Raw genomic sequence first — 46,404 nt, forward strand, 5'->3', positions numbered from 1 at the left:
GAGCACCCCGATGAGCAGCGAGATCACCACGGTTCCCGCGCCGATCAGCACACTCGCCCGGACGCTGGACCAGAAGGTCTCGGACGCGATCGCCCGGCGGAAGTGCTCCAGGGTCAGGGCCGAGGCCCAGAAGGACGGCGGATCGCTGCGGATCTCCGAAGCGGGCCGGAAGGCGGTCAGCAGCATCCAGTAGACAGGGAAGGCCATGACGGCGCAGAACAGCAGCCCCAGCGCGTCGGCCCGCCGCGACCGCCGGCCGGCTCCGCGCCGGCGGCGGGGTGCGATCCTCACTCGGCCTCTCCCATTCTGACGAGCTGACGGACGTAGACGACGGCGCCGACGAGCAGCAGCAGCACGGTGATCACCGCGATGGCCGCCCCGGTGCTGTAGCGGTTGACGGCGAACGACTCGATGAAGGAGTAGACGCCGAGGAGGTAGTACTCCTTCTCGGGCTGGCCGGTGCGCATCAGCCAGATCTGGTTGAAGACCCCGAAGTTCCAGATCGCGGTCAGCGTCGCCACCATCACGAACGCCGGTTTGATGACGGGGAAGGTGATGTGGCGGAAGACCTGGCGGGGCTCGGCGCCGTCCACCCGGGCGGCCTCCTCCAGCTCCTGCGGCACCTGGGTGAGCGCCGCCTGGAGCGTGATGGCGGCGAACGGCAGCGCGCCCCACACCACGACGGCCACGATGACGGCGAATCCCTGCCAGGGATCCTCGAACCAGTTGTGCTTGGCGAAGTCCAACCCGGGCAGCCGGCCCAGCAGCCAGTTCACGACCCCGTAGTCCGCGTCCACCAGCCAGCGGAAGACGGAGGCCGCGACCATCACCGGCATCGCCCAGACGGTGACCAGGACCCCGGCCATCGTCAGCCGCACCCAGGGCGAGACCCGCCGCATCAGCAGCGCGACGAGCATCGCGGCCGTCATCGTCACCACGGCGCAGGCCGCCGTGAAGAGCGCGGTGCGCCCGACGACCTCCCAGAAGAAGGAGTCGGAGGCGATGGTGCGGTACTGCTCCAGACCCGCCCACGGCGGCGGGGTCCCGGCGAACAGCTCCCTGCGCGTCATGTCCTGGAACGACAGCGTCACCAGATCGACCAGCGGATAGCCGAGCACCGCGAGCAGCGCGAGCACGGTCGGGGCGATGAGGAGGTACGGAACCGTCCGCCGCACCGCCGAGGGGCCCCGGCGGCCGGGTCCGGAGCGGGCGGACTGCGGGCGTGAGGGCACGCCGGTAGGGCGTGGCGGACCTGCGGTCACCATGCGGGCGAAGCTCCTCGCGTCGTCGTTCGCGGCGCGCCCGGCGTGCACGCGGGGTGGGCGCAGGCGTCGGCCCCTCGGCCGGTGTCAGTTGTCGTTGACGAGTTCGTCGATCTCGCGGTCGGCGTCCTGGGCGGCCCTGAGCACGGACTTCTTGCCGGTGGCGATGGACTGGAGCATGGAGGGGACGATGTTGGACTTCTCCACGGCCGCCCAGCCGGGGGCGAGCGGGGTGACCCAGCCGCGTTCGGCGGCGCGCGCGGCGGGCCCGTTGATGCCGTCGGCGGGCACGTCGCGCAGCTGGACGGTGTTGTTGGGCAGGGTCTCGGCGTCGATGAGCCGGCGCTGCGAGGTGTGGTCGGTGAAGAGCTTGATCCACTCGTTCGCGAGCCGCTGGTTCCCCGATTTGACCGGTACGGCGAGGAGTGAGCCGCCGAGGAAGGGCGGCATCAGCTCGCCGGAGGGGCCGGGGAAGGCGAAGGTCGCGAACTTGCCCCGGAGGGCGGGGTTGCCGCCGGCCCGGCCGTCGGTGGCGGCCTCGGCCTCCCAGGTGTTGCCGTAGAACATGCCGACCTTGCCCTGGCCGACCACGGCCGGCTCGTCGGCGTTGTCCTTGGAGCGGTCGCCGACGTAGTAGGCGTCGAGCAGCTTCTTCCAGGAGGTGAGCCCGGCGACGGACTTCGGGGAGGAGAGCGCCCCGCGCCAGCGGCCGTCGCGCTCCACCGCCATCTCGCCGCCCGCGTCCTTCACCCAGGCCATGGCGGCGTACCAGTACCGTCCGGGCATGTAGAAGGCCGAGAAGTTCTTGTCGGCCGACCCGAACTCCTCCTTCAGTTTGTCCAGAACCGAGAGCATCTCCTCGTAGCTGCGGGGAGCCTCGGTGACGCCGACCTTCTTGAGCAGATCGGTGCGGTAGATGCCCACCCGCGCGCCGGCGTAGTAGGGCACACAGTAGGTCTTGCCCTCCCACTCGCAGGCGTCGGCCAGCGCCGGGAGCCATTCGCCGGAATGGTCGTAGTCTTCCTTGTCCACCGCCGTGAACGCGCCATTGATGATGTAGTTGGTGGTTTCACTGTTTCCCATTTCAACTACATCGGGAACGTCCTGGCCCGCGAAGGCCGCGTCAATCTTCTGGTTCTTGCTGGTCCACTGCTGGTACTGAACCTTGACTTCCGTCTCGGGATATCGCTCGGCGAAACGTTTGTTCGTGGAGGCGACCAGATCGGGCCAGCTCTGCCGGGCGTCCTCGGTGAGCCAGACCGTCAGTTCGTCCTGCTGTCCGCCGGAGTCCGGGGAGCCTCCCGAACCGCACGAGGCGAGCGTCGCCACCAGAGCGACGGTCCCGACAATCGAGGTGAAGCGAGGTAAGCGCCAGGGCATGGGTCTCCACCTTTCGAGGACGGGCTGAACCGGGCTCCTATCTACCCAGGGAAGAGCGGCAAACTACCCAGGGGGCGCTTTTTGGCCAGGATGGATCACTGAATTATGGAACGTTCTTGCTACACATAACCCCCCGGTCAAGGGGGTGCAGGTCAGGAGGAACACCGCACAGCGGCTGATCAGCCGTTCTGAATTGACGCAAAATACTATGATGCACCTCTTGGGTGCCCTTGACGGTGACGCCCCTCCTGCCTCATTTTTCTCCAGGTGTCTCCCGCGTCACCTATCGAAGGGTGTGGCACGTGATTAAGCACGGCACGACTACTGGCGAATCGGCCACCAGGCCGATCCGGGTCAACTCATGGAACGGCTGGGACCCACTGCGCCATGTCATCGTCGGCAGGGCCGACGAGGCCGTGGTGCAGGCGCCCGAGCCCGCGGTCCGGCGCGACTTCCCGGACGACGGGTTCCCCCTCGGCACCTACGGCCCGATGCCGGCCGAGATGACCGCCGAGGCCAATGAACAGCTCGACGACTTCGCCGACATGCTGCGCCGCCGCGGCATACGGGTGGACAGACCCACCCCGGTCGACTTCAACCAGAAGGTCTCCACCCCGGACTGGGAGCAGGAGACCATGTCCGGGTGCATGCCCCCGCGGGACATCCTGCTCACCGTGGGCAACGAGGTCCTCGAAGCGACCATGTCCTACCGCAGCCGCTGGCACGAGTACCTCGCCTACCGGCCCATCCTGCAGGAGCTCTTCAAGGCCGACGAGCGCATGCGCTGGGAGACCGCGCCCAAGCCGCGCCTCACCGACGCCAGCTACAACACCGCCTTCTGGGACACCTACAACGAGCTGCCCACCGATGTGCAGCTGGCCAAGGTCCGTGACTACGACCTGGTCCTCACCGAGGAGGAGCCCCTCTTCGACGCGGCCGACGTCGCCCGCTTCGGCAAGGACCTCTTCGTCCAGCTCTCCTTCGTCACCAACCGCAGCGGCTACGACTGGCTCAAGCGCCACTACCCCGACCACCGCGTCCACGCGGTGACCTCCACCAACACCCACCCGCTGCACATCGACGCCACCTGGGTGCCGCTGCGCCCCGGTCTGGTGCTGCACTGCGGCGAGCGCCTCGCCGACCAGGAGCTGATGGACTTCTTCAAGCTCAACGACTGGGAGATCGTGGAGGCGGTGCAGCCCGCCAGCTGGGACCACCCGCCCAAGCTCTCCTACTGCAGCCCCTGGCTCGCGGGGAACATGCTGAACCTCGACCAGAACACCCTCTGCATCGAGGAGAAGGAGGTGCGGCTCTCCGAGCAGCTCGCCTCCTACGGCTTCGAGATCGTGCCGGTGCCGTTCCGGTCCGTGGGCCCCTTCGGCGGCGGACTGCACTGCGCGACCGTCGACATCGAGCGCGACGGCGACTGCGAGGACTACTTCCCCCGCCGGCACGGACGGTACTGATCCACCATGGGCGCCCTACGGCCCGGCGGGCCGTCCGATGTCAAGGCCGTGATCTTCGACTTCTACGGCACGCTGGTCCGTATGGTGCCGCCCCTCCCGCCCCGCCACGACACGTTCTTCCTGCGCCGGGGGCTGCCCGAGGCCGCCGCGCGCTGGGGGGACCAGTGGTCGGCCGGACCGCGCGACGGCGAGGAGCATCTCGCCCACTCCGCGGACGAGGAGACCTATACGGCCTGGGAGCGCGAACGGCTGCGGCTGCGCGCGCTGGACTGCGGGGTGCCCGGGGACCAGGCCGAGGAGCTGGCCGCCGAGCTGGACCGGGCGATCAAGCGGCTGCGGGTCGAGCTGTTCCCCGACGTCCGGGCCGTGCTCGCGCGACTGCGCGAGCACGGCCTGACGGTCGCGATCTGCTCCAACTGGTTCTGGGACCTGGGCCGGGCGCTGGACGAGGCGGGCATCGGCGATCTCGTCGACGTCGCCGTGACCTCCGCCCGGGCCGGGGCGCGCAAACCGCACCCCCGGATCTACCGCGCCGTGCTCGACGAGTGCGGCGTCGCTCCCGGACAGGCGCTCTTCGTGGGGGACATGTGGGAGCCGGACGTGCTGGGCCCGCTGGCCCAGGGGATGCGCGCGGTCCATCTGTGGCGGCCCGACCGGGCCGTGCAGGGAGCCGCGCCGCCGCTGCCCGGCCGGGCCGAGCGGATCGACGGGCTGCACGCGCTCACCGGGCTGCTGTAGCCCGGTGCGAGAGCCGGTCCAGCACATTGCGGGTGACCCGGACGACCCCGGCGTCCTGCTCCCGGCCGCACACCACCGGCCAGTCGGTGGTGCCGGCGGCGAACACCGTGCCGCCCGCCGTGTGCACGCCCATCGTCGCCGCGCGGGGGCCGGACTGTCCCGGCTCCCGCTCGGGGCAGTTCCAGTGACCCCACTCGAGATCGTGGAAGCTCTCGTTCACCGGGTCCAGGACATAGATCCCGAGAATCCGGAAGGAGTCGGGAGTGCCGTCCGCCCCGGTCGCCCGCGCCACACCGTGCTCGTCGTACGCGAAGGCCGCGCCGTCGCACTCGTACCCGATCAGCGGGGTGCCCGCGCCGAGCGCGTCCGGCTCGCCGCCGTCCGAGCCGTCCCGCAGCCCCGTTCCCTCGAAGACCCAGTGGTCGGCGTGTTGCACGGTGTACCCCGCGCGCGGCCGGTCGCCCGGCCAGTCGCCGGGCCACATGCCGCCGTTGCGGAAGCTCATCCCGGTCAGCGCGTTCTCGGGGTCCCCGGCGCCCTCCGGCGGCCGGGGCCACCACAGATCGGTCGCCGGCAGATGCGGATAGTCGTCGCCCACCCGGTGGTCGGTGTCCGAGACGAACGCGGTGTTCCCGTCGACCGGGTGCACCCGCCACCAGCAGGTGTTGGCGCTGAAGTACGCCACATTCCCGCCCGAGCGCACATGGGCGTCCACATGGTCGCGCATCGCCCGGCTCCAGTACTCGTCGTGCCCGACGCTCAGCAGCAGATCGTAGGGCGCGAGCAGCTCCGGGTCCTCGTGGAGATCGAGGTCGGTGCAGTACTCGACCCCGTAGCCGCACCGCTCCAGCCAGGCGATGAAGGGAGCGTCCCAGTACGCCAGATCGATGACCCCGCCCGGCCGGTGCAGACTCAGCCGGTGCCCCCGCGGCTCGCCGTCGGAGCCGTCCTGGTAGACCGGGTTCTCGTAGAGATTGCAGCCCCGGGTCAGCTCCTCGTTGTTCGACTGGTTGTAGGCGTGCCGGGTGTACGTCGACTTCTTGTAGAGGATCCGCCCCCGCAGCCCCGGAACACGCGGTCTGACGACGAAGAACTCCCGGGCGAACCCCTCGATTCCGGAGTCGTCCAGCAGCGGGACCGACCGGGCCCGTCTCTCGTCGCCCTCGATCAGATGGGCGAGATAGATGCCCGGCGTCCACTCCTCGGGCGTGGTGAAGGCGTACGCCGGGAAGTCCCAGGCCACCGCGGGCGAGGCGTGCCCGGCGACCCCGTCCGGATGCGGCGGCGGGGCCTTGAACTCCCCCCGGAACGGCTCGGACTCCGCCAGGAGGGTCAGCTTCTCGCCCAGCCGGTAGAAACGCACCCGGAACTCGTCGGCGTCCGTCGACACATGGAGTGTGAGAACCTCACCGGCCGTCACGCTTTCGCGGTTCACATAGCCTTCGATCATATGCCCTCCCAGTGCCCTTCCGCTCATTTCGAGCGATCCGTGTCGGGCCCGATGCTAAAAGATGATTTCCCCTACAACAACCAATCGGGGAAGATCGGACGTTCCTCGGTTGATTCAGGCCAAGTAATACGGCGGAGGAATGCTGTTGCATGGGCCTGGGTAGCGCGGCTGAACAGCTTGAATCGCTCTCTGAGAGGATCTCGATGAGTAATGAATTTCGCGTGCGGGAACTGGTGCTCGGTATCGAGGGGCTGGCCCTGCTCCGTACGGCCATGGACGCGGACGAGACGTTCTTGAAGGAACGGCTCGCGGAGATAAGGAAATTCGCGGGCGACGGCGCCGAAGAGCTGCCGGACGGCGGATCCGCGGTGAGCGAGCTGGACGCCTCCGCCGGGTACGCCGCCTGGTCGACCGTGTACGACTCCCTGCCCAGCTCCTACATCGAGGTCGAGGAGCCGGTGGTCCACGGGCTTCTCGACCAGGGCCCGGTCGGCACCGCGCTCGACGCCGCCTGCGGCACCGGGCGGCAGACCGCCGCCCTGACCGCGCGCGGCTACCGCACCATCGGCGTGGACCAGTCGCCCGAAATGCTGGAGCACGCCGCGCGCAAGGCGCCGGAGGCCGAGTTCCGCCAGGGCCGGCTGGAGAGCCTGCCGGTGGCGGACGAGTCCGTCGACCTCGCCCTGTGCACCCTGGCCCTCACCCATCTCTCCGACCTCCCCGCCGGGATCGCCGAACTGGCGCGCGTGGTCCGCCCCGGCGGCCGGGTCATCGTCTCCGACATGCACCCCTTCGTCATCACGCTCCAGGGCCAGTGCCTCTTCGTGGAGGGCGACGACCGGCTGGCCTTTGTGCGCAATTACGTCCATCTGCCCAGCCACTATCTGGAGGCATTCGCGTCCGCCGGTCTGACCGTACGCGCCTGTGTCGAGCCGGTGTTCAATGGCCGGCTCGCCCCGGGAGGGTATGAGGAGTTCATCGCGGACGCGGCACGAGCGGCCTGGAACGGAATTCCCATTGTGATCGTTTGGGAAGCCGTCAAGGCGTGAGGGAAAAGAAAGAAGGAACCATGAGAATCGTTCTGCATTCCGAACGTCCGGAGCTTTGGGACAGGATCCCCGAGGTGTTCGCCGGAGTCGTCCCCGAATACAATCTGCACGGGGACATCAACGAGACCCACTGGAACCGTCTCTTCGACGAGTTCAGCGACCACCAGTTCGTGCTCTACGACGAGGAGAGCGACGACATCCTGGGCGCGGGCCGTTCGCTGCCGAGGGTCTGGGACGGCACCCCGGAGGATCTCGGCGCCGGGCTCGACGAATCGATCACCGCCGCCTTTCTCGCCCACGACGCCGGGACCAAGCCCACCGCGCTGGTCGCGCTCGGCGTCGAGGTCGCCCCCGCCCACCAGGGCCGGAGCCTGTCCAAGGCGCTGCTCACCCAGATGAAGGACATGGCCCGCGCGGACGGACTGCCCCATCTGATCGTGCCGGTCCGGCCCATATGGAAGCACCGCTACCCGCTCGTCCCCATCGAGCGCTACGCCTCCTGGCTCCGCGCCGACGGTGAGCCCTTCGACCCGTGGATCCGCGCCCAGGTGCGGCTCGGCGGAAGGGTCACCGCCAGCGTCGCCGAGTCCTCACGGATCACCGGCACGGTCGCCGAGTGGGAGACCTGGACGGGGATGGCCTTCCCGGAGGACGGCGACTACGTCTTCCCCGAGGGGCTGAGCACCCTGCGCGTCGACCGGGAGAACGACCGGGCCTCCTACTGGGAGCCCGGTGTGTGGATCACCTTCGATCTGCGGGATCCCGCTCCGGAAGCGACTCCCCGCACCTGATGGCGGTCCAGGCGTACGCGGAGAGCAGCTCCGTGTGCGCCTGGCCCACGTCCGGCCGGCGCTCCGGCGGCAGCCCGGCTATGCCGACGGTGGAGACCGCCGCCGCCCGCAGCCGCTCACCGGCCGGCGTCCCGGCCTGTGTCGCGCCCGGGGGAGCGCACCGCAGGGCCGCCTCCCTCGCCTGCCGGCCCAGCATCAGACAGTGGATCCAGAACTCGTCCGCGAAGGACTCCCCGTAGAGGTCGCCCACCTCGCGGGCGGCCGGCCCGGGCCGCCCGGCGCGCATCGCGTCCTCGATCAGCTCCTCCGTCAGCCCCGTGTGCGGCAGCGCCTCGCGCCAGCCGAAGTGGTCGCGGGCGCGGGGCGTCGCGTCCTGGCCCGGCAGCCGGACGAAGCCCTCCCCGTACCGCATGTACGGCAGCCAGTCCAGCTCCTCCAGCACCCAGCCCTCGTACAGCGCCGGACGGGCGTCCTCGGCGCCGGCCGGGCAGACGGCGCGGCGCACCCCCTGCGCCGCATGGCCGTTGATGCTGCTGGTGCCCATGTGCTCGGTGACGGTCGGCACCGCCAGCAGGGCGCTGCGCCGGCCGTCCCGCCGCAGGAAGGCCGCCATCACCTCGTCGTCGTGGCGCTCGCCGCTCTCCAGCGCGTAGCGGCGGAAGTCGGCGGCCATGGCGACCGGGAGGGTGATGGCCAGGGTCGGGGCGAACTCCTCGGGCACGGCGCGCACCCAGCCGGCCCCCGCCAGCGCGGCGAGCCGGGCGGCCGCGCCGTTGCGCGCGTGCCAGTTGGTGTAGAAGGCGAGTGCCTCCCCGGGGAACCGGTCGGCGCAGTGCGCCACCAGGTCCAGCAGATCCGCGGGAGCGTCCACATCGTCCTGGATCATCAGCTGGTGGGTCGCGCCCTCGGCGACCCGGGACCAGGCGACCAGGGCCGTGCGCAGCGCGGAGGGGGAGTCGTCGGGGGCGGGGTCCAGCGCGAGGCCGCCCAGACCCAGTCGTGCGCACAGCTCCTCTGCCTGGGCCCGGCGCACCGGGTGGGTCATCACGGCCGAACTGACGCGTGCGGTGGGCATCGAGGGCACTCCTTCAGCCAATGACCAGTGGAGACTTTCGTGTCGATCATGGCCGCTGCCCGGGCGGGAGCCGCCGGGCGGGAAGGGACTACGACCGGAAAGGGCCGATCGCTGACTCGATTCAGCTGCCCGCGGGCAGCGGTTCGCCCGACCGGGCGCGGCACCGGCGCCGGCCGGTCGGGGGCGACGGCTCACAGGCTGCTCGGGGATCCGTCGGGGACCGTACGGGGGCGACGGCTCGGGGGCCGCCGAGCACCGGTCGGGGATCGGTCAGGGGCGGCCGTACGGCCGCCCGCAGGCACGCGCCCTGGCCTCGCGGTCCGTGCGGAGGCGCAGGGCCCGGCGCTGTCGCACCGCCTCGGCCGGACGGCCGCGTCCGGCGGCGGGGTCGCCGCGGTGGAGCAGGGCGAGCGCCGCGCAGCCGCCGACGGCGAGGGCGATCGCCGCGTCGGCCCAGAGCCGGACGGCGGTCCCGGTGTCGAGGAAGAGATGGACGGCCGTCACTTCCAGCCCCAGAATCGCCGCTGCCGCGCCGACGACCGCGTACCGACCGTTCCGCTTCACCCTGGCACCTCTCCGGCGGGGCGGGCCGACACAGGAAGTCGCCCGCGCCTTCGACGTATACCCAGCCGGAGGCGGGCCGATCCCGGGGCGGGTCCGCTCCTGGAACTTGGCATATGCCCGCACCGGCCGCGGGTTCCGCTTCCGGGCTCCCGGTACCGTGCGGAGATGAGCGATGAACGGGTGGGGGACGGGGAGACGGCGATGACGGACTCAGCGGAGGCGCCAGGGGTCTCGGCGGTCCCGCACGTGCCGCAGATCCCGGTGGTGGCACGGGTGGAGGCGGCCCTCGCGGCCCTGGGCGCCGACGGGCCGCCGGTCTTCGACCGGCGGCCCCAGGGGGAGCGGGCCTGGTTCGCCGACTGGGCCGGGGACGTCCTCGGCTCCGACGTCTACATCGGCCTGGGCTCCTGGGCCCCGGACGGGGAGACGGTCCAGCTGCTGCTGGACGACTGGACCCTGGAGCCGGTGGCCTCGACCGACGCCGCCGCCCTGCTCACCGCGGCGCTCTCGGGCCGGGGCCGGATCACCGACCGGCGCACCCTGCTGGTCCTGCGGGACCAGCTCCTGGAGATCCCGGTGGGCGACTCGGTCCACTCGGCCGCGCGCCCTGCGACGGAGTACGCGGAGCTGTCGCCCTGGGAACGCCGGCTGTACACGCCCGGGGCCCGGTGAGCGCACGCCGTCCGTGCCCGCGCCGACCGTCGCGGTCTGTGGTTGTCTGAAAACCGGGCGTGACAGGGCCGCAGCGGCCCCGCCCCGGACGACCATCCAGAAAGGGACAGAGCCATGGGCAAGGCGAAGGCGAAGGCCAAGCAGGTCAAGGGCAAGCTCAAGGAGGCGACCGGCAAGGCCGCCGGCGACCGGGGCCTCCAGGCGGAAGGGCGCGGCGAACAGGTCACCGGCAAGGCGCAGGAAGCCGTGCACGACGCCGCCGACCGGGTGAGGAAGCCCGGCGACCGCTAGAGCCCGCCTCCCGACCGCGCGCCTCCGGACCGCCCCCGGGCGACCCGGAGGACGCGGTCGGCCCCCGCGGACGCCGTGCCCCCGGAGCGCACCTTCCGGGGGCACGGCCCGCCGCCGCGCCCCACGGCACGGCGGGCGGACCGGGGCGAACCGGCGTAACCTGGACGGGGCAGTTGGCTGTTCAACTGCCTGTTCGGGAGGTCACCATGGACGTCCTGGTCCTCATAGGGCGCATCCTGTTCGTCCTGCTCTTCTTGTACTCGGCCGTCGGCCATCTCACCCAGACGCAGGCGCTCGCCGGCTACGCCCGCTCCCGCGGCGTCCCCGCGGCCTCCGCCGCCACCGCGGGCAGCGGAGTGCTGATGCTGGTCGGCGCCGTGAGCGTGCTCCTCGGCGTCTGGGCGGACCTCGGCGCGCTGCTCCTCGCCGTCTTCCTGTTCGCGACGGCGCTGCTGATGCACCAGTTCTGGAAGGAGAGCGATCCGCAGGTCCGTCAGACCGAGACGCTCAACTTCCTCAAGGCGGTGGCGCTGGGCGGCGCGGCCCTGATGCTGCTCGCGTTCTTCTCGTACACGGGACACGATCTGGGGCTCACGCTCACCGGCCCGCTCTTCCGCATCAGCTGACCGGCCCGGGCTGCGCCCGCGCCACCAGCCGGAAGAACTCCTCCTCGTTCCCCGCCATGCCCAGGGCGTCCAGGGCGCGGTCGGCCTCGGCGATCGGCGCGGCCAGCAGCGGCAGCGGCGGCGGGGCCCCACGGCTCTCCGAGAGCGTGGCGCGGACGGTCCTGAGCAGCCGTACGTACGCCCTCGCGGCCGCGATCTCCGGTTCGCTCATCTCGTTTCCTCCTCAAGGGTCTGTCGATGCGTCAAGCATCCCCTCCGCCACTGACAACGGCCCCTGGCCGCCCTCCCGGCCCCTTGACCGCGCGCCCTCCCGGTGCCTTGACCAGCCGACCGACCGACCGGCCGACCACCCGCCCGTCGCCTTCCCGGCCCCCGGACACGGCGGCGGGGCCCGTCCGCCGGACGGGCCCCGCCGTTTCCGGTGTCCTTCGGCGTCAGACGATCTGGTCCGAGAGCTGGGCCTGCTCGCGGGCCGAGCCGTACGCCTGCGGCGTGCCGTACGAGCGGCGCGCCACGAACCACCAGACGGTGGCCAGGGTCAGCACCGCGACCAGGGCCACGGAGGCGTAGTTCATGGTGTCCACGGTCACCGGGTTGGACTGCGGCAGCAGGAACAGCACGGTCACCACGGCCACCCAGACCACCGCGATCCAGCCGATCGGCCTGCTCCACTTGCCCAGGTTCCACGGGCCCGGCTCGAAGCGGTCGCCGGCCCGCAGCTTCAGATAGATCGGGATCGCGTACGCCGGGGTGATGCCGATGACATTGATGGCGGTCACCGCGCCGTAGGCGGTCGAGGAGTACAGCGAGGGGAGCGCGAGCAGGCAGGCGAAGCCGACCGACAGCCACACGGCGGGGACCGGGGTCTGGGTGCGGCTGCTGACCCTGCGCCACAGCGAGGAGCCGGGGAGCGCGTTGTCACGGCTGAAGGCGAAGACCATCCGGCTGGCCGCCGCGACCTCGGCGTTGCCGCAGAAGAGCTGGGCCACGATCACGATCAGCAGCAGCGCGGACGCGCCGCCCGTGCCCAGCGCGTCGACCATGATCTGGGCGGGAGGCACCTCGGTCTTGGAGTTGAGCGCGCCCGCGTAGTCCTGGATGGCGAAGGTCAGCCCGGCGAGCAGCGCGAATCCGGCGATCCAGGAGACCCAGATGGCGCGGACGATGCCCTTGGCCGCGGTGACGGAGGCGTTGGAGGTCTCCTCCGAGAGATGGGCCGAGGCGTCGTAGCCGGAGAAGGTGTACTGGGCGAGCAGCAGACCGACCGCCGCCACATAGAGGGGATTCTCCCACCCGGTGCCGTTCACGAACTCGGTGAAGACGTACTCGGGGGACTGGTGGTTCTTGGGGACGACGGCCAGCACGCCGACGATGAGCGTGACGCCGCCGATGTGCCACCACACGCTGATGGAGTTCAGCACGCTGACCAGCTTCACGCCGAAGAGGTTCAGGGTGGCGTGCAGCAGCAGAATGATCATGAAGATGATCATGGTGGAGCCGGGAGTCGGGTCGAAGCCCCACTGGAGGTGCAGGAACGCGCCGGTGAACAGGGCCGCGCCGTAGTCGATGCCCGCGATCGCGCCGAGCAGTCCCAGCAGATTCAGCCAGCCGGTGTACCAGCCCCACTTGCGGCCGCCCAGCCGGTCCGCCATGTAGTACAGCGCGCCGGAGGTCGGGTAGGCGCTGGTCACCTCGGCGAGGGCCATGCCGACGCAGAGCACGAACAGGCCGACGCCCAGCCAGCCCCACATCATCACCGCGGGCCCGCCGGTGTTCATGCCGAAGCCGTACAGCGTCATACATCCCGAGAGGACCGAGATGACCGAGAAGCTGATGGCGAAGTTGCCGAAGCCTCCCATGCGACGGGCGAGAACGGGCTGATAGCCGAGTTCCCGCAGCCGCTCCTCCTCGTCGACGGGGGACTTGGGGTCAGCACCCGACCATCTGGGTGAGGGGATGGACATGATGAATCAACCTCCGGGGGAAAAGGTGCTCGCACTGAACATTCGGTGGGGGGTGACACGGCACGGAACGGGGATCCGTGCCGGGGCGGCGGCCGTCGCCGAGCGCACCGGGGGGTGCGGTCGGTCAGTGGCCGCCGCCGCGTGCGGCGGCGATGCACCGGCTCCGGGCGCGGAGGAAGACCTCCTCGGCCAGGGCCGGGTCGCCGGGGTTCTGTGAGCGGTACAGCCAGGGCGGCGCGGTGAAGTACGGACCCAGCGACTCGAAGACCCGGGCCGCCTCCGCGAACCGGCCCGAGCCCCACAGCGCGTGGGCCAGGTGGTTGAGGTCGAGCAGCGAGGCCTCGGCGGGGTCGACATGGTCGAACCAGCCCTCCAGGGCGATCACGGCCTCCCGGGTGGCGTCCTCCGTCACCCAGTGCAGATCGAGCGCCCGCTCGTGCCCGCGGTCCCGCCGGTAGCGCTCCACCCGGACATGGAGCGGAAGCGCCAGCAGCGCCGAACCCGCCGGCGCGGCCGACGCCGCCCACTGGACGAAGTTCACCGCCTCCGACAGATGGCCGCCGGACCTGCGCGCGTACACGAACTGGAGCATCCGGTGGTACGCCTCGCGGTTGTACGGGTCCCTCTTGTGCGCCTCCGCGAGCAGCCCCCAGGGGCCGGGGAACAGCATCGGACCGGGCGGCACCTGCCGGTGCTCGTCCAGCCGCTGCTTCTCGTCCAGCTGGGCCAGCGCCAGCAGGCACACCCACGGCACCGGGTCGTCGGGGCCCTGGTGGGCGGCGATCCGGCACGCCTCCCAGGCCTCGTGCCACAGCTCCTGGGTCCGCTGGTGGTTCTCCCGGTGGGCCCGCAGCGCCCGTTCCACCGACACCCGGCACTGCATGACGTTCGCGGCCAGCGAGCCCGGCTCCTCGGCGCGCCACGCCTGGACCGCGTCGGAGCCCGCCGCGACGGCGGCGAGCACCTGGGTGCGCTGGGTCCACAGTCCCCAGCTCGCGGTGGAGTGCAGCAGATTCCGCATCGACAGCCAGCGGCCGGTCCGTAAATCCTGCATGGCGGTGCGCAGTTCGTTGTCGTGGCCCGCCGGGTGGTACACCGGACGGAACTGGTCCTGGGACATCAGTCCGCCGCCGCCCCCGTCGTTCTGCATCGACGTGGATGTCGGGAAAAGGTCGTCATGAGTCCTCATAGGGACGGCTGGGGGGGTTGACCCGGTGTGGAGATCAGATCCACTCCGCGTATGCGCGCCGATCTTACTCAACCAATCGATTACGACAAGAAGTTGACGAAGATCGGTCACATCGTGGAACGCCGGACACATCCGCTGGGGCATTTGCCCGTCTCTTGACGGCAAACGACGGCTGATCCACTCTGTCATGTCGTCAACGGACAACAAGATTCCGGCACTTCCGCTCAAGACCGGGCGGAAAACCATCCGAAATGAGCGTGCTGCCCGATGTCCCGTGCCGTACTCGCCGTCGACCAGGGCACCTCCGGCACCAAAGCCCTGGTCATCTGCCCCGAACGCGGAGTCATCGGCGCCGGGACCGCGCCCGTCGCCCCCCGCCACGGCCCCGGCGGAAGCGTCGAGGTCGACCCCGAGACCCTCCTCGCCTCCGTCGTCGACGCCGGACGCCAGGCCCTCGCCGAGGCCGGCGAGCCCGTCGCCGCCGTCGGACTCGCCAACCAGGGCGAGACCGTCCTCGCCTGGAACCCCGCCACCGGCGAACCCCTCACCGACGCCCTCGTCTGGCAGGACCGCCGCGCCGAGACCGTCTGCGCCGAACTCGCCCCGCACGCCGACGAACTCGCCCGCCTCACCGGACTGCCCCTCGACCCGTACTTCGCCGCCCCCAAGATGGCGTGGATACGCCGCGAACGCACCCGCGAGGGAATGGTCACCACCAGCGACTCCTGGCTCGTCCACCGGCTCACCGGCGCCCATGTCACCGACGCCGCCACCGCCGGACGCACCCAGCTCCTCGACCTCGACACCACCGACTGGTCGCCCCGGGCCCTCGACCTCTACGGCCTCGCGGACGAACGCCTCCCCGAGATCGTCGACACCGCCGGCCCCGTCGGCCTCACCACCGCCTTCGGCGACCCCGTCCCGCTGACCGGCCTCATCGTCGACCAGCAGGCCGCCCTCCTCGCCCAGAGCGTCACCGAACCCGGCGCCGCCAAATGCACCTACGGCACCGGCGCGTTCCTCCTCGCCCAGACCGGAACCACCCCCCGCCGCAGCGCCAACGGACTCGTCGGCTGCGTCGCCTGGCGGCTCGGCGGACGCACCAGCTACTGCCTCGACGGACAGGTCTACACCGTCGCCTCCGCCGTCCGCTGGCTCACCGAACTCGGCGTCGTCTCCGGCGCCGCCGACCTCGACCGGATCGGATCCACCGTCCCCGACAGCGGCTCCGTCTCCTTCGTCCCCGCCCTCGCCGGACTCGCCGCCCCCTGGTGGCGCGGCGACGTCCGGGGCTCCCTCACCGGACTCGGCCTCGACACCGGCCCCGGCCATCTGGTGCGCGCCCTGTGCGAAGGCATCGCCGCCCAGGTCGCCGAAGTGGCCCGGGCCGCCGCCGCCGACCTCGGCCGCCCCCTCACGACCCTGCGCGTCGACGGCGGACTCACCCGCTCCGCCCTGCTCATGCAGAACCAGGCCGACCTCCTCCAGATCCCCGTCGAGGTCTCCGCGATCCCCGACGTCACCGCCCTCGGCGCAGGTGCCCTCGCCCGCCTCGGCCTCGAACCCGGCCTCACCGCCGAACAGGCCCTCCCGCACTGGCGGCCCGCCGCCGTCTACGAGCCCGCCATCGGCGCCGACGAGGCTGCCGAACGCCTCGAACGCTTCCGCACCGAGGTCGCCGCCCTCCTCGCGCGGACGCCCGCAGACCCCCGGGTACCTTGAGCCGCGTGAGAGTCACCACCACCGGCCCGCTCCCCGAAGCCCCCTACGACATCGTCGTCGTCGGCGCCGGAGTCGTCGGATCCGCCATCGCCCGCGAACTCGCCCGCCACCGGCTGCGCACCGCGCTCGTCGACGCCCGCGACGACGTCGGCGACGGCACCTCCAAGGCCAACACCGCCATCCTGCACACCGGCTTCGACGCCGTCCCCGGCTCACTCGAATCCCGGCTGGTACGCGAAGGACAGCGCCGACTCGCCGCGTACGCCGCCGAGACCGGCATCCCCGTCGAGCCCGTCGGCGCGCTCCTCGTCGCCTGGGACGAGGAACAGCTCGCCGCGCTGCCCGCCCTCGCCGCCAAGGCCGAACGCAACGACTACCACCACGCCCGGATCATCGGCCCCGACGACCTCTACCGGCGCGAACCCCGCCTCGGCCCCGGCGCGCTCGGCGCGCTCGACGTCCCCGGCGAGAGCATCATCTGCCCCTGGACCACCACCCTCGCCTACGCCACCCAGGCCGTACGCGGCGGCGTCGCCCTCCACCTCAACTGCCGTGTCGAACAGCTCACCGACCACGGCGACCACCACGAACTCACCACCGGCCGGGGCGTTCTGCGCACCCGCTTCCTCATCAACGCCGCCGGGCTCCACGCCGACGAACTCGACCGCCAGCTCGGCCTCGACGACTTCACCGTCACCCCCCGGCGCGGCCAGCTCATCGTCTTCGACAAACTCGCCCGCGACCTCGTCCGCCACATCCTCCTCCCGGTGCCGACCCGGCTCGGCAAGGGCGTCCTCGTCTCCCCGACCGTCTACGGCAACGTCCTCCTCGGCCCCACCGCCGAGGACCTGGACGACAAGAGCGCGACCGACTCCACCGCCGAGGGAACGGAACACCTCCTGCGCGAGGGCGGACGCATCCTCCCCGAACTCGCCGACGAGGAGATCACCACCGTCTACGCCGGACTGCGCGCCGCCACCGAACACGACGACTACCGCATCCGCGCCCACCCCGCCCGCCGCTGCCTCACCGTCGGCGGCATCCGCTCCACCGGGCTGACCGCCTCCATGGCGATCGCCGCCCATGTCGTCGCCCTCCTCCCGGAGGCCGGCCTCACCCCCGGCCCCGCCCACGAGCTGGAACCGCCGCGCATGCCCAACCTCGGCGAGGCGTTCCCCCGCCCCTACCAGCGACCCGAACTCATCGCGGCCGACCCCGCCTACGGCACCCTCGTCTGCCACTGCGAACGCGTCACCCTCGGCGAGATCCGCGACGCCCTCGCCGCCACCGTCCCCCCGCGCACCGTGGACGGACTGCGCCGCCGCACCCGCGCCCGGGGCGGCCGCTGCCAGGGCTTCTACTGCGGACCGGCCGTCGACGCCCTCCTGGAGGCCGGACTCCCCGAACCGGCCGCCCCGCCGCCGCCCGGGACCGCCGCCCGATGACCACCCGGCCCGGCCCGCCGCACCCGACCGATCCACCGCACCGGCCCGGCCCGCCGCACCGCGTCGATCCACCGCACCGCACCCGACCGAACCTCCGCACCGCACCGATCCACCGCACCCGACCGGCCCACCGAGCCACCCGGAAGGCACCGACATGACCGACCCCACCGCCCCCGGCACCCCGCGCGCCGCCCCGGCCCGCGTCCTGGAGCGCGCGGTCGACGTCCTGGTCGTCGGAGCGGGCCCCGCCGGACTCGCCGCGGCCGCCCGGCTCGCCGCCGCCGGAGCCGGCGGCGTCGACGTACTCGACCGCGAACAGCAGCCCGGCGGCATCCCCCGGCACTGCTGCCACGGCGGCTTCGGCCTGCGCGACCTCCACCGCCCCATGCGCGGCCCCGAATACGCGCGCCGGCTCGCCGCCGACGCCGAACGCGCCGGAGCCGCCCTGCGCACCGGCGTCACCGCCACCGGCTGGGCGGGCCCCCGCACCCTGGAGACCACCGGACCCCACGGGATCGAACGCGTCACCGCCCGCGCCGTCCTCCTCGCCACCGGAGCCCGGGAACGCCCCCGAGCCGCCCGGCTCGTCCCCGGCTCCCGCCCCTCCGGCGTCCTCACCACCGGAGAACTCCAACAGGCCGTCCACCTCCACGGACGCAGAATCGGAACCCGCGCCGTCGTCGTCGGCGCCGAACCCGTCGCGTACAACGCCGTCCACGCCCTGCGCGCCGGCGGCGCCGAGACCGTCGCCATGATCAGCGCCCGGCCGCCCACCCCCGCCCCCGCGCTGCGCCGCCCCGTCCCCGTGCTCCACCGCACCACCGTCGCGGAACTCATCGGCCGCGCCAGACTCACCGGCGTACGGGTCCGGCACCAGGACGGCCGGACCACCACCATCGCCTGCGACACCGTCGTCTTCACCGGCGACTGGATCCCCGACCACGAACTCGCCCGGCGCGGCGGCATCCCCCTCGATCCGGGCACCCGCGGACCCGCCGTCGACACCGCCTACCGCACCGCCGAACCGGGCGTCTTCGCCGCGGGCAACCTCCTCCACGGCGTCGAGCGCGCCGGGATCGCCGCCGAGGAGGGACGCACCGCCGCCGACCGGATCCTCGGCCACCTCGACGGGGACCCCTGGCCCGGCCCCGGGCTCCCCGTCCGGGTCGAGCCCCCGCTCCTCTGGGCAGCCCCCAACCGCGTCCACCCGGACGGGCCCGCCCCGCTCCACGGACGGTTCATCCTGCGCACCGCCGAGCCGCTCGCCCTGCCCCGGCTCACCGTCAGCCAGGACGGCCGGATCCTCCACCGGCAACGCCCCCTGCGCCCCGCGCTCCCCGGCCGCCCCGTCCATCTGCGCGCGAACTGGACGACGGCGGCCGACCCGTCGGGAGGCCCGATCCTGATCACCGTCTGACCTCCGGGCCCGGCGAACGATCCGGTACGAGAGCCTCCGCCCCACCGCCGCGACCCGCCGGGCCCCGGCGCGCGCCCGTCCCGCGACGGGGCCAGGGCGTCGGCGGGACCGGTCCGGGAGCCTCTGAACGTGACGTCCGAAATCCGCCGGCCGGGCCGCCGACGAGCCGCCCATACTGGCCGTATGACGGTCGAGGACAGCAGATACGAGGCGGTGAGCAGCAGGGACGCCCGCTTCGACGGGGTCTTCTTCTTCGCCGTGGCCACCACCGGCATCTACTGCCGGCCCAGCTGCCCGGCGGTCACCCCCAAGCGGTGCAATGTCCGCTTCTTCCCGACGGCGGCCGCCGCCCAGGGCGCGGGCTACCGGGCCTGCCGCCGCTGCCGGCCCGACGCCGTCCCCGGCTCCGCCGAGTGGAACGTCCGCGCCGATGTGGTGGGCCGGGCGATGCGGCTGATCGGCGACGGCATCGTCGACCGCGAGGGCGTCGGCGGCCTCGCCCACCGGCTCGGCTACAGCGCCCGCCAGGTCCAGCGCCAGCTCACCGCGGAACTCGGCGCGGGCCCCCTCGCCCTGGCCCGCGCGCAGCGCTCGCACACCGCCCGTGTGCTCCTCCAGACGACCACGCTCCAGGCCGCCGAGATCGCCTTCGCCGCCGGATTCGCGAGCGTCCGGCAGTTCAACGACACGATGCGCTCCATCTACGCGGCCACCCCCGGCGAACTGCGCTCGGCGCGGCCGGGCCGGGGCTCCCGCTTCGGACCGGTCGTCGCCGAGAGCGGGCGGGCCGGAGTGCCCCTGCGCCTCGCCCACCGGGGTCCGTACGCGACCGCGGAGGTCTTCGACCTGCTCGCGGCGGAGGCCCTCGGCGGCGTCGAGGAGATCACCGGAGCGTACGGCTCCCGCACCTACCGCCGGACCCTGCGGCTGCCCGGCGGCCCCGGAATCGCCGAGGTCCAGGAGCGGCCCGGCGGCGCGGACGGCTGGCTGGAGTGCCGGCTGCACCTGTCCGACCTGCGCGATCTGACCACCGCCACCCAGCGGATGCGCCGCCTCTTCGATCTCGACGCCGACCCGTACGCGGTGGCGGAGCGGCTCGGCGGCGATCCGGCCCTCGCCCCTCTCGTCGCGGCCCGCCCGGGGCTGCGCGCGCCCGGCGCCGCCGACCCGGAGGAGCTGGCCGTACGCGCCGTGCTCGGCGGCGGCTCGGCCCGCGCCGCCCGCGCCCTCGGGGAGGCGCTGGTCGCGGCCCACGGGCAGCCGCTGTGCCGGGCGAGCGGCGGACTCACCCATCTCTTCCCGGAGGCGTCCGCGCTCGCGGAGGCCGATCTCTCGGATCTCACCGGGCTCGCTGATCCCACCGGTCCCGCCGAGCCGGCCGGCCGCCGACTGCCCGAGCACCGGCGTACGGCGCTGCGCTCGCTGACGGCCGCGCTCGCGGGCGGCGATCTCGTCCTCGACCCGGGGGCCGACCGGGACGGGACCGAGCGTGAGCTGCTGGCCCTGCCGGGCGTCGACCCCGTGACGGCGGGTCATGTCCGGATGCGCGGCCTCGGCGACCCCGATGTGCCGCTGACCGGCGATCCGTCCGTCCGCGCCGGGATGCGCCGGGCCGGGGCGGACCCGGCGCACGACGACCGCAGGCGGCCCTGGCGGTCCTACGCGGCGCACCACTTCCGGCACGCGCCGTGAGCCGCGGCGGTACGCCCCGCCCTCGCCCGGGCGGGCGTACCGCCGCGGCTCAGGCGATCGCCGCCGAGACGATCGCGGACACGGCGAGGTTGCAGGAGGCGGTCACCCACACCGCCGGATGCGGCTCGGGCTCCACCAGCGTCGCCCCCAGCTTCCCGGGCGTGATCAGGTCGACCACGAGGAAGGCCACGGCCATCATCACCAGTCCGAGGACGCCGAACGCGGCGGTCGAGGCGAGGCCCTTGCCGAAGTCGTCGTAGGTCGTCCAGATCGAGGTGAACACGATGCCGCCGATGCCCAGCAGCGCCGAGCTGAGGAGCAGCGCCGCGTTGCGGTTCCGGTCCTCCCATATCTGACGGCCGAGCTTGCCCGGGGTGAGCAGATCGATCAGGACCATGCCGAGGATCAGAAGGACCAGTCCGAGGGCGCCGTAGGCGCTCGCGCGGCCAAGTCCGTTGACGATGTCGCTCATTGAGGGGCCAGTCTCCGTGTCCACAGGTGATACCGGTCAAGGGCGCGCAAAATCTACCGTACGAACCCCTTGACGGCTCAGGGGCCCCGCCCCGGAGCCCCGGCCGGGCTCCGGACCCTGGCGGGACGGCGGCGGCGCCGGGCGCGGCGGGGCGTCGACGCAGGTTACAGCCACGCCGTCCGGACAACGGAGCGGCGCGAAAACGGCGACGGCCGCCGAGGGCTCCGCGGGGCGGACCGGGGGCGGGAGTCGGGGCGTCCACGGAGGTATCCAAGCAATAAGGGAATTAGCGCCTCTTTGACGTCGCGGAGGGACTTGTTCAGGCCATGCTGAGGAAGTCTGCCGATGTCTTGATCTGATACTGGGGCAAACGACGGATTAGGCCGGTCCAAGGCTCTCCAGCAGGGTCGAGATGTCGCCAACGAGTCTGTTCAACGCCTGGTCAGGGCCGTGGAACAGGCCATTCCGGCCACTGTAGGGGTGGCGGCTAGGGGTACCCCCTAGTTTGGCTGATCTGCTAGACATAGTGTGAGTGAAACGTACGTACACCCGAATCGTCGAACGTACGTGACTGCACCTGAGGTCTGTAACGGGGAGTTTCAGTCCATTGATTGAAAAGCGAAACACCAGCCGCTGGGTTCGTCGTTATCACGCCGCCGACGAAAGTCCGATCCAGCTGGTCTGTCTGCCGCACGCCGGAGGCTCCGCCTCCTTCTATTTTCCGATGTCCCAGTCCCTCGCCCCGGCGGTGGACGTCCTGTCCGTGCAGTACCCCGGACGGCAGGACCGCCGGAGCGAGCCCGGGATCACCGACATCGGCGTCTTCGCCGACCGGTTGACCGAGCAGCTCGTGCCCTGGCTCGACCGCCCCATGGCGCTCTTCGGACACAGCATGGGCGCGATCCTGGCCTTCGAGGTGACCCGCAGGCTGGAGCGCGACCACGGCGCCGCCCCGGTCCGCGTCTTCGCCTCCGGACGGCGCTCGCCCGCCAGCCACCGGCACGAGACGGTCCATCTGCGCGACGACGACGGAATCGTCGCCGAAATGCGGGAACTCAGCGGAACCGACGCGAGGATCCTCGGCGACGAGGAAGTCCTGCGCATGGTGCTGCCCGCCATTCGCACCGACTACACCGCGATCGAGAACTACCGCGCCGCGGCCGACGACCGGATCGACACCCCGATCACCGTGCTGACCGGCGACGCCGACCCCAGAACGAGCCGGGAAGAGGCGGACGCCTGGAAGGGCCACACCACGGGTGAATACGACATTCACCGTTTCCCCGGCGGCCACTTCTTCTTGGCGAATCATCAGCAGAGCATCATGAAGATCGTCTCCGAACAACTCTCCGCAGCGGTCCGCCAGGGCTGAACAGGAGCGCCGTCGAGCACGCCGGGTCGATCCGGCGTGCCCGAAAACCCCTCCCCGCCCGGCGGGGAGGGGGAAGCCGCACGACCACCGGCACACCCGGAGCGGGGCCGGAAGGGGGAGCCGCGTCGACGGCCCGGCGGCACACACGGCGCCATCCATCCACACCACAACGCGGTACGACGGCGCCTTCGCCGGGTGACGGTCCGGCCTGTCGTGATGTTTTCGGAAGTCGTGCAGTTCGGGGGAAGGAAAGACTGTGGCCGCAAGGCTGGTCGAGCGTGAGAAACAGCTCGACACACTGAAGGAACTGCTGGGCAGCGCACGCCGCGGCAGAGGACGGGTCGCCGTCATCAGCGGATCCGTCGCCAGCGGGAAGACGAGCCTGCTGGAGAGCTTCACCGAACAGGCCATCGGCGCCGGCGCGCTGGTCCTGGAGGCCGCCGGCTCCCGCGCCGAGCGCTATCTGCCGTTCGGGAACCTCCGCCGGATCCTCGACAGCGTCGCCTCCGTGTCGCCCGAGGTGTACGGCCAGGTCACCGAGGCGCTGGACGGGGTCACCGCCGCCGGGACCCCGGACACCGAGAGCGCGCTCGACGAGGCCAAACGCATCCTGCCCGCCGTCGCCACCGCGCTGCTGCGGCTCGCCCAGGACCGCACCCTCGTCATCACCGTCGACGACGTCCACCACGGGGACGAACTCTCCCTCCACTTCCTGCTCTCCCTGGCCCGCCGGGCGCGACAGGCGAGCGTACTGATCGTGCTCACGGAGACCGTCCCCCTGCGCTCCGCGCAACTCGCCTTCCAGGCCGAACTCCAGCGCCAGCCCAACTGCACCAGCGTCCGCCTCCCGCTGCTCACCGCGGAGGGCACCGCGGCGATCCTCGCCGACCACTTCTCGCCCTCCACCGCACAACGCCTCTCCGACGAGTGCCACCAGACCACCGGCGGCAGCCCCCTGCTGGTCAGGGCGCTCCTGGAGGACGGGCTCACCGCCCTGAGGGACAGCGAACCCCTCAAGCGGATCGACCCCGCCGACGCCTTCGAACGCGCCGTGCTCGACTGCCTCCACCGGGGCGACCCCGAACTCCTCACCGTCGCCCGGGGCATCGCCGTACTCGGCGACTCCGACTCCGCCGTCCTGCTCAGCCGGATCGTCGACCTGCACATCAAGGGCACCGAACAGGCCCTGCGCGACCTCCGCCGCTGCGGGCTCCTGCACCACGGGGCCTTCCGCGACACCACCGCCCGCACCGCCGTCCTGGAGGCCACCCCGCCCGCCGCGCTCTCCGCCCTCCATCTGCGCGCCGCGAAACTCCTCCACCAGGAGGGCGCGTCCGCGGTCGACGTCGCCCGCCACCTCCTCGCCGCCCGCAAGAACGTCGAGGACTGGGCCATCCCCGTCCTCCAGGAGGCGGCCGAGTACGCGCTCGTCGACGACGACCACGAACTCGCCCTGCGCTGCGGCGAACTGGCCGTCCACTCCTGCCCGGAAGGACCCCGGCACGCCGCGCTCAAATCCCGGCTCGTCAGCATCGTCTGGCGCAGCAACCCGGCCGCCGCCGAGGGCCATCTGCGCCAGCTCTCCCGCGAACTCGATCGCGGCCGGCTCGCCGACCGCGATCTCGTCCAGGCCGTCTCCTGCCTCTCCTGGGTGGGGGAGGCCCGCGGCGCGGGCGAGGCGGTGCTGCGGCTGCGGACCGCCGACCGCGTCCCGTCGTACGACCCCAAGACGCTCGCCGCCGCCCAGAGCTGGCTGACCATCGTCAGCCCCCCGCTCACCTCGATGTTCACCGCGGTCGGACCGCCGGAGGCCCCGGCGGCCGCACCGGCCGCGGCCTTCCCCGCCGGCCTCGCGACCGTCCCGTACGACATGGCGGACAACGCCTACGCCCACGCGGCCGACGCCATGCGCACCGCCCTGCGCGGCGGACAGACCGAGGCCGCCGTCAGCGAGGCCACCCGGGTGCTCCAGCGCTACCACCTCAGCGACCGCACCCTCCAGCCGCTCACCTTCGCCCTGCTGGCCGTCGTCTACGCGGGCCGCCTCGATCTGGCGCTCGCCTGGTGCGAACGCCTCCTCGGCGAGCGCTCCGCCCGCAGCGCGCCGACCTGGCAGGCCGCCCTGGGCGTGGTCCGGGCCGAGATAGCGCTGCGCCAGGGCGATCTGCCAGGCGCGGCCACCCGCGCCCGTACCGCCCTCTCCCGGATCTCCCTCCAGAGCTGGGGCGTCGGCATCGCGCTGCCGCTGGCCATCCTCGTCGAGGCCGAGCTGCAGATGGGCAATGAGGAGGAGGCCGCGAGCCTGCTCGACCAGCCGGTGCCCGAGGCCATGTTCGCCACTTTGGTCGGACTGCACTACCTCAGGGCCCGGGGCCGCTGCCATCTGGCGACCGGCCGCTACCACGCGGCCCTGCGCGACTTCCTGACCTGCGGCGAGATGATGGAGTCCTGGGGAATGGACGCCGTCGAGCTGGTGCCGTGGCGGCTCGACGCCGCCGAGGCGTGGCTCGCCCTCGGCAGCCCCGGCCGCGCCCGGGAGTACGCGGAGCAGCAGAAGCAGCGGGAGGCGGGGCCCGCCGGCAGCCGGCCGCGCGGCTCCCTGCTGCTGGTGCTGGCCCGTACCAGCGGTGATCTCAAGTACCGGCTCAAGCGGCTCACCGAAGCCGTGGAGACCCTGGAGGAGGGGGAGGACCGGCTGCAGTTCGCGGTGGCGCTCGGCGAACTGGGCCGCGCCTACCGGGCGCTCGGCGACTTCAACCGGGCCCGGATGCTCGTCCGCAAGGCCTGGCACGTCGCCAAGTCCTGCGGCGCCGAGCCCCTGTGCCGGCAGTTCATGCCCGGCCAGGGCGACAGCGAGGGGCCCTTCTCCGGCGGCCGGGAGACCGAACAGCCCAGCGAGGCGGAGGTCCTCTCCGAGGCCGAGGCCCGGGTGGCGCTGCTGGCCGCCCGGGGCCACACCAACCGCGAGATCGCGACCAAGCTCTACGTCACCGTCTCCACCGTCGAGCAGCATCTCACCCGGATCTACCGCAAGCTGAAGGTCAAGCGCCGCCGCGATCTGCCCGCCCGGCTCTCCGATCTGAGCCTGCCCGGCATCGCCTGAGCGACCTCCGGGGCCGGACCTGCCAACCCTCCGGGGCCGGCCGGTCCGGCCCCGGGGACGCCGCGCGCTCAGGACAGCAGCCCGCGCTCCATGGCCTTGATCACCGCGGCCGTGCGGTCCGACACGGCCAGCTTCTTGAACGAGCGCAGCAGATGCGTCTTCACCGTCGCCTCGCTGATGAACAGACGACGGCCGATGTCCGCGTTGGTCAGCCCCTGGCTCACCAGCCGCAGCACCTCCCGCTCGCGCTCCGACAGCATCGGCGGATCCACCACCCGGGCCCGGAACAGCTTGGGAGCCAGCGACGGGGTGAGCACCGTCTCCCCCCGCGCCGCCGCCTTCACCGCGCGCACCAGGTCGTCACGGGAACTGCCCTTCAGCAGATAGCCCGCCGCCCCCGCCTCCACCGCGCGCAGAATGTCCGCGTCGTCCTCGTACGTGGTGACGATGACCACCTTGGTACGGCGCGATTCGCGCAGGATGTGACCCGTCGCGGTCACCCCGTCCATCTCGCCCATCCGCAGATCCAGCAGGACGATGTCCGGGCGGAGCCGGGCCGCCGCGAGCACCGCCTCCTCGCCGGAGCCCGCCTGCCCCACCACCCGTACGCCGTCGGCGGACTCCAGCATGGCGCACAGACCCTCCCGCACCACCGGATGGTCGTCGGCCAGCAGAACGTCGATCATGTCGCCCTCACCCATCGGCCGGCTCCCCGGCCGCCGGTCCCAGCGGCACCGACACCTCGATCACCGTGCCCTCTCCCGGACGGCTCGCCACGCTCGCCGTCCCGCCGATCTCCTCCACCCGGGCCCGCATTCCGCGCAGCCCGAAACCGTCGTGCTCGCCGTCCGCCCGGAAGCCCGCGCCGTCGTCCCGGACCACCACCCGGACCGCGTCGTCGCCGTGCGCGAGAAGCACCTCCACCGTCCGGGCCTCCCGCGCGTGCTTGCGCACATTCGCGAACGCCTCCTGCACCGTCCGCAGCAGCACCACGCCCACCGCCGTCGGCAGCGGCCCCTCCTCGCCCTCGACCGCGCACCGCACCTCCAGCCCGGTCTCCGCCGTCAGCAGCCGCGCCTGCCGGCGCACCGCCTGCACCAGCGAACTCTCCCGCAGCGCCGGGGGAGTGAGCGCGGCGACGAACTCCCGGGCCTCCGCCAGGCTCTCCTGGGCCACCCGCCCGGCGAGACCCAGATGCGCGCGGGCCCGGTCCGGACTCTCCTCCACCTCCGAATCCGCCACCTGCACCAGAGCGATGATGCTGGTCAGACCCTGCGCCAGCGTGTCATGGATCTCCCGGGCCAGCCGCTCCCGCTCGGCGGCGATCCCCGCCTCGTGGGAGAGCCGCGCCTCCCGTTCCCGGCTGTCCCGCAGCTCCCGGATCAAATCGCCCCGGTCCATGCTCTGCTGCACCACACGGCTGATCCACAGCCCGAGCAGGACCGACAGCGCGATCCCCAGCAGCGAGGTCGGCAGCACCGCCAGGATGTGCGGATCGAACTCCCCGCCCCGCAGCCACACCACCGTCACCGGCCACAGATTGGCCAGCATCACGAAGACGATCGCCGGCGGCATCGACAGACTCATCATCAGCATCGGAACCACCGCGAACAGCGCGAAGGAACCCGCGAGATCGGCCGTGCCGGCCACCGCGAACAGCACGAACAGCCCCACCGAGAAGACGACGTTCCGCCGCCCGGCCGTCCGGTGGATCATGAGTCTCCGGCCGAGGCCCGCGTACCAGGGAACGATCAGCGTCAGGGCGCCGATCGCCACGGCGCGGTGCGCCGCGGCCCCGCCCGAGGTGAACAGCAGGATCGTGGTGACGAGGTAGGAGATCGCGAAGTAGCCGTCCCACAGACCGAACCAGCGCGTCCCCGATTCGGGGCCGTACCCCGCGCCGGCCCGCGGGACGACCCCCTGAGTCTGAGTGTGCACAGGACAAGTCCTACCATGCGATCTTGACTGTCAACCGGTCGGTTGACAGCCGGTCCCACCGATCGGTCGGCACCCGGCAGCGCCCGCCGGACCTAGCGTTGCCGTAGCGGGTCGCCGGGCGGAACGGCGCACCCGGACGGGAACGAGCGGCGGAGGGAGTCGGTCACATGGGCCAGTTCACAGCGGCGCTCATCACCGGTGCGACGACACTGGCGGTCATCCTGGCCGCCGACCTCGGCGACCGCCGCGTCACCGCACCGCGCACGACCGGCCCCGTTCTCGCGGTCGCCGTCGCCGTCGTCCTGTGCGTGCACTCCTTCCCGGCCTCGGGCAACGACCTGTCCCTGCAACTCGCCTGCGTCGGCGTGGGCGTGATCTGCGGTCTGATCGCCGGCTCCCTCCTCCCCGCCCGACGGGAATCCTCCGGGGAGATCCATACCGTCGGCGGAATCGGGTACGCGCTGATCTGGCTGGTCCTCGCGACCGGCCAGACCGTCTTCGCCTACGGCGCCGAGCACTGGTTCACCGCGCGGATGACCCGCTTCACCACGGACTACGACCTCAGCGGCGACACCGTCCTGGTCAGCTCCGCCGCGCTGATGACCCTCGCCATGGCGGCGGCGCGGACCGCGGTCCTCCTGTCCAGGGCCCGTGCGCTGCGGGCGGCGGGGGCCGACTCCGCGACGGGGTCCGAGCCGGATCCCGTGCCGGGGTCCGGCGCCGAGGCGGCGGCCGGGGGCGAGCGGCGGACCGGCGGAGGCAGACCGTGACCGGCCGTCCGGCAGATGTCCGCACCAGCGTGTGATGTTCGAAGGTCTTCAAGGGCTAGGGTGAAAACAGTGGTACGCAATGACGAACTGAGGCTGCGTCCGCCTCGCAACCGGGTCGAGAGCCGCGCGATCGGCTGGTGGACCCTTCAGTCCGCGCTCTTCGCCCTCCCGCTTCCGATCGTCTTCGGAGTGCTCCACCTCTTCATCCCGCCCGCCAGATTCGTCTTCGTCTGGGCCTTCTTCGCCACCCTCGTCCCCGGCCTCCTCTACATGGCCGTCATGCCGATCTGGCGCTACCGCGTCCACCGCTGGGAGACCACCGACACCGCCGTCTACGCGGCCTCCGGCTGGCTCTGGCAGCGCTGGCGGGTCGTCCCCCTCTCCCGCATCCAGACCGTCGACACCATGCGCGGCCCGCTCCAGCAGCTCTTCGGCCTCTCCGGAGTCACCGTCACCAGCGCCTCCGCCTCCGGCGCGGTGAAGATCAACGGCCTGGACCACCGGGTCGCCGCCGAGATGGTCGAACAGCTCACCCAGTCCACCCAGGCCGTACCGGGAGACGCCACATGAGCCCGGACGCCGCCGCCGTACAGCCGCGGACCGAACCCGACGCCGAGAGCTGGGGACGGCTCAACCCCCGTCTCGTCCTCGTCAACCTCAGCGTGGTCGCCGCGCCGCTCGCCCTCTACGGGGCCACCCACCTGGTCACCGGCGGCCAGGTCAACCTCCAGGTGCTGATCACACTCGGCTCCTTCCTCATCACCTGCCTCGTCATCGCCGGCATCAGCCTGATGCGGCTCCTCACCACCCGCTACCGGCTCACCGGCGACCGCGTCGAAGTCCACAAGGGCCTCCTCTTCCGCAGCCACCGCTCGGTGCCCGTCGACCGCATCCGCAGCGTCGACCTGACCGCCAACCCGCTCCACCGCGTCTTCGGCCTCACCTCACTGGAGATCGGCACCGGCGAATCCTCCGAATCCGCCGGCGCCGGCCTCACCCTCGAAGGCATCGCCAAGAAGGACGCCGACCGGCTCCGCCGACGGCTCATCGAGAGCCGCCGGGCCGGACACGGACTCACCGCCGACGAGGCCGACGGCCCGATCTCCGCGATGGACTGGGCCTGGCTGCGCTACGCCCCTCTCACCGTCTGGGGCGTCGGCGGCGTCTTCATCGCCGTCGGCACCGTCTACCGGACGCTCCACGAGATGAAGATCAACCCCCTGGAACTCGGCATCGTCCAGGACATCGAGGACCGCTTCGGCTCCGTGCCCCTCTGGTTCGGCATCCTGGTCACCGTGCTCCTCATCGTCCTCATCGGTGTCATCGGCTCCACCGTCACCTTCATCGAGGGCTGGTCCGGATACCGCCTCGAACGCGAGGACGGCGGAATGTTCCGGGTCCGGCGCGGCATGATGATCACCCGCTCCGTCACCATCGAGGAGCGGCGACTGCGGGGCGTGGAGGTCGCCGAGCCGCTGCTGCTGCGCTGGGCCGGGGGCGCCCGCCTCAAGGCCGTGGCCTCGGGCCTGGGCGACGAGGAGGAGAACAGCGCCCGCAGCCGTCTCACCCCGCCGGTGCCGCACGCGCTGGCGCTCACCGTCGCCGCCGACGTCCTGGCCGAGAAGCGCTCCCCGACCGCCCTGGCCGAACTCGCCGGACACCCCCGCGCCGCCCTGCGCCGCAGGATCAACCTCGCCGTGGGCACGGTCGCCCTGATCGCCGCCGCCCTCGTCGTACCCGGTCTGTGGCTCACCCCTGTCCTCGTGCACGCCGGCTGGATCGCCGCCCTGGTGCTGCTGCCCGTCCTGCTGGCCCACGCGTACGACGCCTATCGCAACCTCGGGCACGGAATCCACGGCCGCTATCTGGTCACCCGTTCCGGGACCTTCGCCCGGCGCACCGTCGCCCTCCAGCGCGAGGGAGTCATCGGCTGGTCCATCACCCGCTCGGTCTTCCAGCGCCGCGCCGGACTGCTCACCCTCGGGGCGACCACCGCGGCGGGCGAGGGCGTCTACAAGGTGCGCGACGTGGCGGTGTCGGACGGACTCGCCCTCGCCGAGCGGGCGGTGCCCGAGGTGCTGGGGCAGTTCATCGAGCGACGGCCGGGACCCGGCGACGACTGACCGCTCCCGGTCCGCGCCGGCCCGTACCACCGGTCGGCGCCGCGGCCCTCCACCGGCCCGAACCCCCGGCCGGCGACGTACACCCCCTGCCGACCGCACACAGGTCGGCGACGTACACCCTTCAGACCAACTGGCGCACCCCCGGGAGGTGGAGGGGCGGACCACCCCCGGCCGCCCCTCCACCTCCGTATTCCGTTTTCCGTGCGCCGTCCCCGGAGTCCCGGAGTCCCGGAGTCCCGGAGTGCCGGAGTCCTTGAGCCCCGGGAGCCCCGGGGCGTTGGGCCCCGGAGCCGCCGAGACCCCGGACGCCGAATCCCCGGCCCCGGCACACCGCTTCAGGGGCTGGTAGGGGATGTGACCCGGCACGCGCGGAAACTAGCCTCGGGGCGGACAGTCGCGCCCTCCGGACGCCCCGAGCCCCCGAGGCCCTGTCCGAACACCCCGTGATCTCCTCCGGCGCCGGCGCGGGAGCTGTGCGCCCAGGCGGTCAGGAAACGCCGAGCTATGAGGAGCACCGCATGTGCGGCATCACCGGCTGGATAGCCTTCGATCGCGAGCTGAACGGGGAGAACACCCCCCTGGAAGCCATGGTCCGCACCCTGACGAACCGGGGCCCCGACGCCGGGGGCACCTGGATCGACGGCCACGCGGCCCTGGGCCACCGCAGGCTCTCCATCATCGACCTGGCCGGCGGCGTACAGCCGATGCAGGCCGTGACGCCCGGCGGCCGTGTCGTCCTCACCTACAGCGGCGAGGTCTACAACTTCACCGAGCTGCGCGACGAACTGCGCCGCAAGGGCCACCACTTCCGCACCTCCAGCGACACCGAGGTCGTCCTCAACGCCTTCCTGGAGTGGGGCGAGGCGATGGCCGAGCGCCTCAACGGCATGTTCGCCCTCGCCGTCTGGGACACCCGGACCCAGCGGCTGACCATGATCCGCGACCGTCTGGGCATCAAGCCGCTGTTCTACTACCCGACGGCCGACGGAGTGATCTTCGCCTCCGAGCCCAAGGCCATCTTCGCCCACCCCCTCGCCAAACCCCTCGTCAGCGCCCGCGGTCTGCGGGAGTTCATCGCGTTCCACCGCCCGCCCGGCGAGACGATCTGGGACGGTCTGCACGAGGTCGTCCCCGGCACCGTCGTCACCGTCGACCGCGCCGGAGTCCACCACCGCACCTACTGGCGGCTGGAGACCCGGGAGCACACCGACGACCTGGAGACCACCGTCGGCCGGATCGGCGAACTCCTCGACGACACCGTCGCCCGGCAGCTCGTCGCCGACGTGCCCACCTGCGTACTCCTCTCCGGCGGACTGGACTCCAGCGCCATCACCGCGCTCGCCGCCGCCCGGCGCGCCTCCCGGGGCGAGCCCCTCGACACCTTCGCCATCGACTTCGCGGGCGAGTCGGACAGCTTCGTCGCCAACGAGGTGCACGGCAGCCGCGACGCCGGATTCGCGAGCGAGATGGCCGCGCACGCCGGCACCCGCCACGCCGAGATCGTCCTCAGCCCCGCCGACCTCGCCGACCCCGAAGTGCGCCGCCAGGTCGTCATCGCCCGTGACAGCCCGGCCGGCCTCGGCGACATGGACGTCTCCCTCTACCTCCTCTTCAGGTCGATCCGCGAACACTCCACCGTCGCCCTCTCCGGCGAGGCGGCCGACGAGGTCTTCGGCGGCTACGGATGGCTGCACAACCCCGTCGTCCAGGAGAGCGAGATGTTCCCCTGGATCACCGCCGGAATGATCGGCGCGACCCCGAACACCCAGCCCGCCGAGATGTACAACCTCGACATGCTGATCGCGACGAATCCGCTGGAGGCCGTCGCCGACGGCTACCGCTCCGCCGTCGCGGAGATCGGCCTGCTGGAGAACGAGAACGCCCACGAACGCCGGATGCGGGTGCTGTCCCACCTCCACCTCACCCGCTTCCTGCGCATGATGCTGGACCGCAAGGACCGGATGAGCATGGCGGTCGGCCTGGAGGTGCGCGTGCCCTTCTGCGACCACCGGCTCGTCGAGTACGTGTACAACACCCCGTGGTCGATGAAGACCTACGACGGCCGCGAGAAGAGCCTGCTGCGCGGCGCGACGCGCGAGCTGCTGCCGACCTCGGTGGTCGAGCGGGTGAAGAGCCCGTACCCGGTCACCCAGGACCGGGCGTACGGCGAGGCGCTCCAGCAGCAGGCCAAGCAGCTCCTCGGCGAGGACGGGCCCGTCTTCGAGATCGTCAGCCGCGACTGGCTCGCCGAGACCGTCGCCACCGCGCCCGGCGAACTCGCCCTGGCCGCCCGCAACGGCCTGGAGCGGGCCCTGGACACGTCCATCTGGCTGGACGCCTACCGGCCCGAGATCCGCATGTAGCGGTACGTGGGCGAGGCGGGCCGGTCCGCCGGGCGGCGGTCGTCGCCGTACCGGGAACGGCGAGGGGGCCGGCATCATCGCGATGCCGGCCCCCTTCGCCGTGGCCCTTCGCCGGGCGCCGGGTCGGCCGTGGTGCGCGGTGCCGGTCGCTCGGTCGGCCGCCGTCGCCCTTCGCCAGTGCCGGGGGCCGCTGACGTGATCGGCGCCCGGAGACCGGCCCGCCCCCTTCGCCGTCGCCCCCGGCGGCGGTCAGCCGGTCAGCGCCTCCAGCCTCGGCACCAGGGACGCCGGCGAGGGCATCCCCGCGATCTCCGCCCCGATGTCCCGCGCGACCCCGGACAGCTTCTCGTCCTCCAGCAGCCGCCGGAGCACCGCCGTGTCCAGCTCCTCCGCCGTACCGGTCAGACCCGCGCCCCGGTCCCGTACCGCTCCCGCGTTGATCTGCCGGTCCGCGCCGTCGGGCAGGATCAGCTGCGGTACGCCCGCGTTGAGCGCCGCCAGCGTCGTACCCGCGCCGCCGTGGTGCACCGCCGCGTCGCACCGCTGGAGCAGCGCGGTCAGCGGCACCCACCCCACGACCCGCACATTGCCGGGAAGCGTCCCGAGCGCCGCCGTGTCCACCTCGCCCAGCGCCAGCACGAACTCGGCGTCCACCTCGGCCGCGGCGGCCACCAGCCGCTGCACCGGCCCCAGCCCGTTGATGTGCACCGTCGCCGTCCCCAGCGTCACCCCGACCCGGCGCCGCTCCCGCCCGTCCAGCAGCCAGTCCGGCAGCACATCACCGCTGTTGTACGGAACAGGCCGCATCGACCAGCCGTCCCGCTCCGGCTCCACCATGCTCGGCGGCGCGATGTCCAGCGTCGGCACATCCTCGGGCACACTCGCCACACCGTGCCGGGCCATCGTCTCGGCCAGCATCGACACCGTCAGCTCCCGCAGCTGCGTACCCCGTACGAAACCGAAGTTGTGCTGCACGGCCGGAACGCCCAGCCGGGCGGCGGCTATCAGCCCGGAGACGAAGATCTGCTCGAACACGATCAGATCGGGCCGGAATCTGTCTGCGGTCCGCACGATCCCGTCCGCCAGATGATCGTTCAGATGGGCGAACAGCCGCAGCCCGTCCATCGGATCGATCTCCCCCGGAGCGCGCAGCCGGGCGATCAGCTCCCCGGCCGTCGACTGGAGGAACTCCTCCAGCGCGAACCCGGGGGAGACGTCCGCCACATGCAGACCCGCGTTGGCGGCCTCCAGCGCGTCGCCCGCACTGGCGACCAGGACGTCATGACCGGCCGAGCGCAGCGCCCAGGCCAGCGGAACAGTGGGAAAGACATGGCCGATGGCCGGATAGGTCACGAACAGCACGCGCATGAAAATGCGTTCCTCTCGGATAGCTGTGTAAATGTGAAGCCGGAGATTCGATCGGCGACAAGGCAACGTCGATATTCTTGCAATTACCCGTCATCTAAGGGCATCCTGATGCAGTCGCGCACGCGGAGTCAAGAAGCCCCGAACAGCTCTCGGATAAGGGTCCGTAGGGGGTTGTTAGGGGTTTATCCCCCGCCTTTCCCATGGAAGGGTCGACTCTGGTCTTGGATTCTCATTCCGGGGGTATGGAGCGCGCGATGTTGAACGAGTCCGAGGATTTCGCACCCGAAATCAATGCTGCCTCCGGGGCCGAGGGAGCCGAGGACACCGCCGGCCGGGGACAGGAATCCTGGCAGCGCCGGCTGACCGGGCTCACCGAGACCGAACAGCACACCGCGCTCCTCGACTGGGTCACCTCGCTGGTCTCCGCCGCCCTGCGCGACGCCGCACCCGCCGCCCTCGACCCGCACCGCCCCTTCCTGGAGCTGGGCTTCGACTCGCTCGCCGCCGTCGACCTGCACAGCAGGATCACCGCCGGCACCGGTCTGCGGCTCCCGGTCACCCTCGCCTTCGACCACCCCACCCCCGTCGCCCTCGCCCGCCGGCTGCGCCGCGACCTCCTCGGCCTGACCGGCCCCGACGGTCCTCCCGTCACCGCCGCCGTCACCAGCGACGAGCCCATCGCCATCGTCGGCATGGGCTGCCGATTCCCCGGCGACGTACAGTCCCCCGAAGCCCTCTGGGACCTTGTCGCCTCCGGCGCCGACGCCATTTCCGAATTCCCCACCGCACGCGGCTGGGACCTCGAATCCCTCTACGACCCCGACCCCGACCGGGCCGGCACCAGCTACACCCGCGAGGGCGGCTTCCTCCACGACGCCGACCAATTCGACGCCGCATTCTTCGGGATATCCCCGCGCGAAGCACTCGCGATGGACCCGCAGCAGCGACTGCTCCTCGAAACCTCCTGGGAGGCGTTCGAGCGCGCCGGCGTCGATCCCGCCGCCGCACACGGCAGCCAGGTCGGCGTCTTCGTCGGCGTCGAGACCCAGGAGTACGGCCCCCGCCTCCAGGACGCCACCGACGGCTTCGAGGGATACCTCGTCACCGGAAACGCGGCGAGCGTCGCCTCCGGCCGTATCGCCTACACCTTCGGCTTCGAAGGCCCCACGGTCACCGTCGACACCGCCTGCTCCTCCTCCCTCGCCGCCCTCCACCTCGCCGTCCAGGCCCTGCGCACCGGCGAGTGCTCCCTCGCCCTCGCGGGCGGCGCGGCCGTCATGGCGAGCCCCGGCTCGTTCATCTCCTTCAGCCGCCAGCGCGGACTGGCCGCCGACGGCCGCTGCAAGCCCTTCGCCGCCGCGGCCGACGGCACCGGCTGGGGCGAGGGCGTCGGCATGCTCCTCGTCGAACGCCTCTCCGACGCCCGCGCCAACGGCCACCGGATCCTCGCCGTCGTACGCGGCTCCGCCATCAACCAGGACGGCGCGAGCAACGGCCTCACCGCCCCCAGCGGACCGTCCCAGCAGCGCGTCATCCGCCAGGCCCTCGCCAACGCGAGCCTGACCGCCGAAGACGTGGACGTCGTCGAGGCGCACGGCACCGGCACCAGGCTCGGCGACCCGATCGAGGCCCAGGCCCTCCTCGCCACCTACGGCCAGGACCGCGCCGAGGACGCCCCGCTCTGGCTCGGCTCCCTGAAGTCGAACATCGGCCACACCCAGGCCGCCGCCGGAGTCGCGGGCATCATCAAGATGGTCATGGCCATGCGCCACGGCGTCCTCCCGCGCACCCTGCACGTCGACGCCCCCACCCCCCACGTCGACTGGGAGGCCGGAGCCGTCTCCCTGCTCACCGAGGCCCGCGACTGGCCCGCCGGGGACCGCCCCCGCCGGGCCGGAGTCTCCTCCTTCGGCATGAGCGGCACCAACGCACACGCCATCATCGAGGAACCCGCCGCCGAGGACCGCGTCCCGCACTCGGGAACGAGCCCCGCGGACGACGAGAACACCGACGCCCCGGCCGCCCGCGACGAGGCCGGCGCGGACGCCCCCGCCGCGAGCGCCGCCCTCCCCTGGACCCTCTCCGCCAAGACCGCCGAAGCCCTGCGCGCCGGAGCCCGCCGGCTCCGCGCCCACCTCGACGGCACACCCGACGCCGCCCCCGCCGACGTCGGCCACTCCCTCGCCGCCACCCGAACCGTCTTCGACCAGCGCGCCGTCATCCTCGGCGACGACCGCGAAAGCCTCCTGCACGGCCTCGACGCCCTCGCCGACGGCGCCGACGCCCCCGCCCTCGTCCAGGGCACGGCCGCCCCGGGCAAACTCGCCCTCCTCTTCACCGGCCAGGGCAGCCAGCGGCTCGGCACGGGCCGCGAACTGTACGACGCGCAGCCCGTGTTCGCCGACGCGCTCGACGACGCCTGCTGGCACCTGGACGAACAGCTCGACACCCCCCTCCTCGACGTGCTCTTCGCCGAAGAGGGCGCCCCCGAGGCCGAGCTGCTCCACCAGACCGCCTACACCCAGCCCGCGCTCTTCGCCCTGGAAGTGGCCCTCTACCGGCTCGTCGAGAGCTGGGGCGTACGCCCCGACTTCCTGGCCGGCCACTCGATCGGCGAGATCGCCGCCGCCCACATCGCCGGCGTCTTCTCCCTGGAGGACGCCTGCACCCTGGTCGCCGCGCGCGGCCGCCTGATGCAGGCCCTGCCCGCCGGCGGCGCGATGATCGCCGTCCAGGCCGCCGAGGACGAGATCCTCCCGCTGCTCACCGACCGCGTCAGCGTCGCCGCGATCAACGGCCCGCGGTCGGTCGTCATCGCGGGCGACGAGGACGCCGCGACCGCGATCGCCGCCGCCTTCGAGGCCCGCGGCCGCAGGACCAAGCGGCTCACGGTCAGCCACGCCTTCCACTCGCCCCACATGGACGCGATGCTGGAGGAGTTCCGCCGGGTGACCCAGGTGCTGGAGTACGCGCCGCCCGCCCTCCCCGTCGTCTCCCTCCTCACCGGACGCACGGCCACCGCCGACGAGCTGTGCTCCCCCGAGCACTGGGTGCGCCACGTCCGCGACGCCGTGCGCTTCCTCGACGGCGTACGCGCCCTCGCCGACCAGGGCGCGGCCACCTTCCTCGAACTGGGCCCCGGCGGTGTGCTCACCGCCATGGCACAGGACTGCGTGGACACCGACGGCGGCGCGTCCGCGCCCGCCGCCGCCCCCGTCTTCGTACCGGCGCTGATCCCCGGCCGTCCCGAGACGGACACCCTGCTCGCCGCGGTCGCCCGGGCGTACGTCCGGGGTGCCGGCGTGGACTGGCAGGGGCTCTTCCAGGGCTCCGGCGCACGGCGCGTGGAGCTGCCGACGTACGCCTTCCAGCGCACGTCCTACTGGATGGACTCGCGCACCGCCGAGGCCGAGGCCCCCGCGTACGCCGCCGACCCCGCCGACCGCGCGTTCTGGGACGCGGTCGAACACGAGGACGTGGCCACCCTCGCCGCCGCGCTCGATCTGGACCTGGACGGCGACCAGCCGCTGAGCGAGGTCGTCCCGGCGCTGTCGGCGTGGCGTCGCAGGCACCGCGTCCAGTCGGAGGTGGACGGCCGGCGCTATCGGGTGGCGTGGAAGCCGGTGGCGGATGTGTCCGGGGCGCGGTTGTCGGGTGTGTGGGTGGCGGTGGTTCCGGCGGGTGTGGATGAGTCCGCGCTGTTGGGTGAGTGTGGGGCTGAGGTTCGGCGTGTGGTGGTTCCGGGGGGTGCGGATCGTTCCGTGCTTGCTGGACTCCTCGCCGGGGTTGAGGGTCCGGTCGCGGGTGTGGTGTCGTTCCTGGCGCTTGAGGGCGATGGGGTGTGGTCGACGGCTGCTGTGGTGCAGGCGTTGGGTGATGCCGGGGTGGGTGCTCCGGTGTGGTGTCTGACGCGTGGTGCTGTCTCCGTCGGTCGTTCGGACCGGTTGGAGTCCGCTGTTCAGGCTGGGGTGTGGGGTCTGTGCCGGGTGGCGGCTCTGGAGGTTCCGGAGCGGTGGGGCGGTCTGGTGGATCTGCCGGCCGTGCTGGACGCGCGTGCGGTGGCTCGTGTGGTGGGTGTGCTCGCGGGCGGTGGTTCTGAGGATCAGGTCGCGGTGCGTTCGTCGGGTGTGTTCGGGCGGCGTCTGGTCCGTGCCCCGCGTGCCGAGGGTGCGGGTTCGTGGGTTCCGTCGGGGACGGTTCTGGTCACGGGTGGTACGGGTGCTCTGGGCGGCCGGGTGGCTCGGTGGCTGGCGGGCGCGGGTGCCGGGCGCGTTGTGCTGACGAGTCGTCGTGGTCCGCAGGCTCCGGGTGCTGCTGAGCTGGTGGCGGAGCTGGAGGCCCTGGGTGTTGAGGCGGAGGCGGTGGCCTGTGACACGGCCGACCGGGACGCTGTGCGTACGCTCCTCGCCTCGCTGGAAGGTTCGCTGACCGGTGTGGTGCACACGGCGGGTGTGCTGGACGACGGTGTACTCGACGCGCTCACCCCGGACCGGTTCGAGAGTGTGCTGCGGGCGAAGGCGACCTCCGCCCGCAACCTGCACGAGCTGACGGTCGAACTCGGCATCGAGCTCTCCGCCTTCGTTCTCTTCTCCTCCGTCACCGGCACCTTCGGCGCGGGCGGCCAGGCGAACTACGCTGCTGCGAACGCGTACTTGGACGCGCTGGCCGAGCAGCGCCGTGCGGACGGTCTGGCGGCGACGTCGATCGCCTGGGGCCCGTGGGCCGACGGCGGGATGGCCGCCGACGACGCCATGGACGCCCGGATGCGGCGCGACGGCATGCCGCCGATGTCGCCCGAGTCCGCCATCGCCGCGCTCGAACAGTCCGTCGGCGCGGGCGAGGCCGTTCTCACCGTCGCGGACATCGACTGGGACCGCTTCCCTTCCGTCGTCGCCGCGGTCCGCCCCAACCCCCTCATCAGCGACTTCATCACGGGCGCGGAGGGCGCGGCCGCCGTCACCGGCCACGGCGCGGTGGTCACGGGCGCCGATGTCGTCGGCACGGTCGTGAGCCAGCTGGCCGGTCTCACCGAGGCCGAGCAGACGCGTGAGCTGCTGGATCTGGTCCGCACCCATGTCGCGTCCGTCCTCGGCCACGGCGGCTCGGACGCCGTGGGCGCCGAGCGGGCCTTCAAGGAGCTGGGCTTCGACTCGCTCACGGCGGTCGAGCTGCGCAACCGGCTCGGCGCGGCCACCGAACTGCGGCTGCCCGCCACACTGATCTACGACTACCCGACCGCCGCCGCGCTCGCCGCGTACCTGCGCGACGAACTCGTCGGCAGCCTGCCCGCCACCCCCGGCAGCGGACTTCCCGCCGCCGTCGCCACCGACGACGACCCGATCGCGATCGTCGCCATGAGCTGCCGATTCCCCGGCGGCGTACAGACCCCGGAAGAGCTGTGGCGGCTCCTCACGGACGGCACCGACGCGGTCGCCGGATTCCCGGCCGACCGGGGCTGGGACCTCTCCGCCCTCTACAGCGCGAACCCGGACCAGCCCGGCACCTCGTACACCCGCGAGGGCGGATTCCTCTACGACGCCGCCGACTTCGACGCGGACCTCTTCGGGATCTCGCCGCGCGAGGCGCTCGCGATGGATCCGCAGCAGCGGCTGCTCCTGGAGACCTCGTGGGAGGCGTTCGAGCGGGCCGGGATCGACCCGGCGACGCTGCGCGGCAGCCAGGCCGGCGTCTTCGTCGGCACCAACGGACAGGACTACCTCTCCCTGGTGACCCGCGAGGCCGACGGCCTGGAGGGCCACATCGGCACGGGCAACGCGGCGAGCGTCGTCTCGGGCCGGATCTCCTACGTCTTCGGCCTCGAAGGCCCCGCGATCACCGTCGACACCGCCTGCTCGTCCTCCCTCGTCGCCCTGCACCTGGCCGTACAGGCGCTGCGCGCCGGAGAGTGCACCGTGGCGCTGGCGGGCGGTGTGACCGTCATGTCCACCCCCGACGCCTTCATCGACTTCAGCCGTCAGCGCGGACTCGCCGAAGACGGCCGGATCAAGGCGTTCGCGGCGGGCGCGGACGGCACGGGCTGGGGCGAGGGCGTCGGCATGCTCCTGATCGAGCGCCTCTCGGACGCGCGCCGCAACGGACATCCCGTCCTCGCCGTGGTCCGTGGCTCGGCGATCAACCAGGACGGCGCGTCCAACGGCCTCACCGCCCCCAACGGCCCCTCCCAGCAGCGCGTCATCCGTCAGGCCCTGGCCGGCGCCGGTCTCTCCGCCGCCGACGTCGACGCGGTGGAGGCGCACGGCACCGGCACCAGGCTCGGCGACCCGATCGAGGCCCAGGCGCTGCTCGCCACCTACGGCCAGGACCGCCCGCAGGACCAGCCGCTGCTGCTCGGCTCCCTGAAGTCGAACATCGGCCACACCCAGGCCGCCGCCGGTGTCGCGGGCATCATCAAGATGGTGCTGTCCATGCGGCACGGCGTGCTTCCGCGGACCCTGCACGTGGACGAGCCGACCCCGCACGTCGACTGGACGACGGGCGCGGTGTCCCTCCTCACCGAGCCGGCCGCATGGCCGGAGACCGGCCGTCCGCGCCGGGCCGGCGTCTCGTCCTTCGGCCTGAGCGGCACCAACGCCCACACCATCATCGAAGAGGCCCCCGCGGACCCGGCGGCGGACGACGCCGACAACGGCTCCGTACCGTCCTCGCTGCCCGTCCTCCTCTCCGCCAAGAACCCCACCGCGCTCCGCGCCCAGGCCGCGCGGCTGGCCTCCTACCTCGCGGCCGACCCGACCGCCCCTCTCGACACCGTCGCCCACTCACTCGCCACCGGCCGCGCCTCCCTGGAGACCCGCGCGGTCCTGATCGGCGAGTCCGACGGGTCCGACGGGTCCGACGGCCGTGAAGCGCTCATGGCCGCGCTGCGTGGCCTCACCGTCGGCAAGTCGACATCTCGTCTTGTCGAAGGCACGGTCGCCGACGGCGGCCTAGCGTTCCTCTTCACGGGGCAGGGGAGTCAGCGGCTGGGGATGGGCGCCGAGCTGTATGAGGCGTATCCGGTGTTCGCGGACGCGCTGGATGAGGTGTGCGCGCACTTGGACGGGCTTCTGGATGTGCCGTTGAAGGAGGCGCTGTTCTCTTCGGAGAGCGGTGCTCTCGATGAGACGGCGTTGACGCAGCCGGCGCTGTTCGCGGTCGAGGTGGCGCTGTTCCGGTTGTTCGAGGCGTGGGGTGTGCGGCCGGACTTCGTGTCGGGTCATTCGATCGGTGAGATCGCGGCCGCGCATGTGGCTGGGGTGTTCTCGCTGGCGGATGCGTGCACGCTGGTGGCTGCTCGTGGCCGTCTGATGCAGGCGCTGCCGACCGGTGGCGTGATGATCGCGATTCAGGCGTCGGAGGAGGAAGTCCTTCCGCTGCTGACCGACCGGGTGAGCATCGCCGCGATCAACGGCCCCCGGTCGGTCGTGGTCGCGGGTGACGAGGATGCCGCCCTGGCGGTCGTCGAGCACTTCGCGGACCGCAAGACCAAGCGCCTCACGGTCAGCCACGCGTTCCACTCGCCCCACATGGACGGCATGCTCGACGCCTTCCGCCAGGTCGCCGAGGGGCTGACGTACGGGACGCCCCGTATCCCCGTGGTGTCGAATCTGACGGGTGCGCTGGTCTCGGACGAGATGTCGTCCGCCGACTTCTGGGTACGGCACGTCCGTGAGGCCGTCCGCTTCCTGGACGGCATGCGGGCGCTGGAGGCCGCCGGAGTCACCTCGTACGTCGAACTCGGCCCGGAGGGGGTGCTCTCCGCCCTGGGGCAGGAGTGTGTCGCGACCGGGGTCTTCGTTCCCGTACTCCGCAGTGGTCGCCCGGAGGCAGAGACGGCGGTCACCGCTCTCGCGCAGGTGCACGTGCGCGGCATCGTGGTGGACTGGCGGACGTACTTCGCCGCCCTGGGCACGCCCCGAGTCGACTTGCCGACGTATGCCTTCCAGCGCCAGCGGTACTGGCCCGAGGGCGCGAGCAGCATCGCGCCGCAGGCCGGTGGGCCCGTGGACGCGGTGGACGCCCGATTCTGGGACGCGGTGGAGCGCGAGGACCTCGCCTCGCTGGTCGCCGAGCTGGGCGTGGGCGAGGAATCGCTCGCGGAACTTGTCCCGGCCCTGTCGACATGGCGTCACGAGCGGCGAGTCCAGACGGCAGTGGACGGCTGGCGCTATCGGGTGATGTGGAAGCCGGTGGGTGAGGTTTCTGCGGCGCGGTTGTCGGGTGTGTGGGTGGCGGTGGTTCCGGCGGGTGCCGGGGACTCGGTGCTGGTGGGTGCTCTGGGTGAGTGTGGGGCTGAGGTTCGGCGTGTGGTGGTTCCGGGGGGTGCGGATCGTTCCGTGCTGGCTGGACTTCTCGCCGGGGTTGAGGGTCCGGTCGCGGGTGTGGTGTCGTTCTTGGCGCTTGAGGGTGATGGGGTGTGGTCGACGGCTGCTGTGGTGCAGGCGTTGGGTGATGCCGGGGTGGGTGCTCCGGTGTGGTGTCTGACGCGTGGTGCTGTTTCTGTGGGTCGTTCGGACCGGCTGATGTCTCCGTCTCAGGCGGGGGTGTGGGGTCTGGGTCGGGTGGCGGCTTTGGAGGTTCCGGAGCGGTGGGGCGGTCTGGTGGACCTGCCGGCCGTGCTGGACGCACGCGCGGTGGCGCGTGTGGTCGGCGTGCTCGCGGGCGGCGGTTCTGAGGATCAGGTCGCGGTGCGTTCGTCGGGTGTGTTCGGGCGGCGTCTGGTCCGTGCCCCGCGCGGTGAAGGCTCCTGGGTTCCGTCGGGGACGGTTCTGGTCACGGGTGGTACGGGTGCTCTGGGCGGTCGGGTGGCTCGCTGGCTGGCGGGTGCGGGTGCCGGGCGCGTTGTGCTGACGAGTCGTCGTGGTCCGGAGGCTCCGGGTGCGGCTGAGCTGGTGGCGGAGCTGGAGGCCCTGGGTGTCGAGGCGGAGGCGGTGGCCTGTGACACGGCCGACCGGGACGCTGTGCGTACGCTCCTCGCCTCGCTGGAAGGTTCGCTGACCGCTGTGGTGCACACGGCGGGTGTGCTGGACGACGGCGTACTCGACGCCCTGACCCCGGACCGGTTCGAGACCGTACTGCGGGCGAAGGCGACCTCCGCCCGCAACTTCCACGAGCTGACGGTCGAACTGGGCATCGATCTCTCCGCCTTCGTCCTGTTCTCCTCGATGAGCGGGACGATCGGCACCGCCGGTCAGGGCAACTACGCCGCCGCGAACGCCTATCTCGACGCCCTGGCCGAGCAGCGCCGTGCCGACGGCTTGGCGGCGACGTCGATCGCCTGGGGCCCGTGGGCCGAGGGCGGGATGGCCGCCGACGAGGCGCTCGACGCCCGGATGCGGCGCGACGGAGTTCCGCCGATGCCCGCAGACCATGCGATCAGGGCGCTCAGCCAGGCCGCCGAGGGCGACGACGCAGTTCTCACCCTCGCCGACATCGAATGGGACCGCTTCCTCAAGGCCTTCACCGCCGGCCGCCGCAGCGAGCTGTTCGACCAGCTGCGCGAAGTACGTGAGGCTCGCGCCGCACAGACCCATGCGCGGACGGCCCACGAGACCGACCCTTCGGCCACCTCATCCCTCGCCGGACGGCTGTCCGCCCTCGCGCCGGCCGATCAAGAGCGTGAGCTGCTGGATCTGGTCCGTACCCAGGTCGCGTCCGTCCTCGGCCACGGCGGCTCGGACGCCGTGGGCGCCGAGCGGGCCTTCAAGGAGCTGGGCTTCGACTCGCTCACGGCGGTCGAGCTGCGCAACCGGCTCGGCGCGGCCACCGAACTGCGGCTGCCCGCCACACTGATCTACGACTACCCGACCGCCGCCGCGCTCGCCGACCATCTCCGGAGCGAGCTGGTCGGCGGCATCCGCGTCGCGGACACGCTGCTCCCCGCCGCCGTCGCCACCGACGACGACCCCATCGCCATCGTCGCCATGAGCTGCCGCTTCCCCGGCGGCGTACGCACCCCCGAAGACCTCTGGCAGCTGCTCGCCACCGGCCGCGACGCGGTGGGGGAGTTCCCCGCCGACCGTGGCTGGGACCTGGAGCGGCTCTACAGCCCCGACCCGGACCAGCCCGGCACCTCCTACACCCGGGAAGGCGGATTCTTCGACGGCGCGGCCGACTTCGACTCCGCGTTCTTCGGCATTTCGCCGCGCGAGGCGCTCGCGATGGACCCGCAGCAGCGGCTGCTCCTGGAGACCTCGTGGGAGGCGTTCGAGCGGGCGGGCATCGACCCGGCGACGCTGCGCGGCAGCCAGGCCGGCGTGTTCGTCGGCACCAACGGACAGGACTACCTCTCGCTCGTCGCGCGTGAGCCGGACGGCCTCGAAGGCCACCTGGGCACGGGCAACGCCGGCAGTGTCATGTCCGGTCGAGTCTCCTACGCCCTGGGCCTGGAGGGCCCGGCCGTCACCGTCGACACCGCCTGCTCCTCCTCCCTCGTAGCCCTGCACTGGGCCATCCAGGCGCTGCGCACCGGCGAGTGCACCATGGCCCTCGCGGGCGGTGTGACCGTCATGTCCACGCCCGAGAACTTCATCGACTTCAGCCGTCAGCGGGGTCTGGCCGAGGATGGCCGGATCAAGGCGTTCGCCGCCGGTGCGGACGGTACGGGGTGGGGTGAGGGCGTCGGCATGCTGCTCGTGGAGCGGCTCTCCGACGCGCGGGCCAAGGGCCACCCGGTGCTCGCTGTCGTGCGTGGTTCGGCGGTCAACCAGGACGGTGCGTCCAATGGTCTGACGGCTCCGAACGGTCCGTCGCAGCAGCGGGTGATCCGTCAGGCGCTGGCGGGCGCCGGTCTGTCGGCCACCGATGTGGACGCGGTGGAGGCGCACGGTACGGGGACGAGGCTCGGGGACCCGATCGAGGCCCAGGCGCTCCTCGCGACGTACGGTCAGGACCGTCCGGAGGATCAGCCGCTGCTGCTGGGGTCCATCAAGTCGAACATCGGCCACACCCAGGCCGCGGCGGGTGTCGCGGGTGTGATGAAGATGGTGCTGGCGATGCAGCACGGGGTGCTTCCGCAGACCCTGCATGTCGATGAGCCGACTCCGCACGTCGACTGGACGGCGGGCGACATCGCTCTGCTGACCGAGGCCGTGGAGTGGCCGGAGACCGGCCGCCCGCGCCGGGCCGGCGTCTCGTCCTTCGGTATCTCGGGCACCAACGCCCACACCATCATCGAGCAGGCCCCGGAACTCCCCGTCGAGTCGAATCCGGCTCCGGCTCCTGTCTCCGCCACTCCCGCGGCTCTGCCGTACGTCCTCTCCGCCAAGAGCCCCGAGGCCCTGCGTGCCCAGGCCGACGCCCTCCGCACCCACCTGAGCACCACCACCGACGCGAACCGCCCCGGTACCGCCGACCTGGCCTTCTCCCTCGCCACCTCCCGCGCCCACCACGACCACCGCGCGGTGCTCACGGCCACGGACCACCAGGAACTCACGGACGCGCTGACGCGCCTGACCGACGCCGAGACCTCCTCCCGGATCACCGCGGGCACGGCGAACGAGGGTCGTACGGCGTTCCTGTTCACGGGGCAGGGGAGTCAGCGGCCGGGTATGGGCGCCGAGCTGTACGAGGCGTATCCGGTGTTCGCGGACGCGCTCGATGAGGTGTGCGCGCACTTGGACGGGCTTCTGGATGTGCCGTTGAAGGAAGCACTGTTCTCGTCCGAGAGCGGTGCTCTCGATGAGACGGCGTTGACGCAGCCGGCGCTGTTCGCGGTCGAGGTGGCGCTGTTCCGGTTGTTCGAGGTGTGGGGTGTGCGGCCGGACTTCGTGTCGGGTCATTCGGTCGGTGAGATCGCGGCCGCGCATGTGGCCGGGGTGTTCTCCCTGGCGGATGCGTGCACGCTGGTCGCTGCTCGTGGCCGTCTGATGCAGGCGCTGCCGACCGGTGGCGTGATGATCGCTGTTCAGGCGTCGGAGGACGAGGTGCTGCCTCACCTCACTGACCGGGTGAGCATCGCCGCGATCAACGGCCCCCGGTCCGTCGTCATCGCGGGCGACGAGGACGCGGCCCTGGCGGTCGTCGAGCACTTCGCGGACCGTAAGACCAAGCGTCTGACGGTGAGCCATGCGTTCCACTCGCCGCACATGGACGGGATGCTGGAGG

Annotated in this window: 31 protein-coding genes (1 of these 31 cut by a window edge); 18 read left to right on the forward strand and 13 right to left on the reverse strand. The window is 72.1% G+C overall.

Annotated elements, in window-relative coordinates; genetic code table 11:
- The 3 genes from ACF089_RS30310 to ACF089_RS30320 all read right to left on the reverse strand — a co-directional run.
- Positions 1–285 carry the 5' portion of a carbohydrate ABC transporter permease gene (locus tag ACF089_RS30310; RefSeq protein ID WP_392033539.1) on the reverse strand. It extends 561 nt beyond the left edge of the window, so 285 of the gene's 846 nt are visible here — the first part of the coding sequence; the start codon lies at positions 283–285; the stop codon falls past the left edge of the window.
- A 2-nt stretch (positions 286–287) separates the two neighbouring features.
- Entirely contained in the window at positions 288–1,265 is a 978-nt protein-coding gene (locus ACF089_RS30315) for a carbohydrate ABC transporter permease (protein ID WP_392033461.1), read from the reverse strand.
- A gap of 84 nt (positions 1,266–1,349) precedes the next feature.
- On the reverse strand, positions 1,350–2,642 hold the full coding sequence (locus ACF089_RS30320) for an extracellular solute-binding protein (protein WP_392033464.1): 1,293 nt from the start codon (positions 2,640–2,642) through the stop codon (positions 1,350–1,352).
- A gap of 302 nt (positions 2,643–2,944) precedes the next feature.
- Between ACF089_RS30320 and ACF089_RS30325 the strand changes: the two genes are divergently transcribed.
- Positions 2,945–4,108, forward strand: coding sequence for a serine/threonine protein kinase (locus tag ACF089_RS30325; protein WP_392033467.1), 1,164 nt, complete (start codon positions 2,945–2,947; stop codon positions 4,106–4,108).
- A 6-nt stretch (positions 4,109–4,114) separates the two neighbouring features.
- Positions 4,115–4,846 carry an HAD family hydrolase gene (locus tag ACF089_RS30330; RefSeq protein ID WP_392033469.1) on the forward strand — a complete coding sequence of 244 codons (732 nt, stop codon included), beginning with the start codon at positions 4,115–4,117 and terminating at the stop codon, positions 4,844–4,846.
- Here ACF089_RS30330 and ACF089_RS30335 read toward each other — a convergent pair.
- Positions 4,830–6,296 (reverse strand): N,N-dimethylformamidase beta subunit family domain-containing protein, encoded by a 1,467-nt coding sequence (locus ACF089_RS30335; protein ID WP_392033472.1) that lies wholly within the window; start codon positions 6,294–6,296, stop codon positions 4,830–4,832. The genes ACF089_RS30330 and ACF089_RS30335 overlap by 17 nt on opposite strands.
- Positions 6,297–6,499: 203 nt before the next feature.
- On the opposite strand from ACF089_RS30335, the gene ACF089_RS30340 reads away from it, so the two are divergent.
- Positions 6,500–7,345 (forward strand): class I SAM-dependent methyltransferase, encoded by an 846-nt coding sequence (locus tag ACF089_RS30340; protein ID WP_392033475.1) that lies wholly within the window; start codon positions 6,500–6,502, stop codon positions 7,343–7,345.
- A gap of 20 nt (positions 7,346–7,365) precedes the next feature.
- Positions 7,366–8,136 carry a GNAT family N-acetyltransferase gene (locus tag ACF089_RS30345; protein WP_392033478.1) on the forward strand — a complete coding sequence of 257 codons (771 nt, stop codon included), beginning with the start codon at positions 7,366–7,368 and terminating at the stop codon, positions 8,134–8,136.
- Here ACF089_RS30345 and ACF089_RS30350 read toward each other — a convergent pair.
- Both ACF089_RS30350 and ACF089_RS30355 read right to left on the reverse strand, forming a co-directional pair.
- A complete protein-coding gene (locus ACF089_RS30350) occupies positions 8,087–9,211 on the reverse strand; it encodes a hypothetical protein (RefSeq protein WP_392033480.1) in 1,125 nt (374 codons plus the stop codon). The two genes, ACF089_RS30345 and ACF089_RS30350, sit on opposite strands and share 50 nt — an antisense overlap.
- 270 nt (positions 9,212–9,481) lie before the next feature.
- Positions 9,482–9,775 (reverse strand): hypothetical protein, encoded by a 294-nt coding sequence (locus tag ACF089_RS30355; RefSeq protein WP_392033483.1) that lies wholly within the window; start codon positions 9,773–9,775, stop codon positions 9,482–9,484.
- 165 nt (positions 9,776–9,940) lie between these two features.
- On the opposite strand from ACF089_RS30355, the gene ACF089_RS30360 reads away from it, so the two are divergent.
- The 3 genes from ACF089_RS30360 (at position 9,941) to ACF089_RS30370 (ending at position 11,364) form a co-directional block, all read left to right on the forward strand.
- Positions 9,941–10,447: a hypothetical protein gene (locus ACF089_RS30360; RefSeq protein WP_392033486.1), complete on the forward strand. Its 507-nt coding sequence runs from the start codon at positions 9,941–9,943 to the stop codon at positions 10,445–10,447.
- 114 nt (positions 10,448–10,561) lie between these two features.
- Entirely contained in the window at positions 10,562–10,738 is a 177-nt protein-coding gene (locus ACF089_RS30365) for a CsbD family protein (RefSeq protein ID WP_392033489.1), read from the forward strand.
- A 206-nt stretch (positions 10,739–10,944) separates the two neighbouring features.
- A complete protein-coding gene (locus tag ACF089_RS30370) occupies positions 10,945–11,364 on the forward strand; it encodes a DoxX family protein (RefSeq protein WP_392033492.1) in 420 nt (139 codons plus the stop codon).
- On the opposite strand, the gene ACF089_RS30375 is transcribed toward ACF089_RS30370, so the two are convergent.
- The 3 genes from ACF089_RS30375 to ACF089_RS30385 all read right to left on the reverse strand — a co-directional run bounded on the left by ACF089_RS30375 (position 11,357) and on the right by ACF089_RS30385 (position 14,448).
- Positions 11,357–11,575: a hypothetical protein gene (locus ACF089_RS30375; protein WP_392033495.1), complete on the reverse strand. Its 219-nt coding sequence runs from the start codon at positions 11,573–11,575 to the stop codon at positions 11,357–11,359. The genes ACF089_RS30370 and ACF089_RS30375 overlap by 8 nt on opposite strands.
- A 223-nt stretch (positions 11,576–11,798) precedes the next feature.
- The gene (locus ACF089_RS30380) at positions 11,799–13,328 is read right to left on the reverse strand and encodes an amino acid permease (RefSeq protein ID WP_392033498.1); all 1,530 of its coding nucleotides are present in this window, start codon (positions 13,326–13,328) and stop codon (positions 11,799–11,801) included.
- Positions 13,329–13,452: 124 nt separating this feature from the next.
- Positions 13,453–14,448: a hypothetical protein gene (locus ACF089_RS30385; protein WP_392033542.1), complete on the reverse strand. Its 996-nt coding sequence runs from the start codon at positions 14,446–14,448 to the stop codon at positions 13,453–13,455.
- A gap of 336 nt (positions 14,449–14,784) precedes the next feature.
- On the opposite strand from ACF089_RS30385, the gene ACF089_RS30390 reads away from it, so the two are divergent.
- The 4 genes from ACF089_RS30390 to ACF089_RS30405 all read left to right on the forward strand — a co-directional run bounded on the left by ACF089_RS30390 (position 14,785) and on the right by ACF089_RS30405 (position 20,793).
- Positions 14,785–16,239, forward strand: coding sequence for an FGGY family carbohydrate kinase (locus ACF089_RS30390; RefSeq protein WP_392033501.1), 1,455 nt, complete (start codon positions 14,785–14,787; stop codon positions 16,237–16,239).
- Between the two features lie 5 nt (positions 16,240–16,244).
- On the forward strand, positions 16,245–17,684 hold the full coding sequence (locus tag ACF089_RS30395) for an FAD-dependent oxidoreductase (protein WP_392033503.1): 1,440 nt from the start codon (positions 16,245–16,247) through the stop codon (positions 17,682–17,684).
- Between the two features lie 154 nt (positions 17,685–17,838).
- On the forward strand, positions 17,839–19,101 hold the full coding sequence (locus tag ACF089_RS30400) for an NAD(P)/FAD-dependent oxidoreductase (protein ID WP_392033505.1): 1,263 nt from the start codon (positions 17,839–17,841) through the stop codon (positions 19,099–19,101).
- A 183-nt stretch (positions 19,102–19,284) separates the two neighbouring features.
- Positions 19,285–20,793 (forward strand): AlkA N-terminal domain-containing protein, encoded by a 1,509-nt coding sequence (locus tag ACF089_RS30405; RefSeq protein WP_392033508.1) that lies wholly within the window; start codon positions 19,285–19,287, stop codon positions 20,791–20,793.
- 49 nt (positions 20,794–20,842) lie between these two features.
- On the opposite strand, the gene ACF089_RS30410 is transcribed toward ACF089_RS30405, so the two are convergent.
- On the reverse strand, positions 20,843–21,265 hold the full coding sequence (locus ACF089_RS30410) for a DUF350 domain-containing protein (RefSeq protein WP_392033511.1): 423 nt from the start codon (positions 21,263–21,265) through the stop codon (positions 20,843–20,845).
- 610 nt (positions 21,266–21,875) lie between these two features.
- On the opposite strand from ACF089_RS30410, the gene ACF089_RS30415 reads away from it, so the two are divergent.
- Positions 21,876–22,637 (forward strand): thioesterase II family protein, encoded by a 762-nt coding sequence (locus ACF089_RS30415; protein ID WP_392033545.1) that lies wholly within the window; start codon positions 21,876–21,878, stop codon positions 22,635–22,637.
- 256 nt (positions 22,638–22,893) lie between these two features.
- Positions 22,894–25,740, forward strand: a complete 2,847-nt coding sequence (locus ACF089_RS30420) for an AAA family ATPase (protein WP_392033514.1) — start codon at positions 22,894–22,896, stop codon at positions 25,738–25,740.
- 68 nt (positions 25,741–25,808) lie between these two features.
- On the opposite strand, the gene ACF089_RS30425 is transcribed toward ACF089_RS30420, so the two are convergent.
- Positions 25,809–26,426 (reverse strand): response regulator, encoded by a 618-nt coding sequence (locus tag ACF089_RS30425; RefSeq protein WP_392033548.1) that lies wholly within the window; start codon positions 26,424–26,426, stop codon positions 25,809–25,811.
- Between the two features lie 7 nt (positions 26,427–26,433).
- Complete coding sequence (locus ACF089_RS30430; protein ID WP_392033517.1) at positions 26,434–27,678, reverse strand: sensor histidine kinase; 1,245 nt, start codon at positions 27,676–27,678, stop codon at positions 26,434–26,436.
- A 167-nt stretch (positions 27,679–27,845) separates the two neighbouring features.
- On the opposite strand from ACF089_RS30430, the gene ACF089_RS30435 reads away from it, so the two are divergent.
- From ACF089_RS30435 to asnB, 4 genes are all read left to right on the forward strand, one after another.
- Entirely contained in the window at positions 27,846–28,448 is a 603-nt protein-coding gene (locus ACF089_RS30435) for a hypothetical protein (RefSeq protein WP_392033520.1), read from the forward strand.
- 69 nt (positions 28,449–28,517) lie between these two features.
- Entirely contained in the window at positions 28,518–29,018 is a 501-nt protein-coding gene (locus ACF089_RS30440; protein ID WP_392033523.1) for a PH domain-containing protein, read from the forward strand.
- On the forward strand, positions 29,015–30,571 hold the full coding sequence (locus ACF089_RS30445; protein ID WP_392033525.1) for a PH domain-containing protein: 1,557 nt from the start codon (positions 29,015–29,017) through the stop codon (positions 30,569–30,571). Before ACF089_RS30440 ends, ACF089_RS30445 begins: the two co-directional genes overlap by 4 nt.
- Before the next feature lie 518 nt (positions 30,572–31,089).
- Positions 31,090–32,934 (forward strand): asparagine synthase (glutamine-hydrolyzing), encoded by a 1,845-nt coding sequence (gene asnB / locus ACF089_RS30450; RefSeq protein WP_392033527.1) that lies wholly within the window; start codon positions 31,090–31,092, stop codon positions 32,932–32,934.
- A 249-nt stretch (positions 32,935–33,183) separates the two neighbouring features.
- Here asnB and ACF089_RS30455 read toward each other — a convergent pair whose 3' ends face one another.
- Complete coding sequence (locus tag ACF089_RS30455; RefSeq protein ID WP_392033530.1) at positions 33,184–34,302, reverse strand: nucleotide disphospho-sugar-binding domain-containing protein; 1,119 nt, start codon at positions 34,300–34,302, stop codon at positions 33,184–33,186.
- A 254-nt stretch (positions 34,303–34,556) separates the two neighbouring features.
- Between ACF089_RS30455 and ACF089_RS30460 the strand changes: the two genes are divergently transcribed.
- A partial coding sequence (locus ACF089_RS30460) for a type I polyketide synthase (RefSeq protein ID WP_392033533.1) occupies positions 34,557–46,404 on the forward strand: 11,848 nt, incomplete at its 3' end.

This window comes from Streptomyces sp. NPDC014894 (assembly GCF_043080985.1).
GTDB lineage: Bacteria > Actinomycetota > Actinomycetes > Streptomycetales > Streptomycetaceae > Streptomyces.

Bases quoted from the DNA above. Each gene is read 5' to 3' on its own strand.
- ACF089_RS30390 (WP_392033501.1), top strand. From the start codon at position 14,785: ATGTCCCGTGCCGTACTCGCCGTCGACCAGGGCACCTCCGGCACCAAA.
- ACF089_RS30445 (WP_392033525.1), top strand. From the start codon at position 29,015: ATGAGCCCGGACGCCGCCGCCGTACAGCCGCGGACCGAACCCGACGCC.
- ACF089_RS30405 (WP_392033508.1), top strand. From the start codon at position 19,285: ATGACGGTCGAGGACAGCAGATACGAGGCGGTGAGCAGCAGGGACGCC.
- ACF089_RS30425 (WP_392033548.1), bottom strand. From the start codon at position 26,426: ATGATCGACGTTCTGCTGGCCGACGACCATCCGGTGGTGCGGGAGGGT.
- ACF089_RS30375 (WP_392033495.1), bottom strand. From the start codon at position 11,575: ATGAGCGAACCGGAGATCGCGGCCGCGAGGGCGTACGTACGGCTGCTC.
- asnB (WP_392033527.1), top strand. From the start codon at position 31,090: ATGTGCGGCATCACCGGCTGGATAGCCTTCGATCGCGAGCTGAACGGG.
- ACF089_RS30455 (WP_392033530.1), bottom strand. From the start codon at position 34,302: ATGCGCGTGCTGTTCGTGACCTATCCGGCCATCGGCCATGTCTTTCCC.
- ACF089_RS30320 (WP_392033464.1), bottom strand. From the start codon at position 2,642: ATGCCCTGGCGCTTACCTCGCTTCACCTCGATTGTCGGGACCGTCGCT.
- ACF089_RS30315 (WP_392033461.1), bottom strand. From the start codon at position 1,265: ATGGTGACCGCAGGTCCGCCACGCCCTACCGGCGTGCCCTCACGCCCG.
- ACF089_RS30435 (WP_392033520.1), top strand. From the start codon at position 27,846: ATGGGCCAGTTCACAGCGGCGCTCATCACCGGTGCGACGACACTGGCG.
- ACF089_RS30365 (WP_392033489.1), top strand. From the start codon at position 10,562: ATGGGCAAGGCGAAGGCGAAGGCCAAGCAGGTCAAGGGCAAGCTCAAG.
- ACF089_RS30380 (WP_392033498.1), bottom strand. From the start codon at position 13,328: ATGTCCATCCCCTCACCCAGATGGTCGGGTGCTGACCCCAAGTCCCCC.
- ACF089_RS30360 (WP_392033486.1), top strand. From the start codon at position 9,941: ATGAGCGATGAACGGGTGGGGGACGGGGAGACGGCGATGACGGACTCA.
- ACF089_RS30345 (WP_392033478.1), top strand. From the start codon at position 7,366: ATGAGAATCGTTCTGCATTCCGAACGTCCGGAGCTTTGGGACAGGATC.
- ACF089_RS30350 (WP_392033480.1), bottom strand. From the start codon at position 9,211: ATGCCCACCGCACGCGTCAGTTCGGCCGTGATGACCCACCCGGTGCGC.
- ACF089_RS30400 (WP_392033505.1), top strand. From the start codon at position 17,839: ATGACCGACCCCACCGCCCCCGGCACCCCGCGCGCCGCCCCGGCCCGC.
- ACF089_RS30410 (WP_392033511.1), bottom strand. From the start codon at position 21,265: ATGAGCGACATCGTCAACGGACTTGGCCGCGCGAGCGCCTACGGCGCC.
- ACF089_RS30370 (WP_392033492.1), top strand. From the start codon at position 10,945: ATGGACGTCCTGGTCCTCATAGGGCGCATCCTGTTCGTCCTGCTCTTC.
- ACF089_RS30385 (WP_392033542.1), bottom strand. From the start codon at position 14,448: ATGTCCCAGGACCAGTTCCGTCCGGTGTACCACCCGGCGGGCCACGAC.
- ACF089_RS30330 (WP_392033469.1), top strand. From the start codon at position 4,115: ATGGGCGCCCTACGGCCCGGCGGGCCGTCCGATGTCAAGGCCGTGATC.
- ACF089_RS30335 (WP_392033472.1), bottom strand. From the start codon at position 6,296: ATGATCGAAGGCTATGTGAACCGCGAAAGCGTGACGGCCGGTGAGGTT.
- ACF089_RS30340 (WP_392033475.1), top strand. From the start codon at position 6,500: ATGAGTAATGAATTTCGCGTGCGGGAACTGGTGCTCGGTATCGAGGGG.